General features: G+C 66.9%; 49 protein-coding genes (2 of these 49 cut by a window edge). 26 read left to right on the top strand and 23 right to left on the bottom strand.

Going from position 1 to position 56,558, the window contains the following annotated elements; translation table 11 throughout:
• The 3 genes in view from MXC11_RS00525 to MXC11_RS00515 are tightly spaced (at most 34 nt apart) and all read left to right on the top strand, a layout consistent with a single transcriptional unit that may run on beyond the window.
• Positions 1-1,216: the 3' portion of a heavy metal translocating P-type ATPase gene (locus MXC11_RS00525; RefSeq protein WP_250003830.1), read on the top strand. The gene continues 992 nt to the left of window position 1, outside the view; the window shows 1,216 of its 2,208 coding nt (coding positions 993-2,208); the start codon falls outside the window, past its left edge; its stop codon occupies positions 1,214-1,216.
• Complete coding sequence (locus MXC11_RS00520) at positions 1,213-2,001, top strand: methyltransferase domain-containing protein (protein ID WP_250003828.1); 789 nt, start codon at positions 1,213-1,215, stop codon at positions 1,999-2,001. Before MXC11_RS00525 ends, MXC11_RS00520 begins: the two co-directional genes overlap by 4 nt.
• Before the next feature lie 34 nt (positions 2,002-2,035).
• Positions 2,036-3,274 carry a TIGR03862 family flavoprotein gene (locus MXC11_RS00515; RefSeq protein WP_462938080.1) on the top strand — a complete coding sequence of 413 codons (1,239 nt, stop codon included), beginning with the start codon at positions 2,036-2,038 and terminating at the stop codon, positions 3,272-3,274.
• Between the two features lie 6 nt (positions 3,275-3,280).
• On the opposite strand, the gene MXC11_RS00510 is transcribed toward MXC11_RS00515, so the two are convergent.
• Together MXC11_RS00510 and hrpB are read right to left on the bottom strand one after the other, a co-directional pair.
• A complete protein-coding gene (locus MXC11_RS00510) occupies positions 3,281-4,123 on the bottom strand; it encodes an SDR family oxidoreductase (RefSeq protein ID WP_250003826.1) in 843 nt (280 codons plus the stop codon).
• A 58-nt stretch (positions 4,124-4,181) separates the two neighbouring features.
• Positions 4,182-6,731: an ATP-dependent helicase HrpB gene (hrpB, locus tag MXC11_RS00505; RefSeq protein WP_250003824.1), complete on the bottom strand. Its 2,550-nt coding sequence runs from the start codon at positions 6,729-6,731 to the stop codon at positions 4,182-4,184.
• A gap of 182 nt (positions 6,732-6,913) precedes the next feature.
• Between hrpB and MXC11_RS00500 the strand changes: the two genes are divergently transcribed.
• A complete protein-coding gene (locus MXC11_RS00500; protein ID WP_250003822.1) occupies positions 6,914-7,330 on the top strand; it encodes a polyribonucleotide nucleotidyltransferase in 417 nt (138 codons plus the stop codon).
• A 56-nt stretch (positions 7,331-7,386) separates the two neighbouring features.
• Here MXC11_RS00500 and MXC11_RS00495 read toward each other — a convergent pair whose 3' ends face one another.
• Positions 7,387-7,608 (bottom strand): transposase, encoded by a 222-nt coding sequence (locus MXC11_RS00495; RefSeq protein WP_250003820.1) that lies wholly within the window; start codon positions 7,606-7,608, stop codon positions 7,387-7,389.
• Positions 7,609-7,620: 12 nt separating this feature from the next.
• Complete coding sequence (locus MXC11_RS00490; RefSeq protein WP_250003819.1) at positions 7,621-8,523, bottom strand: RNA-guided endonuclease InsQ/TnpB family protein; 903 nt, start codon at positions 8,521-8,523, stop codon at positions 7,621-7,623.
• 129 nt (positions 8,524-8,652) lie between these two features.
• Between MXC11_RS00490 and MXC11_RS00485 the strand changes: the two genes are divergently transcribed.
• The 3 genes from MXC11_RS00485 (at position 8,653) to MXC11_RS00475 (ending at position 10,319) form a co-directional block, all read left to right on the top strand.
• Complete coding sequence (locus MXC11_RS00485) at positions 8,653-9,561, top strand: cation diffusion facilitator family transporter (protein ID WP_250003817.1); 909 nt, start codon at positions 8,653-8,655, stop codon at positions 9,559-9,561.
• Positions 9,558-10,034 (top strand): Lrp/AsnC family transcriptional regulator, encoded by a 477-nt coding sequence (locus MXC11_RS00480; RefSeq protein ID WP_250003815.1) that lies wholly within the window; start codon positions 9,558-9,560, stop codon positions 10,032-10,034. The genes MXC11_RS00485 and MXC11_RS00480 overlap by 4 nt, the downstream gene beginning before the upstream one ends.
• Before the next feature lie 81 nt (positions 10,035-10,115).
• Positions 10,116-10,319 carry a DUF2788 domain-containing protein gene (locus MXC11_RS00475; RefSeq protein WP_250003813.1) on the top strand — a complete coding sequence of 68 codons (204 nt, stop codon included), beginning with the start codon at positions 10,116-10,118 and terminating at the stop codon, positions 10,317-10,319.
• Here the strand turns inward: MXC11_RS00475 and MXC11_RS00470 are convergent.
• On the bottom strand, positions 10,314-10,955 hold the full coding sequence (locus tag MXC11_RS00470) for a pseudouridine synthase (RefSeq protein ID WP_250003811.1): 642 nt from the start codon (positions 10,953-10,955) through the stop codon (positions 10,314-10,316). The genes MXC11_RS00475 and MXC11_RS00470 overlap by 6 nt on opposite strands.
• Positions 10,956-11,096: 141 nt before the next feature.
• Here MXC11_RS00470 and MXC11_RS00465 point away from each other — a divergent pair, with 141 nt between their 5' ends.
• The 9 genes from MXC11_RS00465 (at position 11,097) to MXC11_RS00425 (ending at position 18,948) form a co-directional block, all read left to right on the top strand.
• Positions 11,097-11,909 carry a bifunctional hydroxymethylpyrimidine kinase/phosphomethylpyrimidine kinase gene (locus MXC11_RS00465; protein ID WP_250003809.1) on the top strand — a complete coding sequence of 271 codons (813 nt, stop codon included), beginning with the start codon at positions 11,097-11,099 and terminating at the stop codon, positions 11,907-11,909.
• Between the two features lie 22 nt (positions 11,910-11,931).
• Positions 11,932-12,564, top strand: coding sequence for a thiamine phosphate synthase (gene thiE, locus MXC11_RS00460; protein WP_250003807.1), 633 nt, complete (start codon positions 11,932-11,934; stop codon positions 12,562-12,564).
• Positions 12,565-12,604: 40 nt separating this feature from the next.
• Complete coding sequence (gene hemL, locus MXC11_RS00455; RefSeq protein ID WP_250003805.1) at positions 12,605-13,894, top strand: glutamate-1-semialdehyde 2,1-aminomutase; 1,290 nt, start codon at positions 12,605-12,607, stop codon at positions 13,892-13,894.
• Positions 13,895-13,898: 4 nt separating this feature from the next.
• The gene (locus MXC11_RS00450) at positions 13,899-14,459 is read left to right on the top strand and encodes a hypothetical protein (RefSeq protein WP_250003803.1); all 561 of its coding nucleotides are present in this window, start codon (positions 13,899-13,901) and stop codon (positions 14,457-14,459) included.
• A gap of 109 nt (positions 14,460-14,568) precedes the next feature.
• Positions 14,569-15,117 (top strand): tetratricopeptide repeat protein, encoded by a 549-nt coding sequence (locus MXC11_RS00445; RefSeq protein WP_250003801.1) that lies wholly within the window; start codon positions 14,569-14,571, stop codon positions 15,115-15,117.
• An 83-nt stretch (positions 15,118-15,200) separates the two neighbouring features.
• Positions 15,201-16,532 (top strand): tRNA (N6-isopentenyl adenosine(37)-C2)-methylthiotransferase MiaB, encoded by a 1,332-nt coding sequence (gene miaB, locus MXC11_RS00440; RefSeq protein ID WP_250003799.1) that lies wholly within the window; start codon positions 15,201-15,203, stop codon positions 16,530-16,532.
• 105 nt (positions 16,533-16,637) lie between these two features.
• Positions 16,638-17,648 carry a PhoH family protein gene (locus MXC11_RS00435; protein ID WP_250003797.1) on the top strand — a complete coding sequence of 337 codons (1,011 nt, stop codon included), beginning with the start codon at positions 16,638-16,640 and terminating at the stop codon, positions 17,646-17,648.
• The gene (gene ybeY / locus MXC11_RS00430) at positions 17,641-18,096 is read left to right on the top strand and encodes an rRNA maturation RNase YbeY (RefSeq protein ID WP_250003977.1); all 456 of its coding nucleotides are present in this window, start codon (positions 17,641-17,643) and stop codon (positions 18,094-18,096) included. Before MXC11_RS00435 ends, ybeY begins: the two co-directional genes overlap by 8 nt.
• 12 nt (positions 18,097-18,108) lie before the next feature.
• Positions 18,109-18,948: an HlyC/CorC family transporter gene (locus MXC11_RS00425; RefSeq protein WP_250003795.1), complete on the top strand. Its 840-nt coding sequence runs from the start codon at positions 18,109-18,111 to the stop codon at positions 18,946-18,948.
• Positions 18,949-18,963: 15 nt separating this feature from the next.
• On the opposite strand, the gene MXC11_RS00420 is transcribed toward MXC11_RS00425, so the two are convergent.
• Positions 18,964-20,667 carry an AMP-binding protein gene (locus MXC11_RS00420; RefSeq protein ID WP_250003793.1) on the bottom strand — a complete coding sequence of 568 codons (1,704 nt, stop codon included), beginning with the start codon at positions 20,665-20,667 and terminating at the stop codon, positions 18,964-18,966.
• Between the two features lie 216 nt (positions 20,668-20,883).
• On the opposite strand from MXC11_RS00420, the gene MXC11_RS00415 reads away from it, so the two are divergent.
• Positions 20,884-21,354 (top strand): MaoC family dehydratase, encoded by a 471-nt coding sequence (locus MXC11_RS00415; RefSeq protein WP_250003791.1) that lies wholly within the window; start codon positions 20,884-20,886, stop codon positions 21,352-21,354.
• A 109-nt stretch (positions 21,355-21,463) separates the two neighbouring features.
• On the opposite strand, the gene ccoM is transcribed toward MXC11_RS00415, so the two are convergent.
• Positions 21,464-21,580, bottom strand: coding sequence for a cytochrome c oxidase subunit CcoM (gene ccoM / locus MXC11_RS12125; RefSeq protein ID WP_284060299.1), 117 nt, complete (start codon positions 21,578-21,580; stop codon positions 21,464-21,466).
• A 107-nt stretch (positions 21,581-21,687) separates the two neighbouring features.
• Positions 21,688-21,840 (bottom strand): hypothetical protein, encoded by a 153-nt coding sequence (locus MXC11_RS00410; RefSeq protein WP_250003789.1) that lies wholly within the window; start codon positions 21,838-21,840, stop codon positions 21,688-21,690.
• 145 nt (positions 21,841-21,985) lie between these two features.
• Between MXC11_RS00410 and rapA the strand changes: the two genes are divergently transcribed.
• Positions 21,986-24,823, top strand: coding sequence for an RNA polymerase-associated protein RapA (rapA, locus tag MXC11_RS00405; protein WP_250003787.1), 2,838 nt, complete (start codon positions 21,986-21,988; stop codon positions 24,821-24,823).
• A 52-nt stretch (positions 24,824-24,875) separates the two neighbouring features.
• Here the strand turns inward: rapA and MXC11_RS00400 are convergent, their stop codons facing one another.
• The 11 genes from MXC11_RS00400 to mtnA form a co-directional block, all read right to left on the bottom strand.
• Positions 24,876-25,670: a hydroxypyruvate isomerase family protein gene (locus tag MXC11_RS00400; RefSeq protein ID WP_250003785.1), complete on the bottom strand. Its 795-nt coding sequence runs from the start codon at positions 25,668-25,670 to the stop codon at positions 24,876-24,878.
• On the bottom strand, positions 25,667-26,557 hold the full coding sequence (locus MXC11_RS00395; protein WP_250003783.1) for an NAD(P)-dependent oxidoreductase: 891 nt from the start codon (positions 26,555-26,557) through the stop codon (positions 25,667-25,669). The genes MXC11_RS00400 and MXC11_RS00395 overlap by 4 nt, the downstream gene beginning before the upstream one ends.
• A 63-nt stretch (positions 26,558-26,620) precedes the next feature.
• Positions 26,621-26,935 (bottom strand): DUF2288 domain-containing protein, encoded by a 315-nt coding sequence (locus tag MXC11_RS00390; RefSeq protein ID WP_250003781.1) that lies wholly within the window; start codon positions 26,933-26,935, stop codon positions 26,621-26,623.
• Positions 26,936-27,037: 102 nt separating this feature from the next.
• Positions 27,038-28,714 carry a 30S ribosomal protein S1 gene (gene rpsA, locus MXC11_RS00385; protein WP_250003779.1) on the bottom strand — a complete coding sequence of 559 codons (1,677 nt, stop codon included), beginning with the start codon at positions 28,712-28,714 and terminating at the stop codon, positions 27,038-27,040.
• 126 nt (positions 28,715-28,840) lie between these two features.
• Entirely contained in the window at positions 28,841-29,530 is a 690-nt protein-coding gene (cmk, locus tag MXC11_RS00380) for a (d)CMP kinase (protein ID WP_250003777.1), read from the bottom strand.
• Positions 29,527-31,764, bottom strand: a complete 2,238-nt coding sequence (locus MXC11_RS00375) for a bifunctional prephenate dehydrogenase/3-phosphoshikimate 1-carboxyvinyltransferase (protein ID WP_462938079.1) — start codon at positions 31,762-31,764, stop codon at positions 29,527-29,529. The genes cmk and MXC11_RS00375 overlap by 4 nt, the downstream gene beginning before the upstream one ends.
• Positions 31,757-32,869, bottom strand: coding sequence for a histidinol-phosphate transaminase (gene hisC / locus MXC11_RS00370; protein ID WP_250003773.1), 1,113 nt, complete (start codon positions 32,867-32,869; stop codon positions 31,757-31,759). The genes MXC11_RS00375 and hisC overlap by 8 nt, the downstream gene beginning before the upstream one ends.
• 63 nt (positions 32,870-32,932) lie before the next feature.
• Positions 32,933-34,030: a prephenate dehydratase gene (pheA, locus tag MXC11_RS00365; protein WP_250003771.1), complete on the bottom strand. Its 1,098-nt coding sequence runs from the start codon at positions 34,028-34,030 to the stop codon at positions 32,933-32,935.
• A complete protein-coding gene (gene serC / locus MXC11_RS00360; protein ID WP_250003769.1) occupies positions 34,030-35,115 on the bottom strand; it encodes a 3-phosphoserine/phosphohydroxythreonine transaminase in 1,086 nt (361 codons plus the stop codon). Before serC ends, pheA begins: the two co-directional genes overlap by 1 nt.
• Positions 35,116-35,166: 51 nt before the next feature.
• Positions 35,167-37,944, bottom strand: coding sequence for a DNA gyrase subunit A (gyrA, locus tag MXC11_RS00355; protein ID WP_250003767.1), 2,778 nt, complete (start codon positions 37,942-37,944; stop codon positions 35,167-35,169).
• A gap of 114 nt (positions 37,945-38,058) precedes the next feature.
• The gene (gene mtnA, locus MXC11_RS00350; RefSeq protein ID WP_250003765.1) at positions 38,059-39,135 is read right to left on the bottom strand and encodes an S-methyl-5-thioribose-1-phosphate isomerase; all 1,077 of its coding nucleotides are present in this window, start codon (positions 39,133-39,135) and stop codon (positions 38,059-38,061) included.
• A gap of 123 nt (positions 39,136-39,258) precedes the next feature.
• On the opposite strand from mtnA, the gene MXC11_RS00345 reads away from it, so the two are divergent.
• The 6 genes from MXC11_RS00345 (at position 39,259) to MXC11_RS00320 (ending at position 47,828) form a co-directional block, all read left to right on the top strand.
• Entirely contained in the window at positions 39,259-40,593 is a 1,335-nt protein-coding gene (locus MXC11_RS00345; protein ID WP_250003764.1) for a TRZ/ATZ family hydrolase, read from the top strand.
• A gap of 84 nt (positions 40,594-40,677) precedes the next feature.
• Positions 40,678-41,376 carry a bifunctional 2-polyprenyl-6-hydroxyphenol methylase/3-demethylubiquinol 3-O-methyltransferase UbiG gene (gene ubiG, locus MXC11_RS00340; RefSeq protein WP_250003762.1) on the top strand — a complete coding sequence of 233 codons (699 nt, stop codon included), beginning with the start codon at positions 40,678-40,680 and terminating at the stop codon, positions 41,374-41,376.
• Positions 41,377-41,381: 5 nt separating this feature from the next.
• A complete protein-coding gene (mupP, locus tag MXC11_RS00335; RefSeq protein WP_250003761.1) occupies positions 41,382-42,053 on the top strand; it encodes an N-acetylmuramic acid 6-phosphate phosphatase MupP in 672 nt (223 codons plus the stop codon).
• Positions 42,054-42,173: 120 nt separating this feature from the next.
• Positions 42,174-42,914 carry a YciK family oxidoreductase gene (locus tag MXC11_RS00330; protein ID WP_250003759.1) on the top strand — a complete coding sequence of 247 codons (741 nt, stop codon included), beginning with the start codon at positions 42,174-42,176 and terminating at the stop codon, positions 42,912-42,914.
• A gap of 137 nt (positions 42,915-43,051) precedes the next feature.
• On the top strand, positions 43,052-46,525 hold the full coding sequence (locus MXC11_RS00325) for a hybrid sensor histidine kinase/response regulator (RefSeq protein ID WP_250003757.1): 3,474 nt from the start codon (positions 43,052-43,054) through the stop codon (positions 46,523-46,525).
• A gap of 49 nt (positions 46,526-46,574) precedes the next feature.
• Positions 46,575-47,828, top strand: a complete 1,254-nt coding sequence (locus MXC11_RS00320) for an MgtC/SapB family protein (protein WP_250003755.1) — start codon at positions 46,575-46,577, stop codon at positions 47,826-47,828.
• 6 nt (positions 47,829-47,834) lie between these two features.
• On the opposite strand, the gene MXC11_RS00315 is transcribed toward MXC11_RS00320, so the two are convergent.
• Complete coding sequence (locus MXC11_RS00315; protein ID WP_250003753.1) at positions 47,835-49,013, bottom strand: EAL domain-containing protein; 1,179 nt, start codon at positions 49,011-49,013, stop codon at positions 47,835-47,837.
• Between the two features lie 308 nt (positions 49,014-49,321).
• Here MXC11_RS00315 and MXC11_RS00310 point away from each other — a divergent pair, with 308 nt between their 5' ends.
• Positions 49,322-51,562, top strand: a complete 2,241-nt coding sequence (locus tag MXC11_RS00310) for a GAF domain-containing protein (RefSeq protein WP_250003751.1) — start codon at positions 49,322-49,324, stop codon at positions 51,560-51,562.
• Positions 51,559-53,316 (top strand): putative bifunctional diguanylate cyclase/phosphodiesterase, encoded by a 1,758-nt coding sequence (locus tag MXC11_RS00305; protein WP_250003748.1) that lies wholly within the window; start codon positions 51,559-51,561, stop codon positions 53,314-53,316. The genes MXC11_RS00310 and MXC11_RS00305 overlap by 4 nt, the downstream gene beginning before the upstream one ends.
• Here the strand turns inward: MXC11_RS00305 and MXC11_RS00300 are convergent.
• From MXC11_RS00300 to lipB, 3 genes are all read right to left on the bottom strand, one after another.
• Positions 53,233-54,780, bottom strand: coding sequence for a DNA recombination protein RmuC (locus MXC11_RS00300; RefSeq protein WP_250003747.1), 1,548 nt, complete (start codon positions 54,778-54,780; stop codon positions 53,233-53,235). The two genes, MXC11_RS00305 and MXC11_RS00300, sit on opposite strands and share 84 nt — an antisense overlap.
• A 340-nt stretch (positions 54,781-55,120) precedes the next feature.
• Positions 55,121-56,092 (bottom strand): lipoyl synthase, encoded by a 972-nt coding sequence (gene lipA / locus MXC11_RS00295; protein WP_250003745.1) that lies wholly within the window; start codon positions 56,090-56,092, stop codon positions 55,121-55,123.
• 1 nt (position 56,093) lies between these two features.
• Positions 56,094-56,558 carry the 3' portion of a lipoyl(octanoyl) transferase LipB gene (lipB, locus tag MXC11_RS00290; RefSeq protein WP_462938078.1) on the bottom strand. It continues 180 nt past the right edge of the window, so only the last 465 of its 645 coding nucleotides appear in the window; its start codon lies beyond the right edge, outside the window; it ends in the stop codon at positions 56,094-56,096.

The raw sequence follows: 56,558 nt of genomic DNA, 5'->3' as shown, positions 1-56,558 counted from the left end.
GCTGGTCGATCGGGTCAGCGCCGTGTTCGTCCCCGGCGTATTGCTGATTGCCCTGCTGACCCTCGCGGGCTGGCTGCTGGCTGGGGCCGGACTGGAAACCGCGCTGCTCAACGCGGTCAGCGTGCTGGTGATCGCCTGCCCCTGCGCCCTGGGCCTAGCCACTCCCACCGCGATCATGGCCGGCACCGGCGTCGCTGCGCGCCACGGTATCCTGATCAAGGATGTCGCAGCGCTGGAAATCGCCCAGCAGATCGACACGGTGGCTTTCGACAAGACCGGCACCCTCACCCGTGGCCAGCCGCGGCTGGTCGGATTGCAGGCCATAGACGGTACCACCGACACACTACTGGCGCAGGCCGGCAGCCTGCAGCGCGGCAGCGAGCATCCGCTGGCGCGTGCCGTGCTGGCGGCCTGTGCCGAGCGTGATCTGCTCCCTGCGGAAGCCCGCGCGCTGCGCGCCTTGCCGGGGCGGGGCATCGAGGGTGAATGGGGTGGTCAGCGCCTGCAGCTCGGCAGCCAGCGCCTGCTCCATGAGGCGGGACTGAGCGCCGGCGCACTGGCAGCGCAGGCCTCTGCCTGGGAGGCGGAAGGTCGCACCCTGTCCTGGCTGCTGGAAAGCGCCCCGACACCGCGCCTGCTCGGCCTGCTGGCTTTCGGCGACAGCCTCAAGCCCGGCGCCCGCGCCGCGGTAGCCGCGCTGCAGGCCCGGCAGATCCATACCCACCTGATCAGCGGCGATAACCGTGGCAGCGCCAGCGCGGTGGCTGCACAACTGGGTATCAGCGCCGTGCAGGCCGAGGTATTGCCCGCGGACAAGGCCGCCGCAATCACCCGCCTCAAGGCCGCCGGCCATAAGGTGGCGATGGTCGGCGATGGCCTCAACGATGCCCCGGCACTGGCCGCCGCCGACATCGGCATTGCCATGGGCGGCGGTACCGATGTGGCCATGCACGCCGCTGGCATCACCCTGATGCGCGGTGATCCGCGCTTGGTGCCAGCGGCGCTGGAGATCAGCCGGCGCACCTACGCCAAGATCCGCCAGAACCTGTTCTGGGCCTTTCTCTACAACCTGATCGGCCTGCCGCTGGCCGCCTTCGGCCTGCTGGACCCGATGTTCGCCGGCGCGGCCATGGCGCTGTCCAGCGTCAGCGTGGTCAGCAATGCCCTGCTGCTCACGCGCTGGCAGCCCACGATCGACCACGAGCCTTCCCCATGACCACCACACCCCCGCAAGACCGCCATTTCGATGCCCTGGCCAGCCGCTTTGCCGAGAAGATCTACGGCGGCGCCAAGGGTGCCATCCGCCTCGCTGTGCTGCAGGCGGATCTCAAGGAGGCGCTGCCCGCGCGGCCCTTGCGGGTCTTGGATGTGGGCGCCGGCCTTGGCCACATGAGCCTGTGGCTGGCCCAGCAGGGCCATCAGGTGACGCTGGCCGAGCCCGCCGCGCCGATGCTCGACGGCGCCAGCGCCCGCTTTGCCGAAGCGGGGCTGGCCGCCACCTTCGTGCAGGCGCCCTGGCAGGATCTGCTCGGCGAATTGACCGCGCCCTTTGATCTGGTGCTCTGCCATGCGGTGCTGGAATGGCTGGCTGAGCCGCCGGCGATCCTCCCGGTGCTGCACCAGCTCACCGCGCCGGGCGGCTGGCTGTCGCTGGCCTTCTACAACCGCGATGCGCTGGTCTACCGCAACCTGCTCAAGGGGCATTTTCGCAAGCTGCGCCGCGAGCACTTTGCCGGCGAGGGCCAGAGCCTCACCCCGCAGCGCCCGCTCGATCCGCGCGAGCTGGCGCTGCAGTTGGATGACTGGTTTGCGGTCGAGGCGCAGAGCGGCGTGCGGGTCTTCCATGACTACATGCCCGCCGAGTTCCAGAGCCGTGCCGAGCTGACGGACCTTCTGGAAATGGAGCTGGCCCATCGCCGCCACCCGGCCTTTGCCGGCCTCGGCCGCTACCTGCACTGGCTGTGCCGGCCGCGCCTCGACGTGCTGCAGCGCCCCGCCTAGAATGCCCGCCCCGACTCACAGCCCGGTCACCGCCATGCTCTCTACCCCTTCCCGCCCGCGGGTCGCCGTGATCGGCGGTGGCCCGGCCGGCCTGATGGCCGCTGAAGTGCTCGCTGCCGGCGGTGCCGAGGTCGAGCTGTTCGATGCCATGCCCTCGCTGGGGCGCAAGTTCCTGCTGGCCGGGGTCGGCGGCATGAACATCACCCATGCCGAGCCCAAGAACACCTTCATCCCCCGCTACGGCACCCGCGCTCACGAAATCGGCGCCCTGCTTGCGGAGTTTGACGCCGACGCCCTGCGCGCCTGGATCCGTGGCCTTGGGATCGACACCTTTGTCGGCAGCTCCGGGCGGGTATTCCCCATCGACATGAAGGCCGCGCCCTTGCTGCGCGCCTGGCTGCGCCGCCTGCGCGAGGCCGGCGTCCTGCTGCACACCCGCTCGCGCTGGCTGGGCTGGAGCGCGGACGGCCAGCTGCGTTTGCGCACCGCCGCGGGCGAGCAAACGCTCCGCGTGGATGCCTGCGTACTGGCGCTGGGCGGCGGCAGCTGGGCGCGGCTCGGCTCGGACGGCGCCTGGGTGCCACTGCTGGAAGCGCCCGGCATCCGCGTAGCACCGCTGGTGCCAAGCAACTGCGGCTTTGAGGTGGCGGGCTGGAGCAGCCTGTTTGCCGACAAGTTCGCCGGTGCGCCAGTCAAGCCGGTGGCCATCCGCCTCGGTGATCACGCGCCGCGCCAGGGGGAATTTGTGATCACCGCGCAGGGCGTCGAAGGCAGCCTGATCTATGCGCTGTCGGCTGCGATCCGCGAGCAGATAACCCGCGAAGGGCGCGCGCTGCTCCATCTGGATCTGCTGCCCAATCGCAGCCGCGAGCAGGTGCTGGCGGCGCTGAGCAAGCCGCGCGGCTCGCGCTCGATGGCCCGCCATCTGGCCGGAATCGGCATCGACGGCGTGCGGGCCGGCCTGCTGCGCGAGTTGACTGATGCCGCCACCTTTCAGGATTTGCCGCGCCTGGGCGCTGCGATCAAGGCGCTGCCGCTGGAACTGCTCCGCCCACGGCCACTCGATGAGGCGATCAGCAGCGCCGGTGGCGTGCCGTTCGAGGCGCTGGATGAGCAGCTGATGCTGCGTCAGCTGCCGGGGGTGTTCTGCGCCGGCGAGATGCTCGACTGGGAAGCGCCCACCGGCGGCTACCTGCTCACCGCCTGCTTTGCCAGCGGCCGGGCGGCCGGGCTGGGCGCGCTGGCCTGGCTCAAGGCCCGCGCTACGCCCTGAGCGCGCTTACTGGCCGACCCGCACGCCCGAGAGGCGCGGCACCAGCCAGCGCTCGAACAGCGCCGGCGCAAAGCGCGCCAGCTGGCGGGCCAGCCAGTTGACGTTGGAATGCACCAGCAGACGCTTGCGCCGCCGCGCCGCGCGGTAGATGGCTTCCGCCGTGTCATGGGCCGAGCTGACCTTGCCGACCAGCGGAATCGGCCGGGCAATCACTGAGCCGTCGCCCTTCAGGGCATTCTTGCGGATGTCAGTGGCGGTGAAGCCCGGACACACCAGCATCACGTTCACCCCGCTGCCCTCAAGCTCCAGACGCAGACTCTCGAACAGCCCGTGCAGCGCGTGCTTGCTGGCGTTGTAGGCGCTGCGATGGAGCATCGGCGCAAAGCCGGACAGCGAGCTGAGCACGATGATCTGCCCACGACGCGCCCGCAGGCTGGGCAGCGCCGCCTGGGTGCAGTGCAGCGCACCGAAGTAGTTGACCGCCATCACCCGCCGAAACACCGCCAGATCCGTGTCGGCAAACGCGCTGCGGTGGGTGATGCCGGCATTGTTGATCAGCACATCGATCCCGCCGAACTGCTCGATGGCCCGCGTCACGCTGGCCTGCACGCACTCGGCATCCGCAACATCGCAGCACAGCGCCAGACTCTCGGCATTGAGATGATCGCGCAGGTGCTGCACCAGACTGTCCAGCGCCGGCCCATCCTGATCCAGCAGGACCAAGCGCGCCCCGGCCTGGGCAAAGCGCAGCGCCAGCGCCCGACCAATACCGGCGCAGGCGCCAGTAATCATCACCACCTTGCGCTCGAAAACCTTGCTGACGAATACCTTGCGAATGACCCGCTGCATGAGCATACCTCGCTGACTTTTCTGCGAGCTTAGCCGCTGGCGCGCCAGGCGGACACTCTCAGCGTGCTCGCGGCTTGGCGCGCGCCGTCGGCGCGGCGATCAGCGGATCATCCGGCCAGTAGTGTTTGGGATAGCGGCCCTTGAGGTCCTTTTTCACCTCGGCATAGATGTTGGCCCAGAAGCTGGCCAGATCCTGGGTGACCTGCACCGGGCGCTGCGCCGGTGAGAGCAGGTGCAGCTTGACGCCGAGGCGCCCGCCAGCGATCCGTGGCGTGCTGGCCAGACCGAACAGCTCCTGCAGACGCACCGCCAGCACCGGCGGCTCCTCGCTGTAGTCGAGGCGGATCGTTGATCCGGACGGCACCGCCAGCGCCTTCGGCGCCCACTCATCAAGGCGCTGCGCCAGTGGCCAGGGCAAGAGCCCGCTGAGCATGGCGGGAAGATCCAGCGCGGCAAAATGGCTGAGCCGGCTGACCTTGCCCAGGTACGGCAGCAGCCAGTCCTCCAGCGTGGCCAGCAGCGCCGCATCGGTGACATCCGGCCACTCGCTCGCGCCCTTGTCGGCCAGATCAAGACGGCGCAGCAGCCGCACGCGCGCCTGCCATTGACGCAGCTCCGGCGTCCAGGGCAGCAGCTCCAGCCCCTTGCGGCGCACCAGCGCGAGCAGCGCGCGGCCCCGCGCCGCTTCGTCCAGCTCACTCAGCGGTTCGCTGGATAGCACCAGCTCGCCGACCTTGCGCTGGCGCTCGGCACGCAGCACGCCCTCGCGCGCATCCCAGTCGAGCAGCTTCACCTCACGCACCTGCTCGGCCAGCGGGCCGTCGAACAGGGCGGGATCGAGGTCGGCGGCAAGATAAATGCGCTCCTCGCGCTGGCCCTGACGACTGCCCAGATCAGCAATCACCAGCCACTCGTGCTTCATCAGCGCATCCACCTCGGCGAACTGCGCGGCGCGGCCGTTGGCCAGCCGGTAATCGGCACCGCCGGCGCGGCGCTGGCGGGCGATGCGATCGGGATAGGCGAAGGCCAGCAGACAGCCCAGCCAGCGCGGGTGCTCGGCATCCATGACCGGCTGCTCGACCCGCCGGGGCAACAGTTGACGGAACTGCCGCGCCAGCTGACGGGCACGCTGCACCCCGCCTTGACGCGCCGCGCGCGAATCACCCGCCAGCAGCGCCAGACGGTGGTGCAGATCGGCCCCCGCGCCGCCCTGGCCGGCGCGCAGGATGTCGCGCTCAGACAGCAGCGCGGCCAGATCCGCCGCCAGCACACCAAGGCCAAGGTGCTGCCCGCGCAGCAAGAGATGCGCCAGGCGTGGATGGGCCGGCAGGCTGGCCATCGCCTGACCGTGGGCGGTCAGCGCCCAGCCGGTGCCGCGTGGCAGCAGCGCGCCGAGGCGCTGCAGCAGCTCGCGGGCCTGGGCCAGTGCCGCCGCCGGCGGCAGATCGAGCCAGACCAGCTCGGCCGCCTCGTCGATCCCCCAGCGCGCCAGCTGCAGCGCAAGGCCGGCGAGATCCGCCTGGAGGATCTCGGCACTGGCGTGGACGGCAAGCTGTTCGTGCTGGGTCTGCGACCACAGTCGGTAGCACACCCCCGGCTGCAGGCGCCCGGCGCGACCGGCGCGCTGGGTAGCCGAAGCGCGGGAGATGCGCTGGGTGTCCAGGCGGGTCATGCCGCTGGAAGGGTCAAAGCGCGGCACCCGCTCAAGGCCGGCATCCACCACCACGCGCACGCCGTCGATGGTCAGGCTGGTCTCGGCGATGTTGGTGGCCAGCACCACCTTGCGCAAGCCAGCCGGCGCCGGTTCGATGGCGGCCCGCTGAGCCGCGAGGTCCAGCTCGCCGTGCAGCGGGCAGAGGCGGATATCGCTGCGCCCGGCCAGCGCCTCGTCCAGCAGCCCCTGTACGCGGCGGATCTCCGCCTGACCGGGCAGAAATACCAGCAGACTGCCGGACTGCTCGGCCAGCGCCTGCAACACGGTCTGGGTCACCCGTGGCTCCAGCGCCTCGCCCGGCTGGGCGGCGCGGCCCCACTGGATGTCCACCGGGTACATGCGCCCCTCGCTACGCACCCGCGGTGCATCCTCCAGCAAGGCCGCCAGACGCTCGCCATCCAGCGTGGCTGACATCAGCAGCACCTTGAGCGGCGGTCCCTCGCGCAGCAGCGCGCGGCCACTCAGGGTCAGCGCCAGCGCCAGATCGGCCTCCAGACTGCGCTCGTGAAACTCATCGAAGATCACCAGCCCCACGCCCTCAAGGCCGGGATCATCCTGCAGACGGCGGGTAAGGATGCCCTCGGTCACCACCTCGATACGGGTGCGCGGACCGACCTGGCTGTCCAGACGGATGCGATAGCCCACCGTCTCGCCGACCGGCTCGCCGCGCTCGCTGGCCAGCCGCTCGGCAGCGGCGCGCGCGGCCAGACGGCGCGGTTCGAGCATAAGGATGGTCTGCCCGGCCAGCCACGGCTCATCGAGCAGTGCCAGCGGCACGCGGGTGGTCTTGCCGGCGCCGGGCGGCGCTTCCAACACCGCCTCGTCACGGGCCGCGAGCGCGGCGCGCAGCTCCGGCAGGACAGCATCGATCGGCAGGGCGGTGGACAGGCTCATGGGGGTGTCTGCGGCAGCGGGTGGGGCGGCGATTATAGCCAGCTGCCGCCGCGCCTTGGCCGGGGCGGCGCGGGCTGCGTACACTGTGCGCACTGACGGGGCCACGCATGGATGCCTGCAACCTGACGTACTCGTCGTGGTCAATGCCTGTCTGTCACCGTCATCCGCACAAGGAGTCTCCCATGTGTCCATCCCAACGTCTGATCAGCGCCCTGCTGGCCGGCAGCCTGCTGGTGCAACTGAGCGGCTGCGGCACGCTGCTCTACCCCGAGCGGCGCGGCCAGATCAGCGGCCAGATCGACCCGCTGGTGGCCGTCCTTAACGGAGTCGGCATTCTGTTCTTCGTGGTGCCGGGGCTGATCGCTTTTGCCATCGACTTCACCACCGGCGCCATCTACCTGCCCGGCGGGCGCTACTCGGTGGCGCCCGAGCGCTTGCAGGAGGCGCTGGATGCCGACGGTCGCCTCGATCAGGCCCGCCTGCGCGAGGTGCTGAAACAGACCCTGGGCGAGGATCTGCCCCTTGACAATCCCCATCTCAGGGTGCAGCCCGGCCACCCTGAGCAGCTGGCCCGCTTCGGCCTGCTGCCCCATGCGTGAGACCCTGCATTGACTGCTCTCCGCCCTGAAGGACGGAGATTCCCAATTCATCGAGATCAGGACAACGGTACTGGACCGATGCCACTTACGTTCTCTCCAAGGGCTAACACCGCCAGCCCGGCGGCTTTGATATTGAGCGCAGCATTCACGTCGCGGTCATGCTCGGCTCCGCATTCCGGGCAAGCCCAGGTGCGCAGGTTGAGCGGCAAAATGTCCAGCGTATACCCGCAACAGGAGCAGCGTTTGGAACTGGGATACCAGCGGTCGATGGCGACCACCTGCCTCCCGGATCAAGCGCCCTTGTACGCCAACTGGCGGGTCAGCTCGCCCCAGCCGGCGTCGGCAATCGCCTTGCTCAGCGTCGGGTTGCGGATCAGGTTCTTCACGGCGAGGGATTCGGTGCAGACCACTTGGTTCTCGTTAATCAGTCTGCGGGACAGCTTGTGCAAGCTGTCCATACGGCAATCGGCGATTTTGGCGTGAATGCGCGCCACCTTCTTCCGGGCCTTGGCGCGGTTGGCGGAGCCGAGCGTTTTCTTGCTCAGCCGGCGCTGCGCCAGAGCCAGCTTGGCAGCGTATTTCGCGGTATGGCGGGGATTGCCGATCCGTTCACCCTCGCTGGTGACGAACAGGTCTTTCAGGCCCAGATCAAGACCCATCATCTTCGGCGTGACGGGCAGGGTTTCGGTGTTGAACTCGCACAGGCAGGATACAAAGTAGCGACCGGCGGCATCCCGAGACACGGTAACGGTGGAAAGGTCAGAAGGAAGCGCCCGACTCCAGCGGATCGCCAGTGGCTCGGCACACTTGGCCAGGAACAGCTGCCCGTCGCGGTATTTAAAGGCCGAAGTCGTGAACTCAGCCGACTGTCGATGGCGTTTCTTCTTGAGCGCCGGGTACTTGGCCCGACCTTCAAAGAAGTTCTTGAAGGCGGCCTGCTGGTGACGAAGGCACTGCTGGAGCGGAACACACGAGACTTCGTTCAGGAAGGCCAGATCCGGTTCCTTCTTGATCGCGGTCAGGCGTGCGCTGGCCTGGGTGTAGCCGATCTTCTGCTGTTCCTTGAAGAAGGTATCGGTGCGCCAGCGCAGCACAGAGTTGTAGACGAAGCGCACGCAACCGAACGTCCGCACCAGCAAGTCAGCCTGCTCGGGCGTCGGGTAGAAGCGGAATTTATAGGCGCGTTTCGTCATGTTCCGCAAAATAACCAAGCGAATGTAAAGGTAGCAACCACTAAAAGGAGGCAGCGAGAACAGGGGCGCTCTGCGAGCGCCGCGCTATCCCTCCCCGGTCTGAAGACCGAGGTTTCTCGCGTAAATTTGATGACCCAGATACACCATGCCCGGCTGATGCGGCTGGCTTCACTGGCAGCCCTGCTGACCGCGTTGACCCTGGTGGCCGCCAAGGCCGTGGCCTGGTGGCTGAGTGGTTCGGTGAGCCTCTTGGCCGGACTCACCGACTCGCTGCTCGATGGCGCCGCCTCGCTGCTCAACCTACTGGCCGTGCACTACGCGCTGCGCCCGGCCGATGACAATCACCGCTTCGGGCACGGCAAGGCCGAGGCACTGGCCGGGCTGGCCCAGGCGCTGTTCATCGCCGCAAGCGCCGTGCTGGTCGGTTACAACGGCTTCGAGCGCCTGCAGGCCCCCGAGCCGCTGGCCGCCACCGGGCTGGGCATCGCGGTGATCGTGCTGTCGCTGCTGCTGACCTTCGCGCTGCTGCTGCTCCAGCGCCATGTGGTACAGGTCACCGGTTCAACCGCGATCCATGCCGACTCCCTGCACTACCGCTCGGACCTGCTGCTCAATCTGGGCATTCTGCTGGCGCTGGCGCTGGCGGCCGGCGGCTGGGTGCAGGCCGATGCGCTGATCGGCATGGCGATTGCGCTGTACATCTTCTGGAGCGCGCTGGGCATCGTACGCGAATCGGCGGCGGTGCTGATGGATGAGGAACTGCCGCTTGAGGTGCGCGAGCGCATGCTGCAGCTGGCCCGCGCCGTACCCGGCGTGCTGGACGCCCATGACCTGCGCACCCGGCGCTCGGGCACCCGTTGGTTCGTGCAGCTGCATCTGGACCTGCCAGCCCACCTGCCCCTCGCCCAAGCCCATGACCTGTGCGAGGCGGTAGAGGCGGCGATCTGCACGGAATTTCAGCGCGCCGAGGTGCTGGTACATGCCGACCCGGATGACCAGCCCGCCCGCGCCCAGACCTTCGGAGCAGCCGCCCGATGAGCAAGCTCGACCGCTATGACCTGCGCATCCTCGCTGAACTGCAGCGCGACGCGACGCTGGCCAACCAGCAGCTGGCCGAGCGCATTGGCCTCTCGCCCTCGCCCTGCTCGCGCCGGGTGCATCAACTGGAGGATGAGGGCTACATCCTGCGTCAGGTGGCACTGCTGGACCGCAAGAAGCTCGGCCTGAGCCTGACGGTCTATGTGCTGGTCGGCATGGATCGCCACACCCCCGAGCGCTTTGCGCACTTCGAGGAGCAGATCCGCCAGTGCCCGCCGGTGCTCGAGTGCAGCCTGGTCACCGGCATGGAGGCGGACTATCAGCTCAAGGTGGTGGTGCCGGACATGGAGCATTACCAGCAGTTTCTGCTCGGCACCCTGACGCGCATCGAAGGCGTCTCCAGCGTGCGCTCCAGTTTTGTGCTCAATCAGGTGGTCAGCAGCACCGAGCTGCCCCTTGAGCACCTGCGCTGAGGCAGCGCTGGCCGGCCGTTGGCCTGAGGGGGCGCGGCGCCTATAATCGCCGCCGATTATCGCCCCACGCAGGAGACGCCGATGGAGCCTGAAGTCTTTGAAAACTGGATGATGACCGGCCTGATCACCGGTCTGGTCGGGTTCATGGCGTTCATCGTCTGGGACCTGGCGAAGAAATCCAATGCCGGCAAGTTCGGCACCTTCATCCTGTTCTTTGCCCTGGGGCTGGGGGTGCTGGGCTTTGTCATCAAGACCCTGGTGATCGGCAGCCTCGAAGGCCTATAAAAGTCGCCCTCCCTCAGCGGCGGGCGCCGCTACCTCGCGCCACTCGCCGGGCTGCAGATCATCCAGCCGCCAGGGACCGATCGCCACCCGCACCAGCCGCAGGGTCGGCAAGCCCACCGCGGCGGTCATCCGCCGCACCTGACGATTGCGCCCTTCGCGGATCACCAGCTCCAGCCAGCAGGTCGGAATATGCTGGCGAAAGCGCACCGGGGGCTGACGCGCCCAGAGCGCCGGTTCAGCAATCTGGCGCACCTCGGCCGGGCGGGTCGGCCCGTCATTGAGCAGCACCCCGCGCCGCAGCTGCGCAAGCTGCGCTTCTTCAGCCACGCCTTCTACCTGCACCCAGTAGGTCTTGGGCAGCTTGTGGCGTGGATCGGCGATCCGCGCCTGCAGGCGGCCATCGTTGGTCAGCAGCAGCAAGCCCTCGCTGTCCCGATCCAGCCGCCCGGCCGGGTAGACGCCGGGCACCGGGATGTAGTCCTTGAGGGTGGCGCGGCCGTCAGCGGCGGCGAACTGGGTCAGCACATCAAAGGGCTTGTTGAACAGCAGCAGCCGCGGTTTTTCCGGCGGCGCCTTGCGCGGGCGCGGCGCGCTGCCTCGGGGATGGCGGGAGCGGGCGGAATCGACAAAGGCCATGGCAGAGTTCGCAACAAGGCACGGCCAAAGGCTCGCGCAGGATGAGTGGAGCGCGGCATTCTAGCAGCCTCACGGCAGGCGGCTGAACGCCCTGCCGCCCCGTCCACCTTCCCGCCCACTTTGGTGATAAGCTCGCCCGCCATGAACAGATTCCCCTTGCTCTCGCCCTCTCCCGCCCCGGTGCGCCCCGTGGTGCTGTGCCTGTCCGGCCATGATCCCAGTGGCGGCGCCGGTCTTCAGGCCGACATCGAAGCGCTGATCGCCCAGGGCTGTCACGCCGCACCGGTGGTCACCGCGCTGACCGTGCAAGACACCGTCAATGTGCAGGATTTTCGTGTGCTCGATCGCGCCTGGGTGCTGGCTCAGGCCGAGGCGATCATCGCGGATCTGCCGATCGCCGCCATCAAGCTCGGCATGCTCGGCTCGCTGGAGATGGTCGAGACCGTGGTGGAGATCGTCCAGGGCCTGCCGGGCGTGCCGCTGGTCTGCGATCCGGTGCTGCGTGCCGGCGGCGGCGGCGCGCTGGGCAAGGATGAAGTCGGCTATGCGATCCGCGAGCACCTGCTGCCGCTGTGCCACATCGCCACCCCCAACCTGCCTGAAGCGCGCATCCTCGCCGAACTGCCCGAAGGCAGCGCCGATGAATGCGCGGCGCGGCTGCTTGCGCACTGCGAGCACCTGCTGATCACCGGTGGGCATGGCGATGAGCGAGATATCCACAATCGCCTGTACAGCCGCGATGGCCAGCGCGCGGAATTTGCCTGCGTGCGTCTGCCCGGCAGCTATCACGGCAGCGGTTGCACCCTGGCCAGCGCCCTGGCGGGCCGTCTGGCGCTCGGTCAGGATCTGCCCGGCGCAGTCAAAAGCGCGCTGGATTACACCTGGCGCACCCTGCGTGACGCCGAACAACCCGGCCGCGGCCAGTACGTGCCGCGCCGTCTGCCCCTGAATTGACCTGCCCCTGCGGATACCTGCGATGAAAGCCTTGCGTGGACTCTATGCCATCACCGACAGCCAGCTGCTGGCGGACGGTCGCCTGCTGCCCTATGTCGAGGCGGCCCTGCGCGGCGGGGCAAAAATCCTCCAGTACCGCGACAAATCCAGCGACGCCGCCCGCCGCCTGCGCGAGGCCGAGGCGCTGGCCGAGTTGTGCCTGTGCCATGGCGCCGAGCTGATCATCAACGATGATCTGGATCTGGCGACCCGCCTTGGGCTCGGCGTGCATCTGGGCCAAAACGATGGCTCGCTGGCCGCCGCCCGTGCGCTGCTCGGTGGGCGGCCGCTGATCGGCGCCACCTGCCATGCCCGCCTGGAGCTGGCCGAGCAGGCCCAGCGCGAGGGGGCCAGCTACGTGGCCTTTGGTCGCTTTTTCAATTCCCAGACCAAGCCCGGCGCACCGGCGGCCGGCCTTGAGCTGCTCGAACAGGCCCGCGCCCAGCTGCGCCTGCCGATCGTGGCGATCGGCGGCGTCACCCTCGACAACGCCCCGGCGCTGATCGCGCGCGGCGCCAGCCTGATCGCCGTGGTCCACGCCCTGTTCGCCGCCGACAGCGCCGATGAGGTCGAAGCCCGCGCCCGCGCGTTCAGCGCCCTGTTTGCATCGCACTGAGCAGCCTGGCTGCTCCGTTTCCCGTTCCCCTGGAGGCCCCATGTCCCGCTCCGAAGTTCTTTTCCACAGCGCCCAGCAGCACATCCCGGGCGGCGTCAATTCGCCGGTGCGTGCCTTCAGAAGCGTCGGCGGCACGCCGCTGTTCTTCAAGCATGCCGAAGGCGCTTATGTGATCGACGAGGACGACAAGCGCTATGTCGATTACGTCGGCTCCTGGGGGCCGATGATCCTCGGCCACGCCCACCCCGAGGTGCTGGACGCGGTGCGACGCCAGCTGGTGCATGGCCTGTCCTATGGCGCACCGACCGCGCTGGAAGTGGAGATGGCCGAGCTGGTCTGCCGTCTGGTGCCGTCGATGGAGATGGTGCGCATGACCAGCTCCGGCACCGAGGCGACCATGAGCGCGATCCGTCTGGCGCGCGGCTACACCGGACGCGATGACATCATCAAGTTCGAAGGCTGCTACCACGGCCACTCCGATAGCCTGCTGGTCAAGGCCGGCTCCGGTGCCCTGACCCAGGGCGTGCCGAGCTCGGCGGGCGTGCCGGCGGACTTTGCCAAGCACACCCTGACCCTGCCCTATAACGATCTGGCCGCCGTCGAGCAGACCCTCGCAGCCGTCGGTAGTAATGTCGCCTGCATCATCGTCGAGCCGGTGGCCGGCAACATGAACTGCGTGCCGCCGGCGCCGGGCTTCCTCGAAGGCCTGCGAGCGCTGTGCGATCAGCACGGCGTGGTGCTGATTTTCGATGAAGTGATGACAGGTTTTCGCGTTGCGCTGGGCGGTGCCCAGGCCCATTACGGCGTGACGCCGGATCTCTCCACCTTCGGCAAGATCGTCGGTGGCGGCATGCCGGTCGGCTGTTTTGGCGGCAAGCGCGCGATCATGGAATGCGTCGCGCCGCTCGGCCCGGTCTATCAGGCCGGGACCCTGTCCGGCAATCCGCTGGCGATGGCTGCGGGCCTGACCACCCTCACGCTGATCAGCCGCGAGGGCTTCCACGCCGAGCTCAGCGACTACACCGCCCGCATGCTCAGTGGCCTGCGCGAGCGCGCCGCCGCGGCCGGCATCCCCTTCGTCACCACCCAGGCCGGCGGCATGTTCGGCCTGTACTTCAGCGAAGCGGCGCAGATCGTCACCTTCGAGGATGTGATGGCCAGCGATGCTGAGCGCTTCAAGCGCTTCTTCCACCTGATGCTGGAAGGCGGCGTGTACCTGGCACCGAGCGCCTTCGAGGCCGGATTCACCTCGATTGCCCACGGCGAGACCGAGCTGGCGCTGACCATGGACGCAGCCGAGCGCGCCTTCGCCGTGCTGGCCCGAGGCTGAGGCCATGCCCTGGCTGACGATGGCCACGGCCGCCAGCGCGTTGCTGGCGGCTGCACTCTGGTTCGGTGCCCGTCGCCGCTTTGAAAGCGCGCAGCAGCCGCTGTGGTTCTGTGCGCTGCTGGGCTTTGTGCTCAGCGCCCTGGCGGCGGCCAGCGGGCTGGGGAGTTCGGCGGCACTGCTGCTCGAGCAGGCCCGCGACTACCTGGCCCTGCCGCTGCTGGCGGCTGTGGCGCTAGCACTCGGGCGACACTGGCAGTGGCAAGGCAGCGTGTGGGGCCGTGTGGTGCTGGGCTTGTGCCTGTTCTTTGAGGTGGCGCGTCAGCTGCAGGCCCTTGAGGATTACCGCCTGCTGCTCGGGCTGTTGAGCGTGGCGCTGATCCTCTACAGCGCCCTGTGTCGCTGGCCGGCGCGGCGGGCCTTGCCGCTCGGACTGGCCAGCGCGCTGCTGCTGGGCGGCGCGGTGCTGGCACCACCCATGTCCACCATCGCCCTGGCCAGCAGTGCGCTCAGCTATCCGCTGCTAGCCCTGCTGCTAGTGCGTCTTTGCGAGGCGCCGCGTGGCTAAAAAGCCACCGGCGCCCTGTCATCACCGGGGCGCATAGCCCATAATGGCGCGGCCGGTGTACTGCTGGCCGGGAGCCTTTCCCGCAGATCCCGGGAGTTGTCCGACTGTCATGAACCGCGCTGTCCGTATCCTGTTCTTGGGGTACTCGTTGATGCTTTTACCGCTGGCGGGCCTTGCCGAGAGCAACTCGCTGCTGGTGCCTGCCACCGGCCGCTGCGTGCTGGACACCCCCGCCGACTCCCGCGAACAGGCGCTGGCACAGTGCCTGAGCCTGGCCGAAGGCGGCGATGCCGAGGCCCAGTACGAACTCGGCGAATACTTCTACAGTGATCACCTCAAGGATCGCGACCTGCCCGCCGCCCTGCACTGGTATGAACAGGCCTCCCTGCAGGGTCATCCCGATGCCCAGCTGCGCCTCGGCCTGCTGTTCTGGCAGGGCGAGGGGGTGACGGCGAATGCGCTGCAAGCCTATATCGTGCTGAAGATGGCCGCCGTCAACGGCTCGGACGAGGCGATGGACAGCGCCGATGAGGTCGCCGAAAGCATGAGCCGCGAAGAGCTCGGCCACGCCAACCGCCTGCTCGGCGAAATCTTTCGCAACTACCTGCTGGAGCTGCAGGCTGGCGAGTTCGGCCCGCCCTTCGCGCCCCTGCGCTGACGTCCCCGCCCCGCGCCAAGCCTAGGAAGGGCCGGGATGGCTGCCTATAATGCGCAGCCTTGTGCCTTGCATGACGACTGCCCATGACCCGCAAGCTTTTCATCGAAACCCACGGCTGCCAGATGAACGAGTACGACAGTTCGCGCATGGCTGACCTGCTGGGTGCGCATCAGGCGCTGGAACTGACGGAAGATCCGGCTGACGCCGACGTGATCCTGCTCAACACCTGCTCGATCCGCGAGAAGGCCCAGGAAAAGGTCTTCTCCCAGCTCGGCTGCTGGAAGGAGCTGAAAAAGAGCAACCCCGAACTGGTGATCGGGGTCGGTGGCTGCGTCGCCAGCCAGGAAGGCGCGGCGATCCGTGAGCGTGCGCCCTATGTGGACGTGGTGTTCGGCCCGCAGACCCTGCACCGCCTGCCGGAGATGATCGACGCCGCGCGCACCACGAAAAAGCCGCAGGTGGACATCTCCTTCCCGGAAATCGAGAAATTCGACCGCCTGCCCGAACCACGGGTCGAGGGGGTCAGCGCCTTCGTCTCGGTGATGGAGGGCTGCAGCAAGTACTGCACCTTCTGCGTGGTGCCCTACACCCGCGGCGAGGAAGTCAGCCGCCCGCTGGCCGACGTGCTGGCCGAGATCATCCACCTCGCCGAACATGGCGTGAAGGAAGTCACCCTGCTCGGCCAGAACGTCAACGGCTATCGCGGCACCGGCCCGGACGGTGAAGCGGTCGATTTTGCCGGCCTGCTGTATGCCGTGGCAGAAATCGACGGCATCGGGCGGATTCGCTACACCACCAGCCACCCACTGGAGTTTTCCGACGCCCTGATTCAAGCCCATGCCGAGATCCCGGCGCTGGTGAAATTCGTGCACCTGCCGGTGCAGGCCGGCTCCGACCGCATCCTCGCCGCCATGAAGCGCAACCACACGGCGCTGGAGTACAAGTCGCGGATCCGCAAGCTGCGCGCCGCGGTGCCGGATATGTGCATCAGCTCGGACTTCATCGTCGGCTTCCCCGGGGAAACCGAGCAGGACTTTGCCCAGACCATGAAGCTGGTCGAGGACGTCGGCTTCGACTTCTCCTTCTCCTTCGTCTACAGCGCGCGCCCCGGCACCCCGGCCGCCGACCTGAGCGACGACACACCCGAGGAGATCAAGAAGCAGCGGCTGGCCATACTGCAGGCACGTCTCAATCAGCAGGGCTTTGAGATCAGCCGGCGCATGGTGGGCACCACCCAGCGCATCCTGGTCAGCGACTACTCGAAGAAAGACCCGGGCATGCTGCAGGGCCGTACCGAAAACAACCGGGTGGTCAACTTCCGCGCCAGCAACCCGCGCCTGATCGGCCAGTTCGTCGAGGTACAGATCGACGAGGCGCTGCCACACTCCCTGCGCGGCCACCTGCTCGACGACTGAGCCGCCGCTCTGCCACCAAAGGCCAGTGCCGGTGTGCTTTCACCGCCCCGGCACTGCGGTTATCCTCCCTTCATTCCTTCAGCCCGACGGGGCCAGCAGATCACCTTGAACACGACCCAGACACTCCATCACTTCACCCTCGAACCCTTTGAAGCGCACCGCTTTGCCAACCTGTGCGGCCCCTTCGATGAGCACCTGCGGCTCATCGAGCAGCGCCTCGATGTGGAGATCCGCAATCGCGGCAACCAGTTCGAGCTGGTCGGTGACAGCGAGCGCTGCCGCATCGTCGAGCGCCTGTTGCAGCGCCTGTACCGCGAAGCCCAGGCCAGCACCCTGAGCGCGGAAACCGTCCACCTGTTCCTGCAGGAATCCGGCCTTGAAGAGCTGGCGCTGCCCAGCCAGACCGCCCAGGTCACGGTCCGTACCCGCAAGATGCACATCACCCCGCGCGGTACCAACCAGCAGCGCTACGTGCGGGCGATCCAGGAAAACGACATCAACTTCGGCATCGGCCCGGCCGGTACCGGCAAGACCTACCTCGCGGTGGCCTGCGCGGTGGAAGCGCTGGAGCGCGAACAGGTGCGGCGCATCCTGCTGGTGCGCCCGGCGGTGGAAGCCGGCGAGAAGCTCGGCTTTCTGCCCGGCGATCTCGCGCAGAAAATCGACCCCTACCTGCGCCCGCTTTACGACGCGCTCTACGAGATGCTCGGCTTCGAGCAGGTGGCCAAACTGATCGAGAAGCAGGTGATCGAGATCGCTCCGCTGGCCTACATGCGTGGGCGTACCCTGAACAACAGCTTCATCATTCTCGACGAAAGTCAGAACACCACCCTTGAGCAGATGAAGATGTTCCTGACCCGCATCGGTTTTGGCTCCACCGCGGTGATCACCGGCGACATCACCCAGGTCGATCTGCCACGCGGCACCAAATCGGGTCTCGCCCACGTCATCGACGTGCTGCGCGATGTGCCGGGGATCAGCTTCACCCACTTCAAGGCCAAGGATGTGGTCCGCCACCCGCTGGTACAGCGCATCGTCGAGGCCTATGACCGCTACGATCAGCGCCTGCAGGGTGCCGCCCAGCCGGAGCGGGAGAGCCGCCGTGCCGATGCCTGAGCTTGACCTGCAGCTGGCCAGCCAGCACAAGGACCTGCCCGACCACGCGCAGCTGCTGGCCTGGTGCACCCTGGCCCTGCGCCAGCGCAGCGCTCCCTCAGAGCTGACCATCCGTATCGTCGATGAGGACGAGGGCCGCGAGCTGAACCGCACCTGGCGCGGCAAGGATTACGCGACCAACGTGCTGTCCTTCCCCGCCGACATCCCCGAGGGGCTGCTGGACATCCCGCTGCTCGGCGATCTGGTGATCTGCGCCCCGGTGGTGCAGCGCGAAGCCGCCGAGCAGGGCAAGGCCCTGACCGCCCACTGGGCACATCTGGTGATTCATGGCTGCCTGCATCTGCTCGGCTATGATCACCTCGACGATGATGAGGCGGAAGAAATGGAAGGCCTCGAGCGCCAGCTGCTCGCTGAGCTGGGCTATCCCGATCCCTACGACTGTGACTGAGAGCAAGGCATCATGAACGACGACCGATCGAGCCACGGGCAGAAGTCCTGGCTGGAACGCATCACCCAGGCTTTTGCCCATGAACCGAAAAGCCGTCAGGATCTGCTCGACATCCTGCGCGGTGCCCACGAGAACCAGCTGCTGGATACCGAAGCGCTGAGCATCGTCGAAGGCGCCATCCAGGTTGCGGATCTGCAGGTACGCGACATCATGATTCCCCGCTCGCAGATCATCAGCATCAAGGCCGCGCAGACCCCGGTCGAATTTCTGCCCGCAATCATCGAGGCCGCGCACTCCCGCTACCCGGTGGTGGGCGAGCACCTCGACGAGGTGCTGGGCATCCTGCTGGCCAAGGACCTGCTGCCGCTGATCCTGCAGGGCAACACTGAGGACTTCGACATCCGCGCCCTGCTGCGCCCGGCCACCTTCGTGCCCGAATCCAAGCGCCTGAACGTGCTGCTGCGCGAGTTCCGTGCCAACCGCAATCACATGGCGGTGGTGGTCGACGAGTACGGCGGCGTCGCCGGGCTGGTGACCATCGAGGATGTGCTAGAGCAGATCGTCGGCGAGATCGAGGACGAGCACGACGTCGAGGAAGACAGCTTCATCAAGGCGCTGCCCAACGGCGACTTCATCGTCAAGGCGCTGACCCCGGTCGAGGAGTTCAACGAGTACTTCAACGCCGGGTTCTCCGAGGATGAGTTCGACACCCTGGGTGGGGTGCTGATGAACACCTTCGGCCACCTGCCCAAGCGCAATGAGGTGGCTGAACTGGACGGCTTCCGCTTCCGGGTGGTGAACGCCGACAGCCGGCGCATCCACCTGCTGCGCCTGACCCCGCCAAAGGCCTGAACCTCTGCCGGGCGCTCAGCGGGCGCCCGGACCACCCTGCGCGGCCAACCACTCCTCGCGCAGCACCCGCCGTAGCACCTTGCCGACCGCCGAGGTCGGCAGGCTGTCGCGAAACTCGATGCGTTTGGGCACCTTGTAGCTGGTCAGGCTGGCGTGCATGTGCGCCAGCACGCGGGCCTCATCCAGCAGGCTGTCGGGCTCGCGCACCACGAATACCCGGATCGACTCACCGGTGCGCGCATCCGGCACGCCGATGGCGGCAGCCAGACGCACCCCGGGCAGGCTGGACAGCACATCCTCCAGCTCGTTGGGGTAGACGTTGAAGCCTGAGACCAGAATCATGTCCTTCTTGCGGTCCACCAGGCGCAGATAGCCATCGGCCTCGATGATCGCGATGTCACCGGTCTTCAGCCAGCCCTCGGCATCCAGCACCTCGGCGGTGGCGTCCTCGCGCTGCCAGTAGCCCTTCATCACCTGCGGCCCGCGCACACACAGCTCGCCGGGCACACCCAGACCCAGCTCCTGCCCGGTATCATCGATGACCTTGCAGGCGGTCGCCGGCATCGGCAAGCCGATGGTGCCGGGGAGGATCGCCTGGATCGGATTGACCGAGACCACCGGGCTGGTTTCCGTCAGTCCGTAGCCCTCGCAGATCACGCAGCCAGTGATCGACTCCCAGCGCTCGGCCACCCGCGGCTGCAGGGCCATGCCCCCGGAGAGGGTCAGTTTGAGCGCGGAAAAATCGAGCATGCGAAACACCGGCTGCTCGCACAGGGCGATGAACAGGGTGTTCAGGCCGACAAAACCGGTAAAGCGCCAGCGGCGCAGTTCGGTGAGCATCGCCGGCAGGTCACGCGGGTTGCTGATCAGCACGTTGTGGTTGCCGGTCAGCATCATCGCCAGGCAGTGAAAGGTGAAGGCGTAGATGTGGTAGAGCGGCAGCGGCGCGATGATGGTCTCCGCGCCCTCCTCCAGGTTATGGGCCATCAGGGCCTGACACTGCAGCATGTTGGCAATCAGGTTGCGGTGCGTGAGCATCGCGCCCTTGGCCACCCCGGTGGTGCCGCCGGTGTATTGCAGGATCGCCACATCGCTGCTGGCCGCCCGATGCTCGCGCAGCGTCTGGACCCGCGAGCGGCCACGGGCCAGCGCCGTCGGCAGATCAATCGCCTGGGGCAGGTGGTAGGCCGGCACCATCTTGCGCACATGGCGCACCACCGCATTCACCAGCCAGCGCCGGGGCCGCGGCAACAGATCCCCCACCTGAGTGACCACCACATGACGAATCTGCGTGTGGGGCAGTACCGCCTCGGCCAAGTGCGCCATGTTGGCCAGGCAGACCAGCGCGCGGGCGCCGGAATCACGGAACTGGTGCTCCATCTCGCGGGCGGTGTACAGCGGGTTGGTGTTGACCACCACTAGACCTGCGCGCAGGGCGCCGAACACTACGACCGGGAATTGCAGCAGGTTGGGCAGCTGGATGGCGATCCGATCGCCCGGCTGCAGATCGGTGTACTCCTGCAGCCACGCCGCAAAGGCCGCCGACTGACGCTCCAGATCGGCATAGCTCAGGGTATGCCCGAGGCTGCTAAACGCGGGCCGACGGGCAAAACGCTGGCAGGCCTCACGGAACAGGTGGGTGATGCAGTCAAAGCGCTCGGGATCGATCGAGGTGGCGATGCCCGATGGGTATTTATCGACCCAGAAGTTCGCATCCATGGGCTTTTCTCCCCTGACAGCCACGGCAGGCCTGCCTGGCTGCGCGCCAGTACGGGCCGGGCGGCGCGCATGCGCCTTTTGTCCGGAGAATACCAGCTCGCCGCCGCCAGCGCCCAGTCGCCGGTGCGCTGCCGCCGGGCAGCAATCCTGCTACCTTAGCGCCCCGGTCGCGCACTGCGTCCACCTCATCTGTTCCGCTGCCAAGGAGCCCAGCCCATGAGCCTGGTTGAAAATATCCCCTATGACGAACTGCAGATCGGCCAGTGCGCAAGCATAGAGCGCACCGTGAGCGAGCGCGATGTCCAGCTGTTTGCCGAGGTCTCCGGCGATCGCAATCCGGTGCATCTGGATGCCGAGTACGCCGCCGGGACGCCCTTCAAGGAGCGCATCGCCCACGGCATGCTCACCGGCGCGCTGATCAGCGCCGCCATTGCCGGCCACCTGCCCGGGCCCGGCAGCGTCTACCTTGGCCAGAACTTGCGTTTTCTGCGCCCGGTCAAGCTGGGCGATCAGCTGCGTATCGAGCTGGAGGTGCTGGAGAAGCTGCCCAAGCAGCGTGTGCGTCTGGCCACCCGGGTGTTCAATGCCCAGAACAAGGCGGTGGTCGAGGGCGAAGCCGAAGTGCTCGCCCCCAAGGACAAACTGCGCCTGGCGCTGACCGCCCTGCCGCCGATTCAGGTCGGCTAAGCCCCCCGTGTGCGCCGCACCGGCGCGGCGCACATGCAACGTGCAGGGATAAAAAAGGCGACCGAAGTCGCCTGAAATGCCTTGCGTGCTCGTGATCCGGAAATAACCCTCAGGGCTTGCGCTTCTTCTGGGAGTCCTTCCAGATGAAATAGGCGAAACCGCCGAGGAAGGATGCAGTCAGGACGACAATCAGCAGTCCTGCAAATACCACTTCATCCATAAACATGCTGCACCCCCTGCGGGTCGTTGACCGGAACTGAGAGTCAGATTAGCCGATTCCCACCGGCATCCATTGATCCTGATCAACGAATCGCTGCCTTGCCAGGCGACGCCTCAGCGCTTCTTCCTGCCGCGGCGGGCCGGCTTGGCGGAGAGCGGCAGGGCCTGCTCGAACGCCTGGCGCATCTCCTGCAGACGGCGCTCATGCAGGTCATGGATGCGCCGCTCGCGCTCGGCGCCAAAATCGATCGGGGTGTCATGGCTCATCGGGGCAGGCTCCCAGCAGGTCGAAGGATGCGGCCATGATGCCAACAGGCCACGCCCCTGCAAAGCCTGCGGCCGCGTCACTGCCTTGGGTCGGACTGGGCGGATCCGTTACCATACGCGCTCATTTTCATGGCGGGAGACAGGCATGGCGCAGCAGTATCAACCGGGACAACGCTGGATCAGCGACAGCGAGGCTGAGCTCGGCCTTGGCACCATCCTCGCCCAGGATGGCCGCCTGCTCACGGTGCTCTACCCGGCCACCGGCGATACCCGCCAGTACGCCCTGCGCAATGCCCCCCTGACCCGCGTGCGCTTTGCCCCTGGTGATGAAATCACCCACTTTGAAGGCTGGAAGATAACCGTGCAGAGCGTCGAGGACATCGACGGCCTGCTGGTCTATCACGGCATCGACAGCCACAGCGTCAGCCACCTGCTGCCGGAAACCCAGCTGTCCAACTTCATCCAGTTCCGCCTCGCCAGCGATCGCCTGTTTGCCGGGCAGATCGACCCGCGCAGCTGGTTCGCCCTGCGCTATCATACCCTGATGCACCGCTCGCAGCTGTTGCAGGCGCCGCTGTGGGGACTGGCCGGCGCGCGCGCCCAGCCGATCGCCCACCAGCTGCACATCGCCCGGGAGGTGGCCGACCGGGCCAGCCCGCGCGTCCTGCTGGCCGATGAAGTCGGCCTGGGCAAAACTATCGAGGCCGGTCTGATCCTGCATCGCCAGCTGCTGGGTGGGCGGGCCAGCCGGGCGCTGATCCTGGTGCCGGAAAACCTGCAGCACCAGTGGCTGGTGGAGATGCGCCGCCGCTTCAATCTGGAAGTCACCCTGTTCGATGCCGAGCGCTTTCTGGAAAGCGATGCCAGCAATCCCTTCGAGGACAGCCAGCTGGCACTGGTGGCCCTCGACTGGCTGCAGGAGGATCCGCGCGCCTGCCAGGCGGCGCTTGAAGCCGACTGGGACCTTTTGATCGTCGATGAGGCGCATCACCTGGTCTGGCACCCCGAGCGGGCCAGCGATGAGTACCAGCTGGTCGAGGCGCTGGCCGCGCAGATTCCCGGCGTGCTGCTGCTGACCGCCACCCCCGAACAGCTGGGCCTTGAGAGCCACTTTGCGCGCCTGCGCCTGCTCGATCCTGACCGCTTCCACGATCTTGAAGCCTTCCGCGCCGAAAGTGCCCAGTACCAGCCGGTGGCAGCGGCCGTGCAGGAGCTGCTGGATCAGGGTTGCCTGTCTGCCCCGTCCCGCGAGGCGATTCAGCGCTTCCTCGGGGCCGCAGGGGATGCCCTGCTCGGCGCGGTGGACAGCGGCGATGCCGAGGCTCGCGCGCGGCTGATCCGCGAGCTGCTCGATCGCCACGGCACCGGCCGTGTGCTGTTTCGCAACACCCGCGCGGCGGTGGCGGGCTTCCCGCAGCGCGAGCTGCACCCCTACCCGCTGGCCATGCCGGCAGCGTATGCGGCCGCCGGCCATGCCAGCGAGCTGTACCCGGAAGTCGCCTACCAGAACGGTGAGGACGCGGAAGCCGAGCACTGGTGGCGCTTCGATCCGCGGGTCGAATGGCTGATCGACACCCTGAAGATGCTCAAGAAGAGCAAGGTGCTGGTGATCTGCGCCCATGCCGAAACGGCGCTGGACCTGGAAGAAGCGCTGCGCGTGCGCGCCGGCACGCCAGCCACGGTGTTCCATGAGGGCATGAGCATCCTCGAGCGTGACCGGGCGGCGGCCTATTTTGCCGACGAGGAGTTCGGCGCCCAGGTGCTGATCTGCTCGGAAATCGGCTCGGAGGGGCGCAACTTCCAGTTCGCCCATCACCTGGTGCTGTTCGACCTGCCGGCCCATCCGGACCTTCTCGAGCAGCGGATCGGCCGTCTGGACCGTATCGGCCAGCGCCATGCCATTCAGCTGCATGTGCCCTATCTGCAGGACGGTGCGCAGGCGCACCTGTTCCAGTGGTATCACCAGGCGCTCAACGCCTTCCTCGCCACCTGCCCGACCGGCAACAGCCTGCAGCAGCGCTTTGGCGCGCGCCTGCTGGCCCAGCTCGATCACCCGCAGCCCGCCGCCTGGCAGACGCTGCTGGAGGAAGGCTGCCAGGCCCGCCAGGTCCTGGAAGCGGAGCTGCACAGCGGCCGTGACCGCCTGCTGGAGCTCAACTCCGGCGGCGCCGGTGAAGGCGAGGCACTGGTCGAGGCGATTCTCGAACAGGATGATCAGTTTGCGCTGCCGATCTACATGGAGCGGCTGCTCGATGCCTTTGGCATCCACAGCGAGGATCACTCGGACAATGCGCTGATCCTGCGGCCGGGCGAGAAGATGCTCGATGCCGGCTTCCCGCTCGGTGATGACGAAGGCGTGACCATCACCTATGACCGTGAGCTGGCGCTGGCCCGCGAGGACATTCAGTTCCTCACCTGGGAACATCCGATGGTGCAGGGCGGCATGGATCTGGTGCTGTCCGGCTCAATGGGCAACACCTCGGTGGCGCTGATCAAGAACAAGGCCCTAAAGCCCGGCACCGTGCTGCTGGAGCTGCTATTTGTCAGCGAGGTGGTCGCGCCGCGAGCCCTGCAGCTCGGCCGCTACTTGCCGCCGGTCGTGCTGCGCTGCCTGCTGGATGCCAATGGCAACGATCTGGCGGCCAAGGTCAGCTTCGACACCCTCAACGACCAGCTCGAAGGCGTACCGCGCGCCAGCGCCAGTAAGTTCGTGCAGGCCCAGCGCGAGGTATTGACCAAGCAGATCGCGGTCGGTCAGGACAAGGTACTGCCGCGCCACGCCGCGCGGGTGGCCGAGGCGGTGCAACGCTTTGGCGCTGAGCTGGATGAGGAACTGGCGCGCCTGGAGGCGCTGCGCGCCGTCAACCCCAGCGTGCGGGAAAGCGAGCTGCAGGCCCTGCGTGAGCAGCGCGAACAGGGCCTGGCGCTGCTCGACAAGGCTGCGCTGCGCCTTGAGGCAATCCGCGTGCTGGTCGCCGGCTGAGCCATCCCTGCCCTGCCGGCGGCGACGCCCGGACAGGGCACTCACCGCGCCTTCAGTGCCCGGGCAGGCACTCGCGCCAGTCGGCCAGCCAGCCCAGACTGGCCGCAGTGCCGGCCTCGCCCGGCCGATACTCGGCGGCCAGCGCGCCGCTGTAACCGTGCATGCGCAGCGCCCGCAGCGCAGCGGCAAAATCCAGCGCACCACTGCCCGGCGCGCCACGCCCCGGGCAGTCGGCAAACTGCACATGCCCGATATGCCCGGCCAGCTGGGCGATGCAGTCCACGCTGTCGAACCCCTGACGGGCCATGTGATAGAGATCCAGCTGCGCGGCCAGGTTCTCATGCCCGACCGCCACGATCAGCGCACGCTGCTGCGCGGGGGTGGTGATCAGGAATCCCGGCATGTCCAGCGGATTGATTGCCTCGACCAGCACGCGGACCCCCAGCGGGGCAAATGCCTCGGCGCAGCGGCGCAGGTTGCGCACCAGACAGGCCTCGGCCACCTCACGACTCACCCCCTCGACCAGGCGGCCGGCCAGCACATTGACCGCACGCGGCCGGACGATGGCAGCGTAGGCCAGTGCCTGCTCCAGGGCACGATCAAATTCGGCCTGGCGCGGCGGCAGCGCCGCCAGCCCCGGGCCACCCTCCAGCAGATCCGCGGCCGGCAGATTGATCAAGAGCAGCGGCAGACCCGCCGCCTGCAGCGCCGCCTGCAGCTGGGTGGCGGGTAGCTCGTAGGGAAACTGGATTTCCACCGCCTCGAACCCGGCGGCCGCCGCCGCGGCCACGCGCTCGATCAGGGGCTGCTCGGTGAACAGCAGGCTCAGATTGGCGGCCAGTTTCATACCGGAGGCTCCGCACGGTACAGCTCGATCAGGGTGGCCGGATCGCGCTCCAGATTGCCCAGACCACCGTGCAGGCGCATCAGCTGCGCGGCCAGGCCGCTGAGCGGCGCAGCGCTCTGCTGCTCGCGGGCCAGCTTGACCGCGGTTTCCAGATCCTTGAGCAGGGTACGCACATGCCACTTGACCGGCTCGAAGCGCCGCTCGGCCATCTGCGGAGCGAGGATCTGCAGGGGCTTGGAATCAGCAAAACCGCCGCTCAGCGCTGGAGCGAGCAGGCTGGCATCCACCCCGGCGCGCTCGGCCAGTGCCACCACCTCGGCGATCACCAGCGCATTGCAGGCGACGAGCATCTGATTGCAGACCTTGGTCACCTGCCCGCTACCCACCTCGCCCATCCGCGTCAGGCGCTGACCCAGCGCGGCGAGAATCGGTCGCAGCCGCTCGATCGCTTCCATCGGCCCGCCGGCCATGATGCTCAACGTCCCGGCCTCGGCACCGGGCGTGCCGCCGGAGACCGGCGCATCCACCCACTGCATGCCGCAGCGGGCCTGCAGCTCAGCCGCCATGTCGCGGGTAGCTGCGGGATCACTGCTGGACAGATCCACCAGCAACTGTGACGGACGAGCGCACTGAGCGATGCCCTCGGCGGCAAAGACCACCTCACGCACGGCGGTGGTATCGGCCAGGCACAGCAGAATGATTTCAGCCTGTTCGCACAGCTGCGCAGGGGTTGCCACCACGCGTGCACCGGCGGCCTGCAGCGGTGCGCATTTGTCCGGGCTACGATTCCAGACGCTCAAGGGGTAACCGGCCGCCAGCAGGCGGTGACACATCGGCAGGCCCATCAGGCCGATACCGGCAAAGGCCAGAGAAGGCAGGGAAGACATGCTCACTCCAGGGAGAATCAGAGCAGGCGCCTAACCAGGGCAGGTGCCCGCGAGGGGTGTTTTTCAGTGCATCGTCGGCGGCGTGTCACGCTGCTGCACCAGCACCCAGGGCGCAACGACCACCGCCCACAGCCGGGGCGCCTGCTGCTCGAAGGTCTGAGCATCCTCCACCGCCATGCGCCGCACCTCGCCGCTGTTCAGCCAGTAGCTGACCTGCTCACGACGATCCTCGGCAAACGCCTCGGCCACCGCGATCAGATCCAGACTGTCGGCGACGCAGAGCACATTGCCGCGGGCAAAGAACGGCTGCAGCTCCGGCCAGGACAGGGTGGCGGTTTCACCCAGCAGCTTGAGGTAAAGGGGCGTGTGTTCGCTCATGGCAATCACCTGTGACGATCGGGGCGGCCATGATAGCGGGCAAATGGCTGCGGGCACGAAAAAGGGCGACCGAAGTCGCCCTTTTTCAGATCAAGCCAGAACTCAGTTCTGGTTGCTCATCTGAGCCTTGATCAGGTCACCGATGGTGGTCGGGCCAGCGCTGACGTCCTGCTTGCGCAGGGCCGACATGGCTTCCTTCTCGTCATCGACGTCCTTGGACTTGATCGACAGGCCGATCACGCGGGACTTGCGGTCCACGCTGATGATCTTGGCTTCGACTTCGTCGCCTTCTTTCAGCACGTTGCGGGCATCTTCGATGCGGTCGCGACTGATTTCCGAGGCCTTGAGCTGACCTTCGACTTCGGTCGCCAGGGTGATGACGGCGCCCTTGGCGTCGACTTCCTTGACGATACCGCGGACGATGGCGCCCTTCTCGTTCAGGTTGGCATAGCTGGAGAACGGATCGTCTTCCAGCTGCTTGATGCCGAGGGAGATGCGCTCACGCTCCGGATCGACCGACAGGATGACGGTTTCCAGCTCGTCGCCCTTCTTGAAGCGACGCACGGCTTCTTCGCCGGCTTCGTTCCAGGAAATGTCGGACAGGTGAACCAGACCGTCGATACCGCCGTCCAGACCAATGAAGATACCGAAATCGGTGATCGACTTGATGGTGCCGGAGATGCGGTCGCCCTTGTTGAACTGACCGGAGAACTCTTCCCACGGGTTCGGCTTGCACTGCTTGATGCCGAGGGAGATGCGGCGACGCTCCTCGTCGATGTCCAGCACCATGACTTCCACTTCGTCGCCGACATTGACGACCTTCGACGGGTGGATGTTCTTGTTGGTCCAGTCCATTTCGGAGACGTGTACCAGGCCTTCCACACCCTCTTCCAGCTCGGCGAAGCAGCCGTAGTCGGTGAGGTTGGTGACGCGGGCCTGCACGCGGGTGCCTTCCGGATAGCGCGCCTTGATGGCGACCCACGGATCTTCACCCAGCTGCTTGAGACCCAGGGAGACGCGGTTGCGCTCACGGTCGAACTTCAGCACCTTGACATCGATCTCGTCGCCAACATTGACGATCTCGGACGGATGCTTGATGCGCTTCCAGGCCATGTCGGTGATGTGCAGCAGACCATCGACGCCGCCCAAGTCAACGAACGCACCGTAGTCGGTGAGGTTCTTGACGATACCTTTGACCTGCTGGCCTTCCTGCAGGGATTCCAGCAGGGCTTCGCGCTCGGCGCTGTTCTCGGCTTCCAGCACGCTGCGACGGGAAACGACAACGTTGTTGCGCTTCTGGTCGAGCTTGATGACCTTGAACTCCAGCTCTTTGCCTTCCAGGTGAGCGGTATCGCGCACCGGACGGACGTCGACCAGCGAACCCGGCAGGAACGCGCGGATGCCGTTGATGTCGACGGTGAAGCCACCTTTGACCTTGCCGTTGATGATGCCCTTGACCACTTCCTCGGCAGCGAACGCAGCTTCCAGAACGATCCAGGATTCGGCGCGCTTGGCCTTCTCGCGGGACAGCTTGGTCTCGCCGAAGCCGTCTTCCACCGCGTCCAGAGCAACGTGCACTTCGTCACCGACCTTGATGGTCAGTTCGCCCTGCTCGTTGTAGAACTGCTCGACCGGGATGACACCCTCGGACTTGAGGCCGGCGTGGACGGTCACCCAGTCACCGTCGATATCGACCACGATGCCGGTGATGATGGCACCCGGCTGCATGTCGAGGGACTTCAGGCTTTCTTCAAAAAGTTCTGCGAAGCTTTCGCTCATGTTCATACCTGTTGATCAAGGACACGCCAACCGTGCCCGATCCGTACCACCAGTCGGTACGGGTTTGTTGTATTGAAAGGAGTCAGTGCGGGAAGTGGACTGGTTTCCCGCCTGCTCGCTGGAGCCTCAGACCAGGCCGCGGGCGGCGGCTTCGGTCAGGATGCGCTCCAGAACCTGCTCGATCGAGAGCGTCGTGGAATCCAGCTGTACGGCATCGGCGGCCGGCTTCAGCGGAGCGACAGCGCGATGCATGTCACGCGCATCGCGCTCACGAATCTCTTCTAGCAGACTGCGCAGGTTAACATCGGCCACCTTGTCCTTCAACTGCAGGTAGCGCCGACGGGCACGCTCCTCGGCGCTGGCGGTGAGAAAAACCTTCAGCGGCGCATCGGGAAATACCACGGTACCCATGTCGCGGCCATCAGCGATCAGCCCCGGCGCGACGCGAAAATCGCGCTGACGCTGCAGCAGCGCTGCGCGCACCGCCGGCAGCGCCGCGACCTGGGAGGCGCCGGCGCCGGCCTGCTCGGTGCGCAGCTCGTCACCGACCTCCACGCCCTCCAGCAGGATGCGCTGGCCATGCAGCCCAGCCTCGGCCGCGACAAAACGCACGTCCAGCTGGGCACCCAGCGTGCCGAGCGCCGCGTCATCGTCCAGGGAGATGCCGCGCCGCTGCGCTGCCAGGGCCAGCAACCGGTACAGCGCACCGGAGTCCAGCAGGTGCCAGCCCAGCTGACGGGCCAGCAAGCTGGCCACGGTGCCCTTACCGGAGCCGCTTGGCCCGTCAATGGTGATCAGCGCGCAGGCCTCGCTCATGCCTGCCCTTCCCGCGCGACCCGCACCCCGACCTGTGCACAGAGGTCGAGGAAGTTGGGGAAGGAAGTGGCGACGTTGGCGCAGTCGTGGATGCGGATCGGCGCACTGGCGCGCAGTGAGGCAATGCTGAAGGACATGGCAATCCGGTGATCGCCATGCGCCCAGACTTCGCCACCGCCGATCGGGCCACCGTCGATGATGATGCCATCCGGGGTCGGCTCGGCCTTGACGCCGCAGGCGATCAGGCCATCGGCCATCACCTGGATGCGATCCGATTCCTTGACCCGCAGCTCCTCGGCACCGCGCAGCACCGTGCGCCCTTCGGCACAGGCCGCGGCGACGAACAGCACCGGGAACTCGTCGATCGCCAGCGGTACCAGCGTTTCGGGGATCTCGATGCCTTTGAGCTTGGCCGAACGCACGCGGATATCAGCCACCGGCTCGCCGCCGACCACGCGCTGATTTTCCAGGCTGATATCGCCCCCCATCAGCTTGAGGATGTCGATCACGCCGGTACGGGTCGGGTTGATGCCGACATGCTCGAGCACCAGCTCCGAGCCCTCGGCAATGCTCGCCGCGACCAGGAAGAAGGCCGCCGAGGAGATGTCCGCCGGCACCTCAATACGGGTCGCCGAGAGGCGGTGACCGCTCTCGACAGTCGCCGTCGCGCCCTCGACCTGCACCGGGTAGCCAAAGCCCTGCAGCATGCGCTCGGTGTGATCACGGGTCGGCGCAGGCTCGGTCACCGAGGTCTGGCCAGCGGCATATAGACCGGCCAGCAACAGGCAGGATTTGACCTGGGCACTGGCCATCGGCATCTCGTAGTGCATGCCGGTCAGCGCCTGGCCGCCCTTGATGTTCAGCGGCGGACGGCCTTCCGGACCGGTCTCGATCACCGCGCCCATCTCGCGCAGCGGCTTGGCCACGCGATTCATCGGCCGCTTGGACAGCGAGGCATCGCCGGTCAGCACGGTGTCGAACGGCTGCGCTGCCAGCAGGCCCGAAAGCAGGCGCATCGAGGTGCCGGAGTTGCCCATGTACAGCGGGCCAACCGGCGCCTTGAGGCCATGCAGGCCGACGCCGTGCACGGTCACCCGGCCATGGTGCGGACCTTCGATCACCACGCCCATGTCGCGGAACGCCTGGATGGTGGCCAGCGCATCCTCACCCTCGAGGAAACCCTCCACCTCGGTCACGCCCTCGGCCAGCGAGCCGAGCATGATCGAGCGGTGGGAAATGGATTTGTCGCCCGGAACGCGGATACGTCCGCTCAGGCTGCCGCCCGGCTGGGCGAGGAAGATCAGGTCGTTGGAATGCATGGCGTCCACATAGGCCCGGCGGGCCAGGATTTTGCTGAAATGCTCGCGGGCCACCCGGGCACGGGTAAACACACCGAGCAGATGATGCCCGTCGCCCCCGGCGACGGCGCGGCGCAGCTGATCCAGATCGCCCTGGAAGCGATCAAGAATCCGCAGCACCGCCTCGCGGTTGGCCAGGAAGATGTCGTGCCACATCACCGGATCACTACCGGCAATGCGGGTGAAGTCGCGAAAACCGCCCGCGGCGTAGCGGAAGATGTCGAGGTTGTCGCTCTGGTGGGCCAGCGAATCAACCAGCCCGAAGGCCAGCAGGTGCGGCAGATGGCTGGTCGCGGCCAGCACCTCGTCATGGTGCTCGACCGCCATGTGCTCGACATCCGCGCCCAGCGCCTGCCACAGCCGATCCACCGTGGCCAGCGCGCCCGCATCGGTCTCGGCCAGCGGGGTGAGGATCACCTTGTGCCGGCGATAGAGGCTGGCATTGGCGGCCTCGACCCCGCTCTGTTCGGAGCCGGCAATCGGGTGTCCGGGCACGAAATGCCTGATCCGCTCGCCCAGCACCGCCCGGGCCACCCGCACGATGCTGCCCTTGGCACTGCCGGCGTCGGTGAGAATCGCATCCTGCAGATCCAGCGCCGCCAGCTGGCCCAGCACCCGTTCCATGGCCAGCAGCGGCACCGCCAGCATGATCACCTCGGCACCGACACAGGCACTGGCCAGATCCGCCTCGCTGCGATCGACTACCCCCAGCTGCACGGCCAGGCGCCGCGACTCGGCATCCAGATCGACGCCGACCACCTCGCGACACACCCCGCGCTCACGCAGACCGCGGGCAAAGGAGCCGCCGATCAGGCCCAGCCCGACCACCACCAGCCGGCCGATCAGCGGCTTGGGGCTGCCTTGGCGCTCAGTCACCACCGAGCACCTCGGCCAGCGCGGCGAGGAAGCGGGCATTCTCGGCTTCGGTACCGATCGAGACCCGCAGGAAGGTCGGCAGGCCATAACCAGCAATCGGTCGCACGATCACCCCGCGCTCCAGCAACGCACGATTGATCGGCGCCGCATCACACCCGAAGTCCACCGCCAGGAAGTTACCGCGCGAAGGAATCCACGCAAGCCCCAGCGCCTCTAGCCCGGCTTCCAGCTGGGCCATGCCGGCGGCATTGACTCGGCGGCCTTCGGCCAGATACTCGGTGTCTTCCAGCGCCGCATAGGCCGCCACCAGCGCGAGGCTGTTGACGTTGAACGGCTGGCGCACGCGGTTGAGCACATCGGCCACCTGCGCACTGGAAGCGGCATAGCCGACACGCAAGCCGGCCAGCCCGTAGGCCTTGCACAGGGTGCGGGTGACGATCAGGTTCGGGTAGCGGGCCAGATACTCAAGGCCGTTGGGCAACTCGGAACCCTCGGCAAATTCGATATAGGCCTCATCCAGCACCACCAGCACATGGGCCGGCACGCGGGACAGGAACGACTCCAGCGCCTGCGGGCCGAACCAGGTGCCGGTCGGGTTGTTCGGGTTGGCGACGAACACCACGCGGGTGTTGGCGTCGATGGCGGCCAGCATGGCCTCCAAATCATGGCCATAGTCCTTGGCCGGCACCGCGCGCCCCTCGGCCCCGGTGGCCTGGGTGGAGATCGGATAGACGGCGAAGGCGTACTGGCTGAACACCGCATTCAAGCCCGGTGCGAGCCAGGCGCGGGCGATCAGGTCCAGCACGTCATTGGAGCCATTGCCGAGGGTGATCTGCTCGGGCGCCAGGCCAAAACGCTGGCTCAGCTTGGCTTTGAGCGCATAGCCGCTGCCATCGGGATAACGGGTGATGTCCGCCAGTTCGGCGCGAATCGCTGCCAGCGCCTTCGGCGAGGGGCCGAGCGGGTTCTCGTTGCTGGCCAGCTTGACGATACCAGCCGGATCAAGATTCAGCTCACGGGCCAGCTCATCGACCGGCTTGCCTGGCACATAGGGGGAGAGTTTCTGCACACCCGGCACGGCCAGGGCGAGGAAGTCACAGCTCATCGAGGAGTCTCCGGCGGGATCGGTGGCCGCAGGCAGCGCCGTGCGGCCATCAGGGGGGATGATTTACAGGACAGCGCGCGGGTAGGAGCCCAGCACCTTGAGGGCGACCGTCTCCTCGGCCAGCTGCTCCAGCACACCCTTGACCAGCGGATCGTGCTGGTGACCGGCAAAATCGATGAAGAAGACATAGGTCCACTTGCCACTGCGCGAGGGGCGCGTCTCGATGCGGGTCAGGTCGATGCCGTTGGCGTGGAACGGTGCCAAGAGGTCATGCAGCGCGCCCGGCTTGTTGCTGGTGGAGACGATGATCGAGGTCTTGTCGTCGCCGGTCGGCGGCACGGTCTGATTGCCGATGATCAGAAAACGGGTGGCGTTGTCCGGGCGATCCTCGATTTTCTCCGCCAGCTTGCGCAGGCCATACAGCTGGGCCGCCATGTCGCCGGCAATCGCCGCGCTGCTCCACTCGCTCTTGACCCGCCGCGCCGCGTCGGCGTTGCTGGAGACCGCCACTCGCTCGACATTCGGGTAATGGGCATCCAGCCACTTGCGGCACTGGGCCAGCGACTGGGCGTGGGAGTAGATGCGCGAGATCTTGTCGGTCTGGGTGGTCTCACCGACCAGCAGGTGATGATGGATACGCAGCTCCACCTCGCCGCAGATCTGCAGATCATGCTCCAGGAAGCTGTCCAGGGTGTGGTTGACTGCGCCCTCGGTGGAGTTTTCCACAGGCACCACGCCGTAATTGACCGCACCGGCCACCACCTCGCGGAACACCTCGTCGATGGCCGCCATCGGCTGGCTGTGCACCGCATGGCCGAAGTGTTTGAGCGCCGCGGCCTGGGTGAAGGTACCTTCCGGGCCGAGATAAGCGACCCGCAGCGGGTGCTCAAGCGCCAGGCAGGAGGACATGATCTCGCGGAACAGCCGCGCCATCTCCTCATTACCCAGAGGGCCGGGATTCAGCGCCATGATGCGCTTGAGCACCGCCGCCTCGCGCTCAGGACGGTAGAACACCACCGACTCACCCGCCGGCAGCGCAGCGGTCTTGACCCGCGCCACCTCTTCCGCGCAGCGTGCCCGCTCGCTGATCAGCTGGAGAATCCGCTCATCGAGGCTGTCGATGCGCAGGCGCAGGGCCTGCAGCTGTTCCTGCTCGCTCATCAGGCATGCTCCTTCTCGAACTCGGCCATCCAGTCCACCAGCGCCTCGACGGCATCCAGCCCGACCGCGTTGTAGATCGAGGCGCGCATGCCGCCCACCGAGCGATGGCCCTTGAGGTTGAGCAGGCCACGCGCTTCGGCACCGGCCAGGAAGGCCTTGTCGAGCTTCTCGTCAGCCAGGCGGAACGGCACATTCATCCACGAGCGGGCGTTATGGGCCACCGGGTTGCTGTAGAAGTCGCTGGCATCGATGGCGCCATACAGCAATTCCATCTTGGCGCGGTTGCGCTGCTCCATCGCCTCCAGGCCGCCCTGCTCCTTGATCCACTGGAACACCAGACCCGACAGGTACCAGGAGAAGGTGGCCGGGGTGTTGTACATCGAGCCGTTGTCGGCGGCGACCTTGTAGTCGAGCATGGTCGGGCAGAGCGAGCGGGCACGACCGAGCAGGTCTTCACGGATGATCGCCACCACCAGACCGCTCGGGCCGATGTTCTTCTGCGCACCGGCGTAGATCATGCCGTACTGCGAGACATCGATCGGCCGGGAGAGGATGTCCGAAGACATGTCACAGACCAGCGGCACGTCACCGGTTTGCGGCACCCAGTCGAACTGCAGGCCGCCGATGGTTTCGTTGCTGCAGTAGTGCACATAGGCGGCATCCGCCGAGAGCTGCCAGTCGTTCTGACCGGGGATGGCGAAGTAGTCGTAGGGCTTGGCGCTGGCGGCTACCTGGATGCGGCCAAAGCGCTGGGCTTCTTCGATGGCCTTCTTCGACCAGATGCCCGTCTCGATGTAATCGGCCACCCCCGACTCGGGGAGCAGGTTGAGGGGAATCGCCGCAAACTGCTGGCTGGCGCCGCCCTGCAGGAACAGCACCTTGTAATCCTTGGGCACCGCCAGCAGGTCACGCAGGTCCTGCTCGGCCTGCTCGGCGATGGCCACGTATTCCTCGCTGCGGTGGCTCATTTCCATCACCGACAGGCCACGGCCCTGCCAGTCCAGCAGTTCAGCCTGGGCGCGCTCGAGCACGGCAGTGGGAAGGGCGGCTGGGCCGGCACAGAAGTTATGGACTCGCTTGCTCACGTCTGTCTCTCTCAATTCACCGAAGGGCCGCTGCACCGGCAGCGGCGGCACTCAATCCGCTACAGGGCGCTCGCCCTGTTCCACCGGGGCCGGCGATGCCGCCTCGGCCTCTGCAGCTGTCGCCGCGAGGGCGTCAGGCTCTGTCACCTCAAAGGCCTCGTCACCGTCCTCGGACGGCTCCTGCACGCGCTCAAGGCCCACCAGCGTTTCGCCCTCGGCCAGCTTGATCAGGGTCACGCCCTGGGTATTGCGGCCAAGCAGCGAGACCTCGCTCACCCGGGTACGCACCAGGGTGCCCTGATCAGAAATCAGCATGATCTCCTCACCGTCCTGCACCTGGATGGCACCGATCAGCGCCCCGTTGCGCTCGTTGACGACCATGGCGATCACGCCCTGACCACCCCGCCCGCGACGCGGGAACTTGCTCAGCGGGGTGCGCTTGCCATAGCCGCGCTCGGCGGCGGTGAGGATCTGCGCACCGGATTCGGGGATCAGCATGGAAATCACCCGCTGCCCCTCGCCCAGCTTCATGCCGCGCACGCCACGGGCGTTACGGCCCATGGTCCGCACCACGCTCTCGGCAAAGCGGATCACCTTGCCGGCGCTGGAGAATAGCAGCACTTCCTTGGCGCCATCGGTGATCGCCGCGGCGATCAGGGTGTCGCCCTCGACCAGCTCCAGGGCAATCAGGCCGGCCTTGCGCGGACGGCTGAACTGCACCAGCGGCACCTTCTTCACCGTACCGAAGGCGGTAGCCATAAGGATGTAGGCACCGTTTGGCTCGGCTTGCAGCTCGGCGGTATCGCCCTCGGCATCCTCGACCGCCTCAGCGGCTTCGACCAGTTCACCCTCGATGACGGTGGTTTCGCCGTCCAGATCATCCTCGCTGCCAGACTGCTGCAGGGCTTCCAGATCGACCTGCAGCATCGCGGTGATGCGCTCGCCCTCGGAAAGCGGCAGCAAGTTGACCAGCGGCCGGCCGCGCGCGGTGCGCGAGGCCTCGGGAATTTCAAAGGTGCGCAGCCAGTAGACCTTGCCCTTGCTGGAGAACAGCAGCAGCGTGGCATGGCTGTTGGCGACCAGCAGGTGCTCGATGTAGTCCTCGTCCTTGACCCCGGTCGCCGACTTGCCGCGCCCACCACGGCGCTGCGCCTGGTAGGTGGCCAGCGGCTGGCTCTTGGCGTAGCCGCCGTGGGAGATGGTCACCACCCGCTCCTCTTCCGGGATCAGGTCGGCAACGGTCAGATCTTCCTGGGTGGCGCGGATCTCGGTGCGCCGGGCATCGCCGAAGTCGGCCCTGACCTTCTCCAGCTCCTCGCGGATCACCTCCATCAGCCGCTCGGGGCTGGTGAGGATGCGGAGCAGCTCGCCGATCTGGGCGAGGATGTCCTGATACTCGGCAAGCAGCTTATCCTGCTCAAGGCCGGTCAGCCGGTGCAGACGCAGCTCGAGAATCGCCTGAGCCTGCTCGGGGGACAGGTAATACTGGCCGTCGCGCAGACCGTACTGCGGGTCCAGATCGTCCGGACGGCAAGCATCGGCGCCCGCGCGCTCGACCATCGCCTGCACCGCGCTGGAGGCCCAGCCGGTGGCGATCAGTCGCTCGCGGGCCTCGGCCGGGGTTGGCGAGGCCTTGATCAGCTCGATCACCGGATCGATGTTGGACAGCGCCACCGCCTGACCTTCGAGGATATGGCCGCGCTCGCGGGCCTTGCGCAGCTCGTAGACGGTGCGGCGGGTCACCACTTCACGGCGGTGACGGACGAATACCTCAAGCATGTCCTTGAGATTCAGGGTGCGCGGCTGGCCATCGACCAGCGCCACCACGTTGATGCCGAACACGCTCTGCATCTGGGTCTGGGCGTAGAGGTTGTTGAGCACCACCTCCGGCACCTCGCCGCGGCGCAGCTCGATGACCACGCGCATGCCGTCCTTGTCCGACTCATCGCGCAGCTCGCTGATGCCCTCGAGCTTCTTTTCCTTGACCAGCTCGGCGATCTTCTCGATCAGCCGCGCCTTGTTCAGCTGGTACGGCAGCTCGGTGATCACCAGCTGCTGGCGACCGCCCACCTTGTCGACGTCCTCGATCTCGACACGCGCGCGCACATAGATGCGCCCGCGCCCGGTGCGATAGGCCTCGATGATCCCGGCGCGGCCGTTGATGATCCCGGCGGTGGGGAAGTCGGGGCCGGGGATGAACTGCATCAGCTCATCGACCGAGAGCTCTGGATTCTCGATCAGCGCCAGGCAGCCCTCGATCACCTCGGAGAGGTTGTGGGGCGGAATATTGGTCGCCATGCCCACCGCGATACCGCTGGAGCCGTTGACCAGCAGGTTGGGGATGCGGGTCGGCATCACCGCCGGAATCAGCTCGGTGCCGTCGTAGTTGGGCACCCAATCGACGGTTTCCTTCTCCAGATCGGCGAGCAGCTCATGGGCCAGCTTGGCCATGCGCACTTCGGTGTAACGCATGGCGGCGGCGTTGTCGCCGTCCACCGAACCGAAGTTGCCCTGCCCGTCCACCAGCATGTAGCGCAGCGAGAACGGCTGTGCCATGCGCACGATGGTGTCGTACACCGCGGTATCGCCGTGCGGGTGGTACTTACCGATCACATCACCCACCACACGGGCGGATTTCTTATAGGGCTTGTTCCAGTCGTTGCCCAGCTCGCTCATGGCGAACAGCACGCGCCGGTGTACCGGCTTGAGGCCATCACGGGCATCCGGCAGTGCGCGGCCAACGATCACGCTCATGGCGTAGTCGAGGTAGGACTGCTTCAGCTCGTCTTCGATATTGACCGGGAGGATTTCTTTGGCCAGTTCACCCATGAGAAGCCGGATTCCTTTGTTCTGGGCGGGCGGCGCACCGGCCCTGCCTGCTTTGAAAAATAACGCGAGAGCTTACCACAGGCCGCTGCCGAGGGCTTCACGCGACCTGCGCGTTCAATGTGCCGGCGCAGCGCGCATCAGCCGCTGCAACTGCTGACGATCCGGCCGCTCGATGACCCCGCGCTCGGTCACCAGCGCATCGATCAGCCGGGCCGGCGTCACATCGAATACCGGATTGATCGCCTCAACCTCAGCGGCCACCGGCTGCCCGGCCAGCCTCAGCAGCTCCTCGCCGCTGCGCTGCTCGATGGGAATGTCCTCGCCCCGCTCGATGCTCATGTCGATGGTCGAGGTCGGCGCCACTACCATGACCCGCACCCCGTGATAGGCCGCGCATACTGCCAGCTGGTAGGTGCCAATTTTGTTGGCCACATCACCACAGGCCGTGATGCGGTCGGCACCGACAATCACCCAGCGGATGTCGCCCTGCTGCATCAAATACGCCGCCGCGGCATCAGCATTCAGCGCCACCGGAATCCCCTCGCAGGCCAGCTCCCAGGCGGTCAGCCGGGCGCCCTGCAGCCAGGGGCGAGTTTCATCGGCATGGACCCGCGCCACCAGCCCGTCCAGCGCGGCGGCGCGAATCACCCCCAGCGCCGTGCCAAAGCCGCCGGTAGCCAAGGCGCCGGCGTTGCAGTGGGTGAGCAGTGCCTGCGGGTGCGGATGATGGCGACGGATCAGCGCTGCGCCCAGCTCGGCCATGCGCAGGTTGGCCTCGCGGTCCTCGCGGTGGATGGCGATCGCCTCCTGCTCGATGCGCTGCAGCTGCTCGGCCGCCTCACCCGGCTGCGCCACACAGGCCTGCATGCGCGCCAGCGCCCAGAACAGGTTCACCGCGGTGGGCCGCGAGGCGGCGAGCAGAGCCAGATCAGCCGCAAACGCCGACGGGCACAGCGCCCCCGACTGCAGATGCTGGCGTGCCGCCAGCGCCACGCCGTAGGCCGCAGCGATACCGATGGCCGGGGCGCCGCGCACCACCATGTCGCGGATCGCCGCGGCCACCGCGCCGGCATCGCGGCACTCCAGCCAGCGCTGGATATGGGGCAGGACGCGCTGATCCAGCAGGCGCAGCACACCCGGCTGCCAGTCGAGGGCAATGATCTGTTCGGCGGCCAGCAGCTGCTCGCGCATGACAGGCAATCTCGTGAAGAAAGGGGGCGTGCAGTATAGCGAGCGGCCCCGTGTTCCGGTGCTTCAAGGCGCTTCGGCCAGGCGCTACACTGCCTCACTCGAATCTTCCGGACACCTGCCCCGATGCCCGCCTCTGCCGCCCCACTGCCGCCCCTGGATCTTCTGCTGTTCCCCGAATGGATCGTGCCGGTCGAGCCGGCCGGCGTGGTGCTGCGCGAGCATGCGCTGGGCGTGCGTGAGGGGCGCATTGTGCTGATCGCGCCACGTCAGCAGGCCCGCACCCTGCAGGCAGCACAGGTGCTCGAACTGCCCGGCATGCTGCTCGCCCCCGGGCTGGTCAACGCCCACGGCCATGCGGCGATGAGCCTGTTCCGTGGTCTGGCTGATGATCTGCCGCTGATGAGCTGGCTGCATGAGCACATCTGGCCGGCCGAGGCCAAGTGGGTCAGCGAGGAGTTCGTGCGCGACGGCACCGAGCTGGCAATCGCCGAGCAGGTGCTGGGCGGCATCACCGCCTTCTCCGACATGTACTTCTTCCCCGAGGTGGCCAGCGCAGTCGCCCATGCCGCCGGAGTGCGCGCCCAGATCACTGTGCCGGTCATCAACTTCCCGGTGCCCGGCGCCCACAACACCGACGAGGCACTGCGTCACGGCCTGGAACTGCTCGCGGACCTGCGCCATCACCCGCGCCTGCAGGTGGCCTTCGGCCCCCATGCGCCCTACACCGTCGATGATGCGCGCCTGGAGCGGGTGCGGGTGCTGGCCGAGCAGCTCGATGTCGGCATCCATATGCACGTGCATGAAACCGCCGTCGAGGTGCGGCAGGCGCTCGAGCAGCACGGTGAGCGGCCGCTGGCGCGGCTGGCCCGCCTGGGTCTGCTCGGCCCGCGCTTTCAGGCCATCCACATGACCCAGATCGACGAAGCGGATCTGGCCCTGCTGGTCCAGCACAACGTCAGCGTCGTGCATTGCCCGGAATCCAACCTCAAGCTGGCCAGCGGCTTCTGCCCGGTGGAGCGGCTCTGGCAGGCCGGCGTGAATGTGGCGATCGGCACCGACGGTGCAGCCAGCAACAACGATCTGGACCTGCTCAGCGAAACCCGCACCGCCGCGCTGCTGGCCAAGGCGGTGGCCGGCTCCGCCACCGCGCTCGATGCGCACCGCGCGCTGCGCATGGCCACCCTCAACGGCGCCCGGGCGCTGGGCATCGACACGGACTGCGGCTCACTGCAGGTGGGCAAGAGTGCCGATCTGGTGGCCTTTGACCTCTCGGGCCTGACCCAGCAACCGGTCTACGATCCGGTCTCGCAGCTGATCTACGCCAGCAACCGCAGCTGCGTGCGGCATGTCTGGGTCGCCGGCAAGCCGCTTCTGGACAATGGTCAGCTGACCCGCCACGACAGCGCGGCGCTCAGCGCCCGCGCCCGCGCCTGGGGGCAACGCATCGCCCGCGCCTGAGGCGTCACCGGCACGCCCCAAGGGCGGCTAAAACTGGCAAGATAGCGCCCCGAAGCCTTCAGCCTTGCCAACGGAAGCCGCACCATGAGCAACGTCGATACCGCCGAAATCGCCAAGTTCGAAGCCCTCGCCCACCGCTGGTGGGACCGTGACAGCGAATTCCGCCCCCTGCATGAAATCAACCCGCTGCGGGTCAACTGGATCGATGAGCGGATCGATCTGGCCGGCAAGCGCGTGCTGGACGTCGGCTGCGGCGGCGGCATCCTCAGCGAGGCGATGGCCCAGCGTGGGGCCACGGTCACCGGCATCGACATGGGCGAGGCGCCGCTGGCGGTCGCCCGCCTGCACCAGCTGGAGTCGGGCGTCAGCGTCGAGTACCGGCAGATCACTGCCGAGGCGCTGGCCGAGGAGCTGCCCGGCCAGTTCGATGTGGTCACCTGCCTGGAAATGCTCGAACACGTCCCGGACCCGGCCTCGGTGATCGCCGCCTGTGCCCGGCTGGTCAAGCCCGGTGGCCAGGTGTTCTTCTCCACCATCAACCGCAACCCCAAGGCCTGGCTGCTGGCGATCATCGGCGCCGAGTACATCCTCAAGCTGCTGCCGCGCGGCACCCATGACTTCAAGAAATTCATCCGCCCCTCGGAGCTGGGCGCCTGGAGCCGCAACGCAGGGCTTGAGGTGCGCGATATCATCGGTCTGACCTACAACCCGCTGACCAAGATCTACAAGCTGGGCAGCGATGTGGACGTCAACTACATGATCCAGACCCTGCGCCAGGAGTGAAGCCGATGCGTATCCGCGCCGTGCTGTTCGACATGGACGGCACCCTGCTCGACAGTGCCCCGGATTTCATCGCCGTCTGCCAGGCCATGCGCGCCGCGCGTGGTCTCGCGCCTGCCGAGGAGGCGGCGATTCGCGCCGTGGTCTCTGGCGGTGCGCGCTCGATGGTCTGCAGCGCTTTTGGCATCGACGACAGCCACCCGGATTTTGCCCTGCTGCGCGATGAGTTCCTTGAGCGCTACCAGCAGCACTGCGCGGTGCTGACCCGCCCGTTCGCCGGCATCAGCGAATTGCTCGATGACCTGGAACGCGCCCACCTGCGCTGGGGCGTGGCCACCAACAAGCCGCTGCGCTATGCCGAGCCGATCATGCAGGCGCTGGGCCTTGCCGAGCGTGCCGCGGTGCTGGTCTGCCCGGAGCATGTCAGCCGCAGCAAGCCGGACCCGGAGATGATCACCCTGGCCTGCCAGCAACTGGCACTCAATCCCGCCGAAGTGCTGTATATCGGCGACGATGCCCGCGATATCGAAGCCGGCCGCGCCGCAGGTACCCGCACCGCCGCGGTGCGCTATGGCTATATCCACCCGGATGATCACCCGGCGCACTGGGGCGCGGATCTGTTGATCGAGCGCTCCCAGGAGCTGCGCCAGGTGCTCGACCGAGTGCTCTGCGGCTGCTGAGTTCCAGAGCCGCGCCTGCGACTTGTGCCGCATGGCCGCCCAGCGTGGCCTGGGCGACACTGCAGGCTTCTCCGGCCGGCCCTGGCGCCGGCCTTCTGCTGATTCATCGAGGTTTCGTTCATGTTCCAGTACAGCGCCCGCCCGGATCTGCTCAAGGATCGCGTCATTCTGGTTACCGGCGCCGGTCGTGGCATCGGGACCGCGGCGGCCCGCAGCTTCGCCGCCCACGGCGCCACAGTGATCCTGCTTGGCAAGACCATCGAGCATCTCGAGGAGGTGTACGACCAGATCGAGCAGGCCGGCGGCCCGCAACCGGCAATCTTCCCGTTCAATCTGGAGACCGCCCAGCCGCACCAGTACGACGAGCTGGCGGCGACCATCGAGCGCGAGTTCGGCCACCTCGATGGCCTGCTGCACAATGCCGCAATCCTCGGCCCGCGCACGCCGCTCGAGCAGTTCTCCGGCGATCACTTCATGCGGGTCATGCAGGTCAACGTCAACGCGGTGTTCATGCTCACCAGCGCCCTGCTGCCGCTGCTCAAGCTGTCCCGGGATGCCTCGGTGATCTTCACCTCCAGCAGCGTCGGTCGCAAAGGGCGCGCCTACTGGGGCGGCTATGCCGTGTCCAAGTTCGCCAACGAGGGGCTGATGCAGGTACTGGCGGATGAGCTGGATGGCATCAGCCATGTGCGCGCCAACAGCCTCAACCCCGGCGCGACCCGTACCGGAATGCGCGCCCAAGCCTATCCCGGTGAAAATCCGGCCAGCAACCCGGCACCCGAGGCGATCCTGCCCGTCTACCTGTACCTGATGGGCCCGGACAGCGCCGGGGTCAACGGCCAGGCCTTCGACGCCCAGTAACCCTTCGCCCCGCCGGGCAGGATGCGCCGCCAAGGCCCGGCGCAGAGCCTTCGCCGGCCCCAGACCTTGGTCGCAGTGGCCTGACGGACGCAGGCTTTGCTGCCACACTCTGCAGGCCTTGCCTGTTCGGAGTTCCCATGTCGTTGTCCAGCGCCCTGCTTGCCGCGGTCGCCCTGCTGTATATGGCCCTGCTGTTTGCCATCGCCTTCTGGGGCGACCGGCGCCGCGCCGAGTTGTCGCCGCGTCTGCGCGGCTGGGTCTACAGCCTGTCCCTGGCGGTGTACTGCACCAGCTGGACCTTCTTTGGTGCGGTCGGTCAGGCGGCTGAGCAGTTCTGGGCGTTCATCCCCATCTATCTTGGTCCGCTGCTGCTGCTCCTGCTGCTGCCGCAGGTGCTGGCCAAGATGATCCTGATCAGCAAGCAGGAAAACATCACCTCGATCGCCGACTTCATCGCCGCGCGCTACGGCAAGTCGCAGACGCTGGCGGTGGTGGTGGCGCTGATCTGTCTGGTCGGGGTGCTGCCCTACATCGCCCTGCAGCTCAAGGGCATCGTGCTGGGTGTCAACCTGCTGACCGGCCTTGAGGCCAACACCAGCAGCGCCCGCGCCCAGGACACCGCGCTGCTGGTCTCGCTGGTGCTGGCGCTGTTCACCATCCTGTTCGGCACCCGCAACCTGGATGTCACCGAGCACCACCGCGGCATGGTACTGGCGGTGGCGTTCGAATCGATCGTCAAGCTGCTGGCCTTCATGGCCGTGGGCGCTTATGTCACCTGGGGGCTGTTCGACGGTTTTGACGACCTGTTCAGCCGTGCCCGCAATGCCGTCGCCCTGGAGCCATACTGGGACCAGTCGGTGAACTGGGTGGCCCTGCTGGGGCAGACCGGGGTGGCGATGATGGCGATCATCTGCCTGCCGCGGCAGTTTCACGTCACGGTGGTGGAGAACACCGAGCCTGCCGATCTGAACATGGCGCGCTGGGTGTTCCCGCTGTATCTGCTGCTGGCGGCGCTGTTCGTGCTGCCGGTTGCGCTGGCAGGGCAACTGCTGCTGCCAGATGAGGTCGTCCCCGACTCCTTCGTACTCAGCCTGCCGCTGGCGCACGCGCAGTCGGCGCTGGCGCTGCTGGCCTTTATCGGCGGTGCCTCGGCGGCCACCGGCATGGTGATCGTCGCTGCGGTGGCGCTGTCGACGATGATTTCCAACGACATGCTGCTGCCCTGGCTGCTGCGCCGCCACAGCGCTGAGCGGCCTTATGAGGCATTCCGGCACTGGCTGCTCTCGGTGCGGCGCATCAGCATCGTCGCCCTGCTGCTGCTGGCCTATGTGATCTACCGGATGATGGGGCCGAACATCAGCCTGGCCAGCATCGGTCTGGTGGCGTTTGCCGCCATCACCCAGCTCGCCCCGGCGATGTTCGGCGCGCTGTACTGGAAGCAGGCCAACAGCACCGGGGTATTCGCCGGGCTGATCGTGGGCGGGCTGCTGTGGCTCTACACCCTGCTGCTGCCGGTGATCGCCACGGGGCTCGGCTGGTCGATCGCCCAATGGCCGGGCCAGGCCTGGCTGAGCGGGCACGCCTTCGGCCTGCCAATGGATGCCCTGACCCAGGGCACGCTGCTGTCACTGTGCGGCAACTTCCTGGTGTTTGCCGTGGTGTCCTGGCTGTCGCGCACCCGCGTCTCCGAGCACTGGCAGGCCAGCCGCTTTGTCGGTCAGGAGGCCTCGGTACGCCCCAGCCCGCGCATGCTGCTCACCGTACAGGTGCAGGATCTGCTGATGCTTTCGGCGCGTTTTGTCGGCGAGGAGCGCGCCCGGCAGAGCTTCATCCGCTTCGCCTATCGCCAGGGCAAGGGCTTTAGCCCCGGACAGACCGCCAGCGGCGAGTGGATCGCCCACACCGAGCGACTGCTGGCCGGGGTGCTCGGCGCGTCCTCGGCCCGCGCGGTGGTCAAGGCGGCCATCGAAGGGCGCGAGATGCAGGTCGAGGATGTGGTGCGCATCGTCGATGAAGCCTCCGAGGTGCTGCAATTCAACCGCGCGCTGCTGCAGGGGGCGATCGAGAACATCACCCAGGGCATCAGCGTGGTCGATCAGGCGCTGCGTCTGGTGGCGTGGAATCGCCGCTATCTGGAAATCTTCGACTACCCCGAGGGGCTGATCCAGGTCGGCCGACCGATTGCCGATATCATCCGTTTCAATGCCGATCGCGGCCTGTTCGGCGCTGGAGACCCTGAATTGCAGGTCGCCAAGCGCCTGTACTGGATGCGTCACGGCACCGCCCACAGCTACGAGCGCACCCTGCCCGATGGCAGGGTGATCGAGCTGATCGGCAACCCGATGCCCGGCGGGGGCTTTGTGATGTCGTTCTCCGATATCACCGCGTTCCGCCAGGCAGAAAAGGCCCTCAAGGAAGCCAACGAGAGCCTGGAGCAGCGCGTGGCCGAGCGCACCCGGGAGCTGTCGGCGCTCAACGAACAGCTCTCCGAGGCCAAGGCCCGCGCCGAGCTGGCCAACCAGTCGAAGACCCGCTTCCTTGCCGCGGTCAGCCATGACCTGATGCAGCCCTTAAACGCCGCGCGGCTGTTCTCGGCGGCGCTGGCCCATCAGGACGGCCTGCAGGACGAGGTGCAGGATCTGGTCCGCCACCTCGACTCCTCACTGCGCTCGGCAGAAGACCTGATCAGCGACCTGCTGGACATCTCGCGCCTGGAGAGTGGCCGCTTCACCCCCGAGCGCAGCGCCTTCAGCGTGGACAGCCTGTACGAAGCGCTCGGGGTCGAGTTCCGGGCGCTGGCGCAAGAGCAAGGCATCGATCTGCACATCCGCGGCAGCCACCTGCGCATCGACAGCGACATCAAGCTGCTGCGCCGGGTGCTGCAGAACTTCCTGACCAATGCCTTCCGCTACGCCAAGGGGCATGTGCTGCTCGGCGTGCGCCGCGAGGGGTGCCACCTGCGCCTGGAGGTCTGGGACCGCGGCCCGGGGATTGCCGCCGACAAGCTCAAGGTGATCTTCGAGGAGTTCAAGCGGCTGGACAGCCACCAGACCCGCGCCGAAAAGGGGCTGGGGCTGGGGCTAGCGATTGCCGATGGCTTCTGCAAGGTGCTGGAGCACAAACTGGAGGTCCGCTCCTGGCTCGGGCATGGCAGCGTGTTCAGCGTGCGGGTGCCGCTGGCTCGCGAGCATGCCGTGCAACAGCAGCCGCGCAGCCAAGAAACCGCTGGCCAGTCACTGAATGGCGCGCAGGTGTGGTGCATCGACAACGAGGATAGCATCCTCACCGGCATGCGCAGCCTGCTCAGCCGCTGGGGTTGTCAGGTGAGCCTGGCCCGCACCCGCGCCGATTGCGCAGCCCTGCTCGCCCGTGGCGAGCGGCCGGAGCTGGTGTTGGTCGACTTCCACCTGGATGAAGGCGAAACCGGTGTGGCGCTGATCGGCTGGCTGCGGGCGCGGCTCGGCGAGCCGGTGCCGGGGGTAGTGATCAGCGCCGATGCTCGCCCAGAGCTGATCGCCGAGGTGCATGCTGCGGGGCTCGACTACCTGAGCAAGCCGGTCAAGCCGGCGGCGCTGCGGGCGCTGATCAGCCGGCATCTGACCCTGCGCTGAAAGCACGCGGCGCCTAGACTGAAGCTTGGATGCTTCAAGGAGCTCGCCCATGCCGCTGACCCCGGATCTGCTGCTGGACCTTTGCACGGCGCTGGCCATCGGCCTGCTGATCGGTGCCGAGCGCGGCTGGAGCGCGCGCAGCACCCGCGATGAGCGGCTCACCGCCGGACTGCGCACCTATGGCCTGCTGGGGCTGCTCGGCGGGCTGGGCCTGCTGCTCGGCCAAACGCTGGGGATTGGCGTGTGGATCGCCCTGCTGCTGGCGGTGTCGGCGCTGATCATCACCACCTACATCACCGGCCTGCGCCGGGACCCCGATCAGGGCATCACCAGCGAGATTGCCCTGCTGCTGACCTTCCTGCTCGGCAGCCTGGCGCTGGCCGATGCACGGCTGCTGGCCGCTGGCTGCGCGGTGGTGGTCGCGCTGCTGCTGCGCCTGAAAGAGCCGCTGCACCGCGCCCTGCACCGCCTGTCCGCCGAGGAGCTGGGCGCGGCGCTCAAGCTATTGTTTATCTCCCTGGTGCTGCTGCCGGTGCTACCCAATCAGGGCTATGGCCCCTGGCAACTGTTCAATCCCTATGTGCTGTGGTGGATGGTGGTGGCGCTGTCGGCGATGGGATTTGCTGCCTATGTGGCGGTGCGACTGGTCGGTGCCCGGCATGGCCTGCTGCTGACGGCGGTGCTCGGCAGCCTGGTGTCTTCCACGGCGACCACCCTGCTGCTGGCCCGCCTGCAGCGCCGCGAACTGCAGGCTTTGCTGTCGGCGGGCCTGCTGCTGACCTCGGCGCTGATGTTCCCCCGGGTGCTGCTGGAGGTGGCGGTGTTCAATCCGGCACTGGTGGCGCCGCTGCTGGTGCCGGCGCTGGCCTGTCTGGGTGGCTACCTGGCAGGGGCCCTGTACTGGTGGTGGCGCAGTGGCCATGAGGTAGCGAGCGGCAGCGAGCCCCTGTTCAAGAATCCCTGCGAGCTGGGGGCTGCCCTGCGCTTTGCCCTGCTGCTGGCGCTGATCCTGCTGCTGGTGGAGGTGGCCCACCGCCAGCTGGGCGCACCAGGCGTCTATCTGGTGGCGCTGTTCGCCGGGGTGGCGGATGTGGATGCCATCGCCCTGTCGCTGGCACGCAGTGCCCAGGGCGAGCTGGACAGCACAGTCGCTGTGCAGGGCATCGCCATCGCCGCCGCCAGCAACAGCCTGTTCAAGGCGCTGCTGATCCTACTGGCCGGCGGGCGGGCACTGGCGCTGCGCACCCTGCCCTGGATTGTCGCCAGCCTGCTGCTGGGTGGCCTGCTGCTGATCGGAAGCTGACTCCCCTCAGGCCGGCTGCAGCGTGGCGGTCAGCATGTCGCTGCGTAGCCGGTCTTCCAGTGCCAGCAAGCCTTGTAGCAGCTCGACCGAGGCGCTTGAGAGCCGCTGACTGATCTGCAGCATGACCTGCGGGTCACGCTCGCGCCGGCCGGCCTCCTCAAGCAGCTGATGGGCCAGCTGATGCACCTCGTGGTGCGGCGCCTCCAGTGCCCGGTATTCCGCCAGCCCGGCAAAAGCCTGGGACAGGCTGTAATACCACTGCCCGACCATGCAGCGCAGCAGATCAAGCACCTGACCGCGCCACAGGCGGGCCCGCTCATGCTGCTGCGGATCGAAGGCAAAGGCCGCCTCGACCAGCGCCTTCTTCCACTCCAGATGGCCGATCTGCGCCAGATGCAGCATCCCGGCCGGATTGACCGGCCAGCGGCGGTGACGATCAGCCAGAAAATCGACCAGATCCGCCAGCGCCAGCGGCCGCGACACCAGATAGCCCTGCGCCGCCGCGCAGCCCAGCGCCTGCAGCTGCTCATAGGTGGCCAGATCCTCGACCCCCTCAGCCACAGTGGACAACCCCGCGCGGTAGGCGCTGTGGATCATCTCGCGCACGATCACCGCCACCTCGGCATTGCTCGCCAAGGCATTGATGCGGGTACGGTCGATCTTCACCTGACTGAACAGGCCGCCCGTCAAGCGATCCAGCGGCTGGGGCGCCGTGCAGCCATCCACGCTCAGCGACAACCCCAGCTCGCGCAGACGCGCCAGCAGCGGGGCCTCGGCATGATCGTCAAGCAGATCCTCACGCACCTCAACGCCCAGCTGGCGCGGGCAATGGGCCTGCTGGCGCAGCTGAATAGCCAGCTCAGCGCCCAGCGCAGGATCGGCCAGCTCGGCGGCGCTGAGGTTGAAGGACACGCGCAGCTTCGGGTGCAGGCTGTAGAGCAGGTTGGCATCGGCGATCAGGCGCTCGAACAGGGTGGCGGTGATTTCACTGATGAAACCGCTCTCCTCGGCCAGCGGCAGGAAATGATGCGGCATGACCATACCGCCCTCCGCCGTCTGCCAGCGGATCAGCGCCTCGACGGCATTGATCTCACCAGTGAATAGCGACACCTGCGGCTGGTAATGAAACCGCAGTTCCCCGTTACGCAGACCATCCTGCATGCGTTCCAGAGTGATCCCGCTCATAGCTCGTGCTCCTTGTCGAAATGATCCATCCAGAGCGGTCTCCTACCACCCGGACGCTTTGCAGCATAGGATCGATTGGCGATTGCGTCAGAAAAAAAGCCGCTTGATGGGCGCCGGTTCACTCACCGGCGCCTGCCAAGCCCCCGTACCTGATGCGCGGATCGTCGTGATCGCTGGCGCTATGGCGGGAACCCGGCTAGCCTGCAGGAAAAATGCCAGGCTGTACTAGGCAGACTGGATTGTACAACGGCAGAGCCTGCAGGCTGTCACGCTACCGCGCGGATACGGATGACTCAGGGATGCACGACATGGATTACGAACAGGAGCGGCTGCGCCAGCTGCACGATCTGCAGATTCTCGACACCCCAGCGGAAGCCTCTTTCGATCGCCTCACAGCGCTGGTCGCAGACCTTCTGGAGGTGCCGATTGTGCTGGTCTCACTGGTTGATCAGGATCGCCAGTGGTTCAAGTCGCGGGTCGGCTTGGCCGTTTCGCAGACCCCGCGGCGCGGCTCCTTCTGCCAGTACGCACTGATCGAGGGGCGCCTGCTGCTGGTCGAGGACACCCAGCGCGACCCACGCTTTGCCAACCATCCGCTGGTGAACGGCGCGCCGCATCTGCGCTGCTATGCCGGCGTGCCCCTGAGCATCGATGGCACCCACCTGCTCGGCACCCTGTGCGTGCTGGACCTTAAACCGCGGCGCTTTACGGCGCGCCAGCTTGAGCATCTGCAGACTCTGGCGCTGCAGGTCGAGGAGCTGCTGCGCCTGCATGCCCGCAGCCTTGAGCTGGACCGCGAAAGCCGGCGCAGCCGCAAGCGCGCGGCGCGCTATGAGGCGATCTTTCATGGCGCCGCCGCCGGCATCGTGCGCATCGACAGCAGCGGGCGGATCGTCGAGATCAATGACTTTGCCCTGCAGCTGCTGGGCTATCACCGCGAAGAAGTGCTGGGCAGCAATGTCAGCCGGCTGATGCCCTCGCACTGGGCGCGCTTTCATGACCGCTACCTGAAAAACCATCTGGAAGATGGCAGCGATCAGATCGTCGGCAAGGGCCGGCGCGTCGAGGCCCTGCACCGCAACGGCCAGCGCATCCCCGTGCACCTGGCTGTCAGCCACGCGCCCTATGATGAACAGGGCGGGCGCGGTGACTTCATCGGCATCCTCTCGGATCTGAGCGAGATCCATGAAACCGCGCACCGCCTGCACAAGCAGCAGCAACTGCTCAGCGTGCTGCACCGCGGGCTGACCGACTACCGCGCCCTGCTCTCCGGCAATACCCTGTGGACCTTCCTCAAGCATGCCCTGCGCGAGCTGACCGGCAGCGATTACGCACTGATCGGCGAAGTCCTGCACACCGAGGGCAGCCCGGCCCTGAAGATACACGCCCTCTCGGATCTGTCTTGGAACGCCGAGTCCCAGCAGCTGATGAGCCAGCTGCGCAGTGGCGGCATGCTGCTGCGCAACCCCGACAGCCTGCTGGGCCAGGTGTTTGTCGGCGGGCAGACCATCCTCTGCAATGACCTGGCCAGCCATCCGCAGCACCGGCTGCCGCCAGGCCATCCGCCGCTGCGCAATTACCTGGGTGTACCGATCGTCGATCAGGGCGAGGTGCTGGGCATGTTCGCCATCGCCAACAGCGCCGAGCCCTACCGCGAAGCGCTGGTGACCTGGCTGGAGCCTTTCACCTCGACCTGCGCCCTGCTGATCAAGCTGTATCGCCAGCTCAAGGAGCGCGCCGCCTTCACCGAGCAGCTGCGCCAGACCCGCGATGAGGCCGAGGCGGCCAGCCGGGCCAAGAGCGAGTTTCTCTCGGCGATGAGCCATGAACTGCGCACCCCGCTCAATGCCATCCTAGGCTTTGCCCAGCTGCTGCAGTGCAGCCAGCGTCACCCGCTGGATGAGCGCCAGCGCCGCCAGATCGAACAAATCGAGAAAAGTGGCCAGCATCTGCTGAACCTGATCAATGAGGTGCTGGATCTAGCGCGTATCGAGGCCGGCAAGCTCAACCTGAACCCTGAGGCGGTGAATCTGGCCGAGCTGGTGCGCGAGGCCTGCGAAACCCTGACCCCGATCGCCCACCAGCATGGGGTGACGCTGCAGCACACCGGCCTTGAGCACTTTGCCGTGACCCTGTGGGCCGACCCGACCCGGCTGCGTCAGGTGCTGATCAACCTGCTGAGCAATGCCATCAAGTACAACCGCCCGCAAGGCAGCGTGCAGATCGATGCCCAGCAGCTGGGCGGCTGCGTGCATGTCAGCGTGCGCGACACCGGCATTGGCATTGCCGCCGAGGACATGCCGCGCCTCTTCCAGCCCTTCAGCCGTCTGGAGACCGGCAACGCCGCCATCGAGGGCACCGGCGTCGGCCTGGTACTGACCCGCCAGATCCTGGAACAGATGGGCGGGCGCATCGGGGTGACCAGCCGTCCGGGACTGGGCAGTGAGTTCTGGTTCAAACTGCCGCTGGGCGATACGCTGCGCATCCCCTCATCCTGTACCCAACCCCTTTGTACCCGGCAGGCCCGTTGCAAGGAGAGCTGCCCATGAACACCCCGAGTGCCATCCACGCGAGCGCGCGCATCCTGGTCATTGATGACAAACCGGTCAATGTCGAGCTGCTGCTGGACATGCTCGAGGATGCCGGCTACGAAAACCTCGAGGGATTGAGCGACCCGCGCCAGGTCGAGCCGCTCCTGGAGGAGGGTCTGCCAGACCTGCTGCTGCTGGATATCCGCATGCCGCATCTGGATGGTCACCAGATCCTCACCCGGCTGCAGGCGCGCTGGGGCGAGCAAGCGCCGCCAGTCATCGTGCTCAGCGCGCAGACCGACCGCGATACCCGCCTGCAGTCGCTGGCGCTGGGCGCGCGCGATTTCATCTCCAAGCCCTTCGACCAGCATGAGGTGCTGCAGCGCCTGCACAACACGCTGCAGGCGCACTTTCTGCTGCGCGAGCGCAGCAACCAGGCGCGCCAGCTGCAAGACCTGATCGAAGAGCGCACCGTGCAGATCCAGCGGCTGGCCCGGGAAGACCCACTCACCGGCCTGCCCAACCGCACCACCCTGCTCGAGCTGATCGAGCAGCAACGCCAGGCCCAGCGTCCGTTCACGCTCTGCTATCTGGACTTTGCCGGCCTGAGTGAAATCAGCCGTCTGCACGGCCAGGCCAGCAGCGAGTGCCTGCTGCTGACCCTGCGCGAGCGCCTGCACGAGTGGCTGGATCCAGAGGCGCAGCTGGGCGTCTGGCGCTACAGCGCCTGGGTGCTGTGCCTGCCCGGCCCGCTGGCGGCGCTGCGCATCGAGGCCTTGCTTGAGCGCCTGCACAGACCGCTGCAGGGCGACTCGCTCAGCGTGCGTCTGGATGTGCGCGTGGGGGTCAGCCACAGCCAGATGCCCCATGACTCGGCAGAACACCTGCTGCGCATGGCCGCCCTGGCAGTGGCCGAGGAGCGCGGCCGCTGGCAGCTGTACCAGCCAAGCCTTGAAGCTGCGCTGCAGCGCCGCGACCAGTACCACCAGGCGTTGCACCAGGGGGTCGAGCAGCAGCTGTTCATGGTCTACCAGCCGAAGATCGACCTGGTCAGCGGCCGGGTGATCGGTGCCGAGGCGCTGCTGCGCTGGCAGCATCCGCAGTGGGGGCTGGTGCCGCCGGGCGAGTTCATTCCACTGGCAGAATCAAGCGGTGACATCCTGAACATCGGCCAGTGGGTCATCGAACAGGCCATCCGCCAGCTGGAGCAGTGGTTCAGCCAGGCGTTGCTACCGCGTGATTTTCGGCTGGCCGTGAATGTCGCCAGCCTGCAGCTGGTGCAACCCCACTTTGCCCGGCTCCTGCTGGAGCGCCTGCGCCACAGCCAGCTGCCGCAGGGCGCGCTGGAAATCGAGATCACCGAATCGGGGCTGATGCGCGACATCGATCTTGCGCGCCAGCAACTCAAGGTGCTGGCCGATGAAGGGCTGTCGATTGCGGTCGATGACTTTGGTACCGGCTACTCGTCGCTGGCCTACCTGAAGACCTTGCCGGTGTCGGTGCTGAAGATCGACCGTGCCTTCATCCAGGACATGGACAACAACCCGCAAGACCTGCGCCTGACCGAGACCGTGGTGCAGATGGCCCGCAGCCTCGGGCTGGGTACGGTGGCCGAAGGTGTCGAGCGCTCGCGGCATGTCACCCTGCTGCATCACATCGGTTGCCAGCTCGGGCAGGGCTTCTGGTACTCACCGCCCCTGCGGGCCGAGGAGTTCATTACCTTCTGCCGGCGGCAGAACAGCAGCGGAGAGCACCTGCGTCTGCGCTACTGACGCCTCAGCCATCGACGCCGTCTCAGGATCGGCCAGCCAGTCGGCGGGCAGCTGCTTGCTGGTGCGCGCGCCGAGCTGGCGCAACTGCTCGCTGCGCCCGATCAGGTTGCCGCGCCCCTCGCAGAGCTTGTTGCGCGCCGCGGCATAGGCCTTGTCCAACTGCTGCAGGCGGGTGCCGATTTCCTGCAGATCGTCGATGAACAGCACGAACTTGTCATACAGCGCCCCGGCGCGCTCGGCGATCTCGCGGGCATTCAGACTCTGACGCTCCTGACGCCAGAGGCTGTCGACCAGACGCAAGGTGGCGAGCAGGGTGGTCGGGCCGACCAGGATGATGTTCTGCGCCGAGGATTCGCGCAGCAGCTCAGGCTCGGCCTGCAACGCCGCGGCAAACGCGCTTTCCAGCGGCACGAACAGCAGCACGAAGTCGAGGCTGTTCAGGCCCTCCAGGCGCTGATAATCACGCTGCGACAGGCCGCGCAGGTGGTTGCGCAGCGACTGGACATGCTGGCGCAGGGCGTGCTGGCGCCGCGGCTCATCCTCGCCGCTGACATACTGCTGCCAGGCGGTGAGGCTGACCTTGGCATCCACCACCACCTGCCGCTCGCCCGGCAGGCGGATCAGTACATCCGGCTGGAAGCGCTCGCCCGAGGCGCTGCGCAGACTGACCTGGGTGTCGTATTCGCGGCCCTTCTGCAGGCCCGCCTGCTCCAGCACCCGCTCCAGCACTAGCTCGCCCCAGTTGCCCTGGGTCTTCTGGCCACGCAGGGCGCGGGCCAGATCCTGTGCCTCGCTGCCCAGACGCTCGTTAAGCTGCTGCAGGCGCTCCAGCTCGCGGCCCAGCGAGAAGCGCTCGCGTGCTTCCTGCTGATAGCTCTGCTCGACCCGCTGCTCAAAGTGCTGCAACCGCTCGCGCAGCGGCTCCAGCAGCTGGCGCAGCGACTGCTCGCTGTCCTGACTGAAGCGCTGCTCACGCTCGGCGAAGATCTGCCCGGCCAGCTCGGCAAACTGCGCACGCAGCGTATCGCGCGCTGCCTGTACTTCTTCAAGGCGCTGACGGTGCCCCTGCTGCTGCTCATGCAGCGCGGCCTGTAACGCCGCACGCTCGGCGGCCAGCTCGCGCAGCTCGCTCTCCAGCCCGATCCGCCGCTCCTCATCCAGCAGGCGCTGCCGGCTGGCCTCCTGACGGGCCGCCTGCAGCAGCTGCACCTCGCGGCGCAGGGCGGCGTTATCCCCCTGCAAATCGACCAGCTGATCCTGCTGGAACTGCGCCTCTTCCTGCAGACGCTGCAGATCGGCCTGCGCGCGCTCGGCCCGCTCGTGAGCACTCTGCACCTGCAGCTCAGCCTGCCAGCCGGCCTGCTCGCGCTGCTGCAGGCGGTACCAGAGCATCCCCAGGCCGATACTGGCCGGTACCAGCATCAGCAGGACACCCAGCAGCCATTCAGGGATCGACATACTCATCGGCAGCGCTCTCGTTCACTCAGGCATCGGGGCGCCAGTATAAAAGGTCGCCGCGCAGGCTTTGCGTGGATTCAATCCACAATTACTGTGGATAACTGCGTGGACAACACAGGGGCAGATGCCCCGGGGCCAGCAATGACGCGCCCCACAGACAGACTGGCTATTTTTTGCACAACCCCGCACGGGGACTTTTCCACAGGCTCAAGGCGTGCTAGGCACACCCGATACCAGCCCGCCGGGTACGTCAAAGCCCCGCGCCGGCAGGGGCCGGCACAGGGACTTGACCAGAAAAAGCAACGCCCCCGCCACAACGGACGGGGGCGTCAGACACAGCGCCGCGTCAGCCGACCTTGTGGCCATGCGCTTGCTGATCGGCGTGGTAGGAGGAGCGCACCAGCGGGCCGGAGGCTACGTTCTTGAAGCCCATCGCCTCGCCCTGCTCGGCAAACCAGGCGAAGGTGTCCGGATGCACGAAACGCTGCACCGGCAGGTGATTGCGCGAGGGCTGCAGGTACTGGCCGAGGGTCAGCATATCGATGTCGTGCTCGCGCATGCGCTGCATCACCTCGATGACCTCCTCGTCGGTCTCGCCGAGGCCGAGCATCAGACCGGACTTGGTCGGCACGCCGGGCACGCGCTTCTTGAACTCCTGCAGAAGATCCAGCGACCACTCAAAATCCGAGCCGGGACGCGACGATTTGTACAGGCGCGGCACGGTTTCCAGGTTGTGGTTGAACACATCCGGCGGTTCGGTGGCGGTGATGTCCAGGGCAATCTCCATGCGCCCACGGTAATCCGGCACCAGGGTTTCCAGCTGGATGCCCGGCGAGCGCAGACGGATCTCGCGCAGGCAGTCGGCAAAGTGCTGGGCACCGCCGTCGCGCAGGTCATCACGGTCTACCGAGGTGATCACCACGTATTTGAGGCGCAGGTCGGCAATCGCAATCGCCAGGTTTTTCGGCTCATCCACATCCAGCGGCTTGGGCCGGCCGTGGCCGACGTCACAGAACGGGCAGCGCCGGGTGCAGATGTCGCCCATGATCATGAAGGTTGCGGTGCCGCCGCTGAAGCACTCCCCAAGGTTCGGGCAGGAGGCTTCCTCACAGACGCTGTGCAGCTTGTGCTTGCGCAGCAGCTGCTTGATCCGCTCGACCTCGGGGGTGACCGGGATGCGCACGCGGATCCAGTCCGGCTTGCGCGGCAGCTCCTCGGTGGGAATGATCTTGACCGGAATGCGCGCGACCTTCTCGGCGCCGCGCAGCTTGACCCCGGCCTCAACCTTGCCCGGCTTGTTGTTCTCGGCAGTGCTCATCTCAGCTCCAGCCCTCAGTGAGGGTTTCGTGTTCTGCAGGGCCAAGGCGGGCGAGCAGCAGCTGCTGCAGGCGCTCGCACACCGTGGCGAAATCGATAGGTCCGGCCAGATCGCGCAGCTGGGTCATCGCCAGCCCGGCGTAGCCGCAGGGGTTGATGCGCTGAAACGGTGCCAGATCCATGTCGACATTCAGCGCCAGGCCATGAAAGGAGCAGCCGCGGCGGATACGCAGGCCGAGCGAGGCGATCTTCGCCGCGCCGACATAGACGCCCGGTGCATCGGCTCGGGCGTGGGCCTCGATACCGTAGCCGGCCAAAAGCTCGACCAGCACCTGTTCCATCAGGCTGACCAGCTCGCGCACGCCCTGTCCCGAGCGGCGCACATCCAGCAGCAGGTAGGCAATCAGCTGACCGGGGCCGTGGTAGGTCACCTGCCCGCCCCGATCGGCCTGCACTACCGGAATGTC

This window comes from Pseudomonas eutrophicaquae (genome assembly GCF_023544715.1).
Taxonomy (GTDB): domain Bacteria; phylum Pseudomonadota; class Gammaproteobacteria; order Pseudomonadales; family Pseudomonadaceae; genus Geopseudomonas.
The sequence above is the reverse complement of the archived record's forward strand: the minus strand, read 5'-3'. Positions and strand labels throughout refer to the sequence as shown.

What these genes read in the sequence shown, in the direction of transcription:
- MXC11_RS00450 (WP_250003803.1), top strand. Translation starts at nt 13,899, where the DNA reads ATGCCCTGGCTGACGATGGCCACGGCCGCCAGCGCGTTGCTGGCGGCT.
- MXC11_RS00310 (WP_250003751.1), top strand. Translation starts at nt 49,322, where the DNA reads ATGGATTACGAACAGGAGCGGCTGCGCCAGCTGCACGATCTGCAGATT.
- MXC11_RS00465 (WP_250003809.1), top strand. Translation starts at nt 11,097, where the DNA reads ATGAACAGATTCCCCTTGCTCTCGCCCTCTCCCGCCCCGGTGCGCCCC.
- pheA (WP_250003771.1), bottom strand. Translation starts at nt 34,030, where the DNA reads ATGAGCGAGCAGGAACAGCTGCAGGCCCTGCGCCTGCGCATCGACAGC.
- MXC11_RS00445 (WP_250003801.1), top strand. Translation starts at nt 14,569, where the DNA reads ATGAACCGCGCTGTCCGTATCCTGTTCTTGGGGTACTCGTTGATGCTT.
- rpsA (WP_250003779.1), bottom strand. Translation starts at nt 28,714, where the DNA reads ATGAGCGAAAGCTTCGCAGAACTTTTTGAAGAAAGCCTGAAGTCCCTC.
- MXC11_RS00400 (WP_250003785.1), bottom strand. Translation starts at nt 25,670, where the DNA reads ATGAAACTGGCCGCCAATCTGAGCCTGCTGTTCACCGAGCAGCCCCTG.
- MXC11_RS00425 (WP_250003795.1), top strand. Translation starts at nt 18,109, where the DNA reads ATGAACGACGACCGATCGAGCCACGGGCAGAAGTCCTGGCTGGAACGC.
- MXC11_RS00420 (WP_250003793.1), bottom strand. Translation starts at nt 20,667, where the DNA reads ATGGATGCGAACTTCTGGGTCGATAAATACCCATCGGGCATCGCCACC.
- ybeY (WP_250003977.1), top strand. Translation starts at nt 17,641, where the DNA reads ATGCCTGAGCTTGACCTGCAGCTGGCCAGCCAGCACAAGGACCTGCCC.
- rapA (WP_250003787.1), top strand. Translation starts at nt 21,986, where the DNA reads ATGGCGCAGCAGTATCAACCGGGACAACGCTGGATCAGCGACAGCGAG.
- MXC11_RS00510 (WP_250003826.1), bottom strand. Translation starts at nt 4,123, where the DNA reads ATGCAGCGGGTCATTCGCAAGGTATTCGTCAGCAAGGTTTTCGAGCGC.
- MXC11_RS00500 (WP_250003822.1), top strand. Translation starts at nt 6,914, where the DNA reads ATGTGTCCATCCCAACGTCTGATCAGCGCCCTGCTGGCCGGCAGCCTG.
- cmk (WP_250003777.1), bottom strand. Translation starts at nt 29,530, where the DNA reads ATGAGCGAGGCCTGCGCGCTGATCACCATTGACGGGCCAAGCGGCTCC.
- MXC11_RS00515 (WP_462938080.1), top strand. Translation starts at nt 2,036, where the DNA reads ATGCTCTCTACCCCTTCCCGCCCGCGGGTCGCCGTGATCGGCGGTGGC.
- MXC11_RS00330 (WP_250003759.1), top strand. Translation starts at nt 42,174, where the DNA reads ATGTTCCAGTACAGCGCCCGCCCGGATCTGCTCAAGGATCGCGTCATT.
- MXC11_RS00410 (WP_250003789.1), bottom strand. Translation starts at nt 21,840, where the DNA reads ATGAGCCATGACACCCCGATCGATTTTGGCGCCGAGCGCGAGCGGCGC.
- MXC11_RS00475 (WP_250003813.1), top strand. Translation starts at nt 10,116, where the DNA reads ATGGAGCCTGAAGTCTTTGAAAACTGGATGATGACCGGCCTGATCACC.
- MXC11_RS00300 (WP_250003747.1), bottom strand. Translation starts at nt 54,780, where the DNA reads ATGAGTATGTCGATCCCTGAATGGCTGCTGGGTGTCCTGCTGATGCTG.
- MXC11_RS00520 (WP_250003828.1), top strand. Translation starts at nt 1,213, where the DNA reads ATGACCACCACACCCCCGCAAGACCGCCATTTCGATGCCCTGGCCAGC.
- MXC11_RS00325 (WP_250003757.1), top strand. Translation starts at nt 43,052, where the DNA reads ATGTCGTTGTCCAGCGCCCTGCTTGCCGCGGTCGCCCTGCTGTATATG.
- gyrA (WP_250003767.1), bottom strand. Translation starts at nt 37,944, where the DNA reads ATGGGTGAACTGGCCAAAGAAATCCTCCCGGTCAATATCGAAGACGAG.
- miaB (WP_250003799.1), top strand. Translation starts at nt 15,201, where the DNA reads ATGACCCGCAAGCTTTTCATCGAAACCCACGGCTGCCAGATGAACGAG.
- hrpB (WP_250003824.1), bottom strand. Translation starts at nt 6,731, where the DNA reads ATGAGCCTGTCCACCGCCCTGCCGATCGATGCTGTCCTGCCGGAGCTG.
- MXC11_RS00315 (WP_250003753.1), bottom strand. Translation starts at nt 49,013, where the DNA reads ATGAGCGGGATCACTCTGGAACGCATGCAGGATGGTCTGCGTAACGGG.
- MXC11_RS00490 (WP_250003819.1), bottom strand. Translation starts at nt 8,523, where the DNA reads ATGACGAAACGCGCCTATAAATTCCGCTTCTACCCGACGCCCGAGCAG.
- MXC11_RS00395 (WP_250003783.1), bottom strand. Translation starts at nt 26,557, where the DNA reads ATGTCTTCCCTGCCTTCTCTGGCCTTTGCCGGTATCGGCCTGATGGGC.
- MXC11_RS00345 (WP_250003764.1), top strand. Translation starts at nt 39,259, where the DNA reads ATGCCCGCCTCTGCCGCCCCACTGCCGCCCCTGGATCTTCTGCTGTTC.
- mtnA (WP_250003765.1), bottom strand. Translation starts at nt 39,135, where the DNA reads ATGCGCGAGCAGCTGCTGGCCGCCGAACAGATCATTGCCCTCGACTGG.
- MXC11_RS00320 (WP_250003755.1), top strand. Translation starts at nt 46,575, where the DNA reads ATGCCGCTGACCCCGGATCTGCTGCTGGACCTTTGCACGGCGCTGGCC.
- MXC11_RS00415 (WP_250003791.1), top strand. Translation starts at nt 20,884, where the DNA reads ATGAGCCTGGTTGAAAATATCCCCTATGACGAACTGCAGATCGGCCAG.
- ubiG (WP_250003762.1), top strand. Translation starts at nt 40,678, where the DNA reads ATGAGCAACGTCGATACCGCCGAAATCGCCAAGTTCGAAGCCCTCGCC.
- MXC11_RS00485 (WP_250003817.1), top strand. Translation starts at nt 8,653, where the DNA reads ATGACCCAGATACACCATGCCCGGCTGATGCGGCTGGCTTCACTGGCA.
- MXC11_RS00390 (WP_250003781.1), bottom strand. Translation starts at nt 26,935, where the DNA reads ATGAGCGAACACACGCCCCTTTACCTCAAGCTGCTGGGTGAAACCGCC.
- hemL (WP_250003805.1), top strand. Translation starts at nt 12,605, where the DNA reads ATGTCCCGCTCCGAAGTTCTTTTCCACAGCGCCCAGCAGCACATCCCG.
- MXC11_RS00305 (WP_250003748.1), top strand. Translation starts at nt 51,559, where the DNA reads ATGAACACCCCGAGTGCCATCCACGCGAGCGCGCGCATCCTGGTCATT.
- MXC11_RS00480 (WP_250003815.1), top strand. Translation starts at nt 9,558, where the DNA reads ATGAGCAAGCTCGACCGCTATGACCTGCGCATCCTCGCTGAACTGCAG.
- mupP (WP_250003761.1), top strand. Translation starts at nt 41,382, where the DNA reads ATGCGTATCCGCGCCGTGCTGTTCGACATGGACGGCACCCTGCTCGAC.
- lipA (WP_250003745.1), bottom strand. Translation starts at nt 56,092, where the DNA reads ATGAGCACTGCCGAGAACAACAAGCCGGGCAAGGTTGAGGCCGGGGTC.
- hisC (WP_250003773.1), bottom strand. Translation starts at nt 32,869, where the DNA reads ATGAGCTGTGACTTCCTCGCCCTGGCCGTGCCGGGTGTGCAGAAACTC.
- thiE (WP_250003807.1), top strand. Translation starts at nt 11,932, where the DNA reads ATGAAAGCCTTGCGTGGACTCTATGCCATCACCGACAGCCAGCTGCTG.
- MXC11_RS00470 (WP_250003811.1), bottom strand. Translation starts at nt 10,955, where the DNA reads ATGGCCTTTGTCGATTCCGCCCGCTCCCGCCATCCCCGAGGCAGCGCG.
- ccoM (WP_284060299.1), bottom strand. Translation starts at nt 21,580, where the DNA reads ATGTTTATGGATGAAGTGGTATTTGCAGGACTGCTGATTGTCGTCCTG.